This is a genomic window from Hyphomonas sp. UBA4494 (genome assembly GCF_002388935.1).
GTDB lineage: Bacteria > Pseudomonadota > Alphaproteobacteria > Caulobacterales > Hyphomonadaceae > Hyphomonas.
Map to the genome: position 1 here is coordinate 22,644 of NZ_DGNK01000003.1, position 52,860 is coordinate 75,503.

At 62.4% G+C, this 52,860-nt stretch carries 71 protein-coding genes and 1 tRNA gene (1 of these 72 cut by a window edge); 48 read left to right on the plus strand and 24 right to left on the minus strand.

Translation table 11 applies throughout. The features are described from left to right. The 4 genes from B2P82_RS00745 to glpK form a co-directional block, all read left to right on the plus strand. Positions 1-635 (plus strand): NAD(P)H-dependent flavin oxidoreductase (locus B2P82_RS00745; protein WP_290494402.1); only part of this gene is annotated, 635 nt, incomplete at its 5' end. A gap of 121 nt (positions 636-756) precedes the next feature. Then, entirely contained in the window at positions 757-1,173 is a 417-nt protein-coding gene (locus B2P82_RS00750; protein ID WP_290494404.1) for a D-Ala-D-Ala carboxypeptidase family metallohydrolase, read from the plus strand. After that, the gene (locus tag B2P82_RS00755) at positions 1,161-1,628 is read left to right on the plus strand and encodes a hypothetical protein (RefSeq protein ID WP_290494405.1); all 468 of its coding nucleotides are present in this window, start codon (positions 1,161-1,163) and stop codon (positions 1,626-1,628) included. Before B2P82_RS00750 ends, B2P82_RS00755 begins: the two co-directional genes overlap by 13 nt. Positions 1,629-1,680: 52 nt before the next feature. Continuing rightward, positions 1,681-3,162: a glycerol kinase GlpK gene (glpK, locus tag B2P82_RS00760; protein ID WP_290494407.1), complete on the plus strand. Its 1,482-nt coding sequence runs from the start codon at positions 1,681-1,683 to the stop codon at positions 3,160-3,162. A 73-nt stretch (positions 3,163-3,235) separates the two neighbouring features. Here glpK and B2P82_RS00765 read toward each other — a convergent pair whose 3' ends face one another. Together B2P82_RS00765 and B2P82_RS00770 are read right to left on the minus strand one after the other, a co-directional pair. Beyond that, on the minus strand, positions 3,236-3,577 hold the full coding sequence (locus B2P82_RS00765) for an alpha/beta hydrolase family protein (protein WP_290494745.1): 342 nt from the start codon (positions 3,575-3,577) through the stop codon (positions 3,236-3,238). After that, positions 3,469-5,250, minus strand: coding sequence for an alpha/beta hydrolase family protein (locus tag B2P82_RS00770; protein ID WP_290494409.1), 1,782 nt, complete (start codon positions 5,248-5,250; stop codon positions 3,469-3,471). The genes B2P82_RS00765 and B2P82_RS00770 overlap by 109 nt, the downstream gene beginning before the upstream one ends. A gap of 300 nt (positions 5,251-5,550) precedes the next feature. On the opposite strand from B2P82_RS00770, the gene B2P82_RS00775 reads away from it, so the two are divergent. Next, positions 5,551-8,541 carry a TonB-dependent receptor domain-containing protein gene (locus B2P82_RS00775; protein ID WP_290494411.1) on the plus strand — a complete coding sequence of 997 codons (2,991 nt, stop codon included), beginning with the start codon at positions 5,551-5,553 and terminating at the stop codon, positions 8,539-8,541. Positions 8,542-8,680: 139 nt separating this feature from the next. On the opposite strand, the gene B2P82_RS00780 is transcribed toward B2P82_RS00775, so the two are convergent. Next, a tRNA-Thr gene (locus B2P82_RS00780) sits at positions 8,681-8,755 on the minus strand. 208 nt (positions 8,756-8,963) lie between these two features. On the opposite strand from B2P82_RS00780, the gene B2P82_RS00785 reads away from it, so the two are divergent. The 7 genes from B2P82_RS00785 to B2P82_RS00815 all read left to right on the plus strand — a co-directional run bounded on the left by B2P82_RS00785 (position 8,964) and on the right by B2P82_RS00815 (position 17,166). Continuing rightward, positions 8,964-10,169 carry a cytochrome P450 gene (locus B2P82_RS00785; RefSeq protein ID WP_290494414.1) on the plus strand — a complete coding sequence of 402 codons (1,206 nt, stop codon included), beginning with the start codon at positions 8,964-8,966 and terminating at the stop codon, positions 10,167-10,169. Positions 10,170-10,234: 65 nt separating this feature from the next. After that, complete coding sequence (murA, locus tag B2P82_RS00790; protein ID WP_290484457.1) at positions 10,235-11,515, plus strand: UDP-N-acetylglucosamine 1-carboxyvinyltransferase; 1,281 nt, start codon at positions 10,235-10,237, stop codon at positions 11,513-11,515. 20 nt (positions 11,516-11,535) lie between these two features. Then, entirely contained in the window at positions 11,536-11,985 is a 450-nt protein-coding gene (locus B2P82_RS00795; protein ID WP_290494420.1) for a DUF2948 family protein, read from the plus strand. A gap of 2 nt (positions 11,986-11,987) precedes the next feature. Next, positions 11,988-13,292 carry a histidinol dehydrogenase gene (gene hisD / locus B2P82_RS00800; RefSeq protein ID WP_290494422.1) on the plus strand — a complete coding sequence of 435 codons (1,305 nt, stop codon included), beginning with the start codon at positions 11,988-11,990 and terminating at the stop codon, positions 13,290-13,292. Further along, positions 13,289-13,774 (plus strand): UPF0262 family protein, encoded by a 486-nt coding sequence (locus B2P82_RS00805; protein WP_034811256.1) that lies wholly within the window; start codon positions 13,289-13,291, stop codon positions 13,772-13,774. The genes hisD and B2P82_RS00805 overlap by 4 nt, the downstream gene beginning before the upstream one ends. Before the next feature lie 173 nt (positions 13,775-13,947). Continuing rightward, positions 13,948-15,360, plus strand: a complete 1,413-nt coding sequence (locus tag B2P82_RS00810; protein WP_414652001.1) for a DUF1593 domain-containing protein — start codon at positions 13,948-13,950, stop codon at positions 15,358-15,360. Between the two features lie 102 nt (positions 15,361-15,462). Continuing rightward, positions 15,463-17,166, plus strand: a complete 1,704-nt coding sequence (locus B2P82_RS00815) for a class I adenylate-forming enzyme family protein (RefSeq protein WP_290494427.1) — start codon at positions 15,463-15,465, stop codon at positions 17,164-17,166. Positions 17,167-17,306: 140 nt separating this feature from the next. On the opposite strand, the gene B2P82_RS00820 is transcribed toward B2P82_RS00815, so the two are convergent. From B2P82_RS00820 to B2P82_RS00920, 21 genes are all read right to left on the minus strand, one after another. Further along, positions 17,307-17,489, minus strand: a complete 183-nt coding sequence (locus B2P82_RS00820; protein WP_290494429.1) for a hypothetical protein — start codon at positions 17,487-17,489, stop codon at positions 17,307-17,309. After that, positions 17,489-17,725, minus strand: a complete 237-nt coding sequence (locus B2P82_RS00825) for a hypothetical protein (protein WP_290494431.1) — start codon at positions 17,723-17,725, stop codon at positions 17,489-17,491. The genes B2P82_RS00820 and B2P82_RS00825 overlap by 1 nt, the downstream gene beginning before the upstream one ends. After that, positions 17,725-18,012 carry a hypothetical protein gene (locus tag B2P82_RS00830; RefSeq protein WP_290494434.1) on the minus strand — a complete coding sequence of 96 codons (288 nt, stop codon included), beginning with the start codon at positions 18,010-18,012 and terminating at the stop codon, positions 17,725-17,727. Before B2P82_RS00830 ends, B2P82_RS00825 begins: the two co-directional genes overlap by 1 nt. Continuing rightward, positions 18,012-19,091, minus strand: a complete 1,080-nt coding sequence (locus B2P82_RS00835) for a site-specific integrase (RefSeq protein ID WP_290494436.1) — start codon at positions 19,089-19,091, stop codon at positions 18,012-18,014. The genes B2P82_RS00830 and B2P82_RS00835 overlap by 1 nt, the downstream gene beginning before the upstream one ends. Continuing rightward, positions 19,088-19,333 carry a hypothetical protein gene (locus B2P82_RS00840; RefSeq protein WP_290494438.1) on the minus strand — a complete coding sequence of 82 codons (246 nt, stop codon included), beginning with the start codon at positions 19,331-19,333 and terminating at the stop codon, positions 19,088-19,090. The genes B2P82_RS00835 and B2P82_RS00840 overlap by 4 nt, the downstream gene beginning before the upstream one ends. Continuing rightward, positions 19,330-19,833, minus strand: coding sequence for an ASCH domain-containing protein (locus B2P82_RS00845; protein WP_290494439.1), 504 nt, complete (start codon positions 19,831-19,833; stop codon positions 19,330-19,332). The genes B2P82_RS00840 and B2P82_RS00845 overlap by 4 nt, the downstream gene beginning before the upstream one ends. Beyond that, a complete protein-coding gene (locus B2P82_RS00850; protein ID WP_290494440.1) occupies positions 19,830-20,063 on the minus strand; it encodes a hypothetical protein in 234 nt (77 codons plus the stop codon). Before B2P82_RS00850 ends, B2P82_RS00845 begins: the two co-directional genes overlap by 4 nt. Further along, entirely contained in the window at positions 20,050-20,319 is a 270-nt protein-coding gene (locus B2P82_RS00855) for a hypothetical protein (RefSeq protein WP_290494442.1), read from the minus strand. Before B2P82_RS00855 ends, B2P82_RS00850 begins: the two co-directional genes overlap by 14 nt. Further along, positions 20,316-20,498 (minus strand): CpXC domain-containing protein, encoded by a 183-nt coding sequence (locus B2P82_RS00860; protein WP_290494444.1) that lies wholly within the window; start codon positions 20,496-20,498, stop codon positions 20,316-20,318. Before B2P82_RS00860 ends, B2P82_RS00855 begins: the two co-directional genes overlap by 4 nt. Then, positions 20,495-20,905: a hypothetical protein gene (locus B2P82_RS00865; protein ID WP_290494446.1), complete on the minus strand. Its 411-nt coding sequence runs from the start codon at positions 20,903-20,905 to the stop codon at positions 20,495-20,497. Before B2P82_RS00865 ends, B2P82_RS00860 begins: the two co-directional genes overlap by 4 nt. Continuing rightward, positions 20,902-21,213 carry a hypothetical protein gene (locus B2P82_RS00870; RefSeq protein ID WP_290494448.1) on the minus strand — a complete coding sequence of 104 codons (312 nt, stop codon included), beginning with the start codon at positions 21,211-21,213 and terminating at the stop codon, positions 20,902-20,904. Before B2P82_RS00870 ends, B2P82_RS00865 begins: the two co-directional genes overlap by 4 nt. Beyond that, positions 21,210-21,398 (minus strand): hypothetical protein, encoded by a 189-nt coding sequence (locus tag B2P82_RS00875; RefSeq protein WP_290494450.1) that lies wholly within the window; start codon positions 21,396-21,398, stop codon positions 21,210-21,212. The genes B2P82_RS00870 and B2P82_RS00875 overlap by 4 nt, the downstream gene beginning before the upstream one ends. Then, the gene (locus B2P82_RS00880) at positions 21,391-21,783 is read right to left on the minus strand and encodes a hypothetical protein (protein ID WP_290494452.1); all 393 of its coding nucleotides are present in this window, start codon (positions 21,781-21,783) and stop codon (positions 21,391-21,393) included. Before B2P82_RS00880 ends, B2P82_RS00875 begins: the two co-directional genes overlap by 8 nt. Further along, a complete protein-coding gene (locus B2P82_RS00885) occupies positions 21,780-22,136 on the minus strand; it encodes a hypothetical protein (protein ID WP_290494454.1) in 357 nt (118 codons plus the stop codon). The genes B2P82_RS00880 and B2P82_RS00885 overlap by 4 nt, the downstream gene beginning before the upstream one ends. After that, positions 22,133-22,345 (minus strand): hypothetical protein, encoded by a 213-nt coding sequence (locus B2P82_RS00890; RefSeq protein ID WP_290494456.1) that lies wholly within the window; start codon positions 22,343-22,345, stop codon positions 22,133-22,135. The genes B2P82_RS00885 and B2P82_RS00890 overlap by 4 nt, the downstream gene beginning before the upstream one ends. After that, a complete protein-coding gene (locus tag B2P82_RS00895) occupies positions 22,342-22,677 on the minus strand; it encodes a hypothetical protein (protein WP_290494458.1) in 336 nt (111 codons plus the stop codon). Before B2P82_RS00895 ends, B2P82_RS00890 begins: the two co-directional genes overlap by 4 nt. Further along, positions 22,677-22,871, minus strand: a complete 195-nt coding sequence (locus B2P82_RS00900) for a hypothetical protein (protein WP_290494460.1) — start codon at positions 22,869-22,871, stop codon at positions 22,677-22,679. Before B2P82_RS00900 ends, B2P82_RS00895 begins: the two co-directional genes overlap by 1 nt. Beyond that, positions 22,868-23,125, minus strand: a complete 258-nt coding sequence (locus tag B2P82_RS00905) for a hypothetical protein (protein ID WP_290494462.1) — start codon at positions 23,123-23,125, stop codon at positions 22,868-22,870. Before B2P82_RS00905 ends, B2P82_RS00900 begins: the two co-directional genes overlap by 4 nt. Beyond that, complete coding sequence (locus tag B2P82_RS00910) at positions 23,119-23,454, minus strand: helix-turn-helix domain-containing protein (RefSeq protein ID WP_290494464.1); 336 nt, start codon at positions 23,452-23,454, stop codon at positions 23,119-23,121. The genes B2P82_RS00905 and B2P82_RS00910 overlap by 7 nt, the downstream gene beginning before the upstream one ends. Further along, positions 23,451-23,711, minus strand: coding sequence for a hypothetical protein (locus B2P82_RS00915; protein ID WP_290494466.1), 261 nt, complete (start codon positions 23,709-23,711; stop codon positions 23,451-23,453). Before B2P82_RS00915 ends, B2P82_RS00910 begins: the two co-directional genes overlap by 4 nt. 75 nt (positions 23,712-23,786) lie before the next feature. Continuing rightward, positions 23,787-24,116: a hypothetical protein gene (locus tag B2P82_RS00920; RefSeq protein ID WP_290494468.1), complete on the minus strand. Its 330-nt coding sequence runs from the start codon at positions 24,114-24,116 to the stop codon at positions 23,787-23,789. A gap of 86 nt (positions 24,117-24,202) precedes the next feature. Here B2P82_RS00920 and B2P82_RS00925 point away from each other — a divergent pair, with 86 nt between their 5' ends. From B2P82_RS00925 to B2P82_RS01100, 36 genes are all read left to right on the plus strand, one after another. Next, positions 24,203-24,478, plus strand: coding sequence for a hypothetical protein (locus B2P82_RS00925; protein ID WP_290494470.1), 276 nt, complete (start codon positions 24,203-24,205; stop codon positions 24,476-24,478). Between the two features lie 34 nt (positions 24,479-24,512). Then, positions 24,513-24,830, plus strand: coding sequence for a YfdP family phage-associated protein (locus B2P82_RS00930; RefSeq protein WP_290494472.1), 318 nt, complete (start codon positions 24,513-24,515; stop codon positions 24,828-24,830). A 3-nt stretch (positions 24,831-24,833) separates the two neighbouring features. Next, on the plus strand, positions 24,834-25,613 hold the full coding sequence (locus tag B2P82_RS00935; protein ID WP_290494474.1) for a DUF2303 family protein: 780 nt from the start codon (positions 24,834-24,836) through the stop codon (positions 25,611-25,613). A 63-nt stretch (positions 25,614-25,676) separates the two neighbouring features. Beyond that, positions 25,677-26,162, plus strand: coding sequence for a GcrA family cell cycle regulator (locus B2P82_RS00940; protein WP_290494476.1), 486 nt, complete (start codon positions 25,677-25,679; stop codon positions 26,160-26,162). 29 nt (positions 26,163-26,191) lie between these two features. Then, complete coding sequence (locus tag B2P82_RS00945; protein WP_290494750.1) at positions 26,192-26,872, plus strand: DUF1376 domain-containing protein; 681 nt, start codon at positions 26,192-26,194, stop codon at positions 26,870-26,872. Continuing rightward, positions 26,869-27,171 (plus strand): hypothetical protein, encoded by a 303-nt coding sequence (locus B2P82_RS00950; RefSeq protein ID WP_290494478.1) that lies wholly within the window; start codon positions 26,869-26,871, stop codon positions 27,169-27,171. Before B2P82_RS00945 ends, B2P82_RS00950 begins: the two co-directional genes overlap by 4 nt. 5 nt (positions 27,172-27,176) lie before the next feature. Beyond that, on the plus strand, positions 27,177-28,553 hold the full coding sequence (locus B2P82_RS00955) for a DNA cytosine methyltransferase (RefSeq protein WP_290494479.1): 1,377 nt from the start codon (positions 27,177-27,179) through the stop codon (positions 28,551-28,553). Then, the gene (locus B2P82_RS00960; RefSeq protein WP_290494481.1) at positions 28,546-28,884 is read left to right on the plus strand and encodes a hypothetical protein; all 339 of its coding nucleotides are present in this window, start codon (positions 28,546-28,548) and stop codon (positions 28,882-28,884) included. Before B2P82_RS00955 ends, B2P82_RS00960 begins: the two co-directional genes overlap by 8 nt. Next, entirely contained in the window at positions 28,881-29,519 is a 639-nt protein-coding gene (locus tag B2P82_RS00965; RefSeq protein WP_290494483.1) for a hypothetical protein, read from the plus strand. Before B2P82_RS00960 ends, B2P82_RS00965 begins: the two co-directional genes overlap by 4 nt. Positions 29,520-29,544: 25 nt before the next feature. Further along, positions 29,545-29,937 (plus strand): hypothetical protein, encoded by a 393-nt coding sequence (locus B2P82_RS00970; protein WP_290494485.1) that lies wholly within the window; start codon positions 29,545-29,547, stop codon positions 29,935-29,937. Then, positions 29,934-30,677 carry a hypothetical protein gene (locus B2P82_RS00975; protein WP_290494487.1) on the plus strand — a complete coding sequence of 248 codons (744 nt, stop codon included), beginning with the start codon at positions 29,934-29,936 and terminating at the stop codon, positions 30,675-30,677. Before B2P82_RS00970 ends, B2P82_RS00975 begins: the two co-directional genes overlap by 4 nt. A 59-nt stretch (positions 30,678-30,736) precedes the next feature. Next, positions 30,737-31,012 (plus strand): hypothetical protein, encoded by a 276-nt coding sequence (locus B2P82_RS00980; protein WP_290494489.1) that lies wholly within the window; start codon positions 30,737-30,739, stop codon positions 31,010-31,012. Positions 31,013-31,015: 3 nt separating this feature from the next. Beyond that, complete coding sequence (locus B2P82_RS00985) at positions 31,016-31,357, plus strand: hypothetical protein (RefSeq protein ID WP_290494491.1); 342 nt, start codon at positions 31,016-31,018, stop codon at positions 31,355-31,357. After that, a complete protein-coding gene (locus tag B2P82_RS00990) occupies positions 31,357-31,941 on the plus strand; it encodes a terminase small subunit (RefSeq protein ID WP_290494493.1) in 585 nt (194 codons plus the stop codon). The genes B2P82_RS00985 and B2P82_RS00990 overlap by 1 nt, the downstream gene beginning before the upstream one ends. After that, positions 31,859-33,484, plus strand: a complete 1,626-nt coding sequence (locus B2P82_RS00995) for a hypothetical protein (RefSeq protein ID WP_290494495.1) — start codon at positions 31,859-31,861, stop codon at positions 33,482-33,484. Before B2P82_RS00990 ends, B2P82_RS00995 begins: the two co-directional genes overlap by 83 nt. Beyond that, positions 33,484-33,951, plus strand: a complete 468-nt coding sequence (locus B2P82_RS01000) for a hypothetical protein (protein WP_290494497.1) — start codon at positions 33,484-33,486, stop codon at positions 33,949-33,951. The genes B2P82_RS00995 and B2P82_RS01000 overlap by 1 nt, the downstream gene beginning before the upstream one ends. A 2-nt stretch (positions 33,952-33,953) precedes the next feature. After that, positions 33,954-34,151 (plus strand): hypothetical protein, encoded by a 198-nt coding sequence (locus B2P82_RS01005; protein ID WP_290494498.1) that lies wholly within the window; start codon positions 33,954-33,956, stop codon positions 34,149-34,151. A gap of 1 nt (position 34,152) precedes the next feature. Next, positions 34,153-34,332 carry a hypothetical protein gene (locus tag B2P82_RS01010; RefSeq protein ID WP_290494499.1) on the plus strand — a complete coding sequence of 60 codons (180 nt, stop codon included), beginning with the start codon at positions 34,153-34,155 and terminating at the stop codon, positions 34,330-34,332. Beyond that, entirely contained in the window at positions 34,329-35,960 is a 1,632-nt protein-coding gene (locus B2P82_RS01015) for a portal protein (protein WP_290494501.1), read from the plus strand. The genes B2P82_RS01010 and B2P82_RS01015 overlap by 4 nt, the downstream gene beginning before the upstream one ends. Beyond that, positions 35,938-36,216, plus strand: a complete 279-nt coding sequence (locus B2P82_RS01020; RefSeq protein ID WP_290494503.1) for a hypothetical protein — start codon at positions 35,938-35,940, stop codon at positions 36,214-36,216. The genes B2P82_RS01015 and B2P82_RS01020 overlap by 23 nt, the downstream gene beginning before the upstream one ends. Before the next feature lie 3 nt (positions 36,217-36,219). Beyond that, entirely contained in the window at positions 36,220-37,098 is an 879-nt protein-coding gene (locus B2P82_RS01025) for a hypothetical protein (protein WP_290494505.1), read from the plus strand. Beyond that, on the plus strand, positions 37,095-37,367 hold the full coding sequence (locus B2P82_RS01030; protein ID WP_290494506.1) for a hypothetical protein: 273 nt from the start codon (positions 37,095-37,097) through the stop codon (positions 37,365-37,367). The genes B2P82_RS01025 and B2P82_RS01030 overlap by 4 nt, the downstream gene beginning before the upstream one ends. A 37-nt stretch (positions 37,368-37,404) precedes the next feature. Continuing rightward, entirely contained in the window at positions 37,405-38,295 is an 891-nt protein-coding gene (locus B2P82_RS01035; protein WP_290494508.1) for a phage capsid protein, read from the plus strand. A 57-nt stretch (positions 38,296-38,352) separates the two neighbouring features. Continuing rightward, positions 38,353-38,856 carry a hypothetical protein gene (locus B2P82_RS01040; protein ID WP_290494509.1) on the plus strand — a complete coding sequence of 168 codons (504 nt, stop codon included), beginning with the start codon at positions 38,353-38,355 and terminating at the stop codon, positions 38,854-38,856. 108 nt (positions 38,857-38,964) lie between these two features. Continuing rightward, entirely contained in the window at positions 38,965-39,171 is a 207-nt protein-coding gene (locus tag B2P82_RS01045; protein ID WP_290494511.1) for a hypothetical protein, read from the plus strand. Continuing rightward, positions 39,172-39,825, plus strand: a complete 654-nt coding sequence (locus B2P82_RS01050; RefSeq protein ID WP_290494513.1) for a phage connector family protein — start codon at positions 39,172-39,174, stop codon at positions 39,823-39,825. Further along, positions 39,825-41,303, plus strand: a complete 1,479-nt coding sequence (locus tag B2P82_RS01055; RefSeq protein WP_290494515.1) for a phage tail protein — start codon at positions 39,825-39,827, stop codon at positions 41,301-41,303. Before B2P82_RS01050 ends, B2P82_RS01055 begins: the two co-directional genes overlap by 1 nt. Then, entirely contained in the window at positions 41,300-42,286 is a 987-nt protein-coding gene (locus B2P82_RS01060; protein ID WP_290494517.1) for a phage tail protein, read from the plus strand. The genes B2P82_RS01055 and B2P82_RS01060 overlap by 4 nt, the downstream gene beginning before the upstream one ends. Continuing rightward, positions 42,286-42,753, plus strand: coding sequence for a hypothetical protein (locus B2P82_RS01065; RefSeq protein WP_290494519.1), 468 nt, complete (start codon positions 42,286-42,288; stop codon positions 42,751-42,753). The genes B2P82_RS01060 and B2P82_RS01065 overlap by 1 nt, the downstream gene beginning before the upstream one ends. Then, positions 42,753-45,011 carry a hypothetical protein gene (locus B2P82_RS01070; RefSeq protein WP_290494521.1) on the plus strand — a complete coding sequence of 753 codons (2,259 nt, stop codon included), beginning with the start codon at positions 42,753-42,755 and terminating at the stop codon, positions 45,009-45,011. Before B2P82_RS01065 ends, B2P82_RS01070 begins: the two co-directional genes overlap by 1 nt. Continuing rightward, the gene (locus B2P82_RS01075) at positions 45,011-50,800 is read left to right on the plus strand and encodes an LPD23 domain-containing protein (protein WP_290494523.1); all 5,790 of its coding nucleotides are present in this window, start codon (positions 45,011-45,013) and stop codon (positions 50,798-50,800) included. Before B2P82_RS01070 ends, B2P82_RS01075 begins: the two co-directional genes overlap by 1 nt. A gap of 9 nt (positions 50,801-50,809) precedes the next feature. After that, positions 50,810-51,196 carry a beta/alpha barrel domain-containing protein gene (locus tag B2P82_RS01080; protein WP_290494525.1) on the plus strand — a complete coding sequence of 129 codons (387 nt, stop codon included), beginning with the start codon at positions 50,810-50,812 and terminating at the stop codon, positions 51,194-51,196. 137 nt (positions 51,197-51,333) lie between these two features. Next, positions 51,334-51,555: a hypothetical protein gene (locus tag B2P82_RS01085; protein WP_290494527.1), complete on the plus strand. Its 222-nt coding sequence runs from the start codon at positions 51,334-51,336 to the stop codon at positions 51,553-51,555. Between the two features lie 13 nt (positions 51,556-51,568). Next, on the plus strand, positions 51,569-51,781 hold the full coding sequence (locus tag B2P82_RS01090) for a hypothetical protein (RefSeq protein WP_290494529.1): 213 nt from the start codon (positions 51,569-51,571) through the stop codon (positions 51,779-51,781). A gap of 3 nt (positions 51,782-51,784) precedes the next feature. Continuing rightward, entirely contained in the window at positions 51,785-52,567 is a 783-nt protein-coding gene (locus B2P82_RS01095) for an N-acetylmuramidase domain-containing protein (RefSeq protein ID WP_290494531.1), read from the plus strand. Continuing rightward, positions 52,545-52,860, plus strand: partial view of a hypothetical protein gene (locus tag B2P82_RS01100; protein ID WP_290494533.1) — the 5' portion only. It continues 215 nt past the right edge of the window; only the first 316 of its 531 coding nucleotides appear in the window; its start codon is at positions 52,545-52,547; its stop codon lies off the right edge, out of view. The genes B2P82_RS01095 and B2P82_RS01100 overlap by 23 nt, the downstream gene beginning before the upstream one ends.

Genomic DNA, 52,860 nt, shown 5'->3' on the forward strand with positions numbered 1-52,860 from the left:
CCTATGGCGGCATTGTGCTGCACGACATCATCAATGTCGTCTTCGCGCACAAGGCGTTGGAAAAAGGCGCAGATGGCCTGATCGCGGTGTGCACCGGCGCGGGCGGCCATGCCGGCACGCTTTCGCCCTTCGCGCTGATTCAGGAAATCCGCCAGTTCTTTGATGGCCCGCTGGCCCTCTCAGGCTCCATCGCCAATGGCGGCGCGGTCGCGGCGGCGCAGGCGCTGGGCGCTGACCTGGGTTATATCGGCTCGGCCTTCATCTCCTGTGACGAGGCCAATGCGGTCGACGGTTACAAGGACATGATTGTCGACTCCAAGGCGGGAGATATTGTCTATTCCAACCTGTTCACCGGCGTTCACGGAAATTATCTCGCGCCATCCATCGCCAAGGCCGGACTTGATCCGAATGATCTGCCGGAAAGCGACCCGAGCGCGATGAATTTCGGCTCCGGCGGCAATCAGGAAGCCAAGGCGTGGAAAGACATATGGGGCTGTGGTCAGGGCATCGGCGCAATTGACAAGCGCATGTCCACTCAGGAGTTCGTGGACAAGCTGGTGCGCGAATATGACGAGGCCCGCGCGGCGCTCGCCAAGCGCCAGGCCTTTGGAGTGGCACCTGTCGCGGCGGAGTAAGCTCGGCGTCTCCCCGACTGAAAATGTCAGAATGCCCCTGAAGTCTCAGTGACTTCGGGGGCATTTTCTTTTGCGTGGCGATCTGAATCCGACAGGGTCGTGAGCATGTCAGCCTTGGGACATGTTGATACGTTCTNNCCTGTTCGATACGACTGGCTGGCGCTGGCCGCATTTTTCGCCGCGAGAACTTGCCTGCAAATGCAGAGGCCAGTTCTGTGATGGTGCGTACTGGCACGATCCGGAATTCCTCGATGCGCTGGAAAAACTGCGGGGGGCGGTGGGCGGTCCGCTCGTCATCAATTCGGGCCACCGCTGTCGCGGTTGGAATGCCAAAATGGGTGGCGCTGAGCATTCCATGCACAAACAGATCGCGGTTGATATCGCGCTGAATGGCCGTGACCGGTTCGCATTGCTGGCGGCAGCCGAGTCGCTTGGGTTCACCGGAATCGGACTTGGCCGAAGCTTCCTGCATCTGGATCGGCGGGCCCGTCCGGCACGTTGGAATTACAAGGGGAGCCGTGCACTATGGCAGACATAGTTGGACTGGCGGCGAGTGCGGCCGGGGGCGGCGTCTTCGGCCTGCTCGGCACGGTGATCGGTCGGGCGGCGGGCTATTTCGAGCAGCGCCAGTCACAAGCGCATGAGCGGGCGCGCTGGCAGCATGAGGCAGAGCTGATCAGGTTGCACAGGCAGGTCCGGCGCGAGGAGCACGCGGCGGCGGAGCAGCTGGCCGAGACCAGCGGCAGCTGGTCGGGGCTCGCCGCCTCCCTTCAGGCCGAGGCCGCGATTGGCGACAGCTATGCCTGGGTGAATGCGGTGCGCGCCCTGACCCGGCCCGTGCTGACCTTGTTGCTGTGGCTCATCACCTGGCTGGTGTTCGTGGCCTCGCCGGAAGCCGAACAGGTCAAGATCGTGGAAACGGCCACCTTCGCTGCGACGGCAGCAACGCTCTGGTGGTTCGGGGATCGCGGGGCGCAGCGCATGGCGCGTTGACGTTCCGCCTCGCGCCGGTCCATCCTGCCTGAAACATTGAAGGGCAGGCGACATGGGCGACTATATTCTCGTCATTGATGAGGGCACCACATCCACGCGGGCGATCGTGTTCGACCGCGAGCTGAACCAGGTGGCGCTGGCGCAGAAAGAAGTGCCGCTGGCCTATCCGAATGATGGCTGGGTCGAGCAGGATGGCGAGGAGATCTGGGACAAGACGGTCGAGGTCTGCCGCGCCGCCATTGAGCAGGCGGGCGGCGTGGAGCAGATCGCCGGAATCGGCATCACCAATCAGCGCGAGACGACACTGGTCTGGGACAGGGCGACCGGCAAGCCGATTGCCCCGGCCATCATCTGGCAGGACCGTCGCACGGCCGAGACGTGCGAGGCTTTGCGCAAGGCGGGTCATGAGGCGGCTGTTCAGGACGAGACCGGTCTGCTGATCGATCCCTATTTTTCCGGTACCAAGATTGGATGGGTGCTCGACAATGTGGAGGGTGCCCGAGCCCGCGCCGAAGCAGGCGAACTGGCTTTCGGAACCGTAGAGAGCTTCCTGATCTGGAAACTGACCGGAGGCAATTCGCACGTCACCGATGTCACCAACGCGTCGCGAACATTGCTTTATCGGCTTGGGCTCGGAGATGCTGGCGGATGGAGCGACAAGATGTGCGCCACGCTGGGTGTGCCGATGAGCATGTTGCCGCAGATTCGACAGAATGCTGATGATTTCGGCACCAGCGAGGAAAGCCTATTCGGCAAGGCGCTGCCGATCCTGTCCGCAGCGGGCGATCAGCAATCGGCGCTTGTGGGGCAAGCTTGCCTGGAGCCCGGTACTGCCAAGATCACTTATGGCACCGGGGCGTTTCTCGTGGCTAACTGCGGTACCATTCGTCCGCAGTCGGCAAATCGCTTGTTGGGCACGGTCGGCTATGAAGTGGCGGGCAGGGGTGCGATGGCCCTGGAGGGCTCAATCTTCAATGCCGGAACCATAGTACAATGGCTGCGTGACGATTTGCGCCTGATCGAAGATGCGGCCGAAAGTGCGGACGTGGCGGCGGCGCTCAGTGGCAATGGCGGGGTCTATATCGTCCCGGCCTTTACCGGGCTTGGCGCTCCGCATTGGGCGGCCGATGCGCGCGGCACGATCAGCGGCATTACCCGCGCCACCAAGGCCGAACATCTGGTGCGGGCGGGGCTGGAATCGGTCGCCTATCAGACGCGTGACTTGCTCGATGCTTTTGAAGCCGATGGCGTTGCGATCAAGGAACTGCGCGTCGATGGGGGCATGGTGGCGAATGACTGGTTGATGCAGTTCACGGCCGACATTTGCGAGCGTCCGATCCTGCGCCCTGACTATCGCGAGATGACGGCGCTTGGGGCCGCAGCTCTGGCGGCTATGCAGCTTGGATGGTTGGCTGCCGACGCGTGGGCCAACCGCACTGTGCCCGGCACCCGGTTCGAACCGAAAATGGAAAAGACTGCTTCGGCCCGTTTGCGACGCGGCTGGGCGACGGCGCTTCGCAAGACGCTGGCCTGAGCGTCTATCAAGCGAAAACAAAAAAAGGGCGGACACGAGGTCCGCCCTTTTCTCATTTGTCGTTTGCGATCACTTACATGCCGCAGGTATTGGTCAGGAAGGTCTCGATTTCTTCCAGAACCTGTTCCTTGTGCTCAGGCAACCATTTGGCGCTCTGGTGACCCATCTGCTTCATGACAAGAAACTTGCTGTCAGGCTGCTTGTCCTTGATGGCATTGTAGAAGTCGCGGCTGTGGAAGATCGGCACGCGGACATCGTAGTCACCATGATAGATCAGGATCGGGATGTTGATCTTGTCCGTGTTCTTCATCGGGTCCATGCCCTTGACGGTGTCACCCTGAACAATGCGCTGGATGCGATTGTCGCCCCATTCATTGCCGAGCTTGGCAAGGTTCGAAACGCCGGCCCCAGCAATGGCGCACTGGTAAGGGCTGTTCGGACGAACGGACGCGGCAAATGNNCCCCGCCATAGGAATAGCCATGAATGGCGATCTTGTCGGCATCGACATAACCATTCTCGACCAGCCAGGCTGCGCCATCATCCTTGTCGTCCTGCATCTTCTGGCCCCATTCGCCGTCGCCAGCGCGCCAGAGTGCACGGCCCCAGCCATCACTTCCGCGATATTGCGGCTGCATGATGATGTATCCGCGGCTCGCGAAGTATTGCGTCCAGCCTGACGAATCAAACCCGGCGCTATCACGGGCCCAGGGACCACCGTGCGGCACGATGATTGCGCCTTTGGCCTTCTGGCCTTCTTCAAAGCCGGCGGGCAGGGTGATGATCGCAGGGATCTGCAGGCCGTCGCGTGCAGAATAGTAGACGAACTTTGACTTGCCGAGATCCTCTACGTCGATCCACGGACGCTGGGATCCGATGACGGCGACCTTGGATTTGTCGACCAGCAGGAAGTAAGCGGGCGGCATGTCGGCGGCGCTGACCGCAAAGAGGACGCGATTGCGATCTGCCGTATAGTCGCTGATAGCCACATTCTTGCCCGGGAAGGCCGCATCCAGACCATCCTGAATGCTCTTCATCTCAGGATCGAGCCAATAGGTTTCCTGAACAGGGCCGCTGTAGGTAAATCCAAGAATGGCACCGAAGTCCTGCGCGCGATCAGAGAAGATCATGCCCGAGGCGTTGAACTCGGGATGTGCGAATACGGGATCGTCACTGAACGAGTCTGTGGACGCATCATACAGATAGATCGCGACCTTGTCGTCGAACTTGTCGGTCGCGACAAAGTAGTTTTCGGTATCGTTCTGCTTGCCGAGCACTTCCATATTGAAGCGATTGGCAATTTCGGTCGTCAGTGGCTCTTCTATCCGGAAATTGCCGTCATTATCCAGCAAGCTGATATATTGGCGCCAGGCACCATCTTCATATTCGAGTTCCGTTCGTGCAACAGGCTCACCGGTTCGGGTGCTGACTTCAATTTGCTGCGTATCGCTTGCCTTGAAGAGGAATTTCTCGCGGCCATTCGAAAGATCATGTTCGAAATAGCTTGTTCCGTTCTTCGTGGAGGTACGGCGAAGGACGATCTTGGTTGGATCGAGCGGAAGCAGTGAGGCAATGCCGGTATCGCCTTCCAGTTCGAAACAGCGGAGCAACATCTTGTTTGCGCCAATTTCAGCGCGGCCATCCGGGAGGTCATCAATCTTCTTGATGCGCTCGTTCCCCATATAGACCTTTTGAAGGTATTTCTTGGTCGAGCCGGTTGTCTTGCCTTCGCCACAGCCTTCAAGGGCGCCGATATAGGGCTGGACCGTGAACCAGAGGGACTTCTTGTTCTTCAGCGCGCTTGCGCCGTAGAATTTGGTCTTCCCGCTGGATGGCGTGATGTTCGAAGGGACGAGCGGCTTGGTGGTGTCAATCTCGCCAGACAGGTCCCAATAGGCTGCTGCGCGCGCATCGCCATCCTTCGAGGGATCAGCGATCACGCCAACCAGCATGTCACCCTCAAGTGACATGGAGACACTGGAAACCGACGGGAATTTCGCGAAGTCTTCTGCGGTCACCGGTTCAGCCTGTGCGGCCAATGATCCCGCAAGCGCACTGATCATTCCAGCCGCCAAAATGCGATAGCGCATCAATGTATTCCTCCGAATTGGTTATGTTTACTATTTAAGTCGGGGCGAGGAGCGTCAAGCACGGTCATGCACTTATGCGACAAGAACACGTCCGCAACTTCTGGGAGCGTGGCAAGATTGTGTCCCAAACAACACAGTTTGGTGGCAGAAAGTGCCTCGTGGGTGAAATTTGTGTCATGAAATCTTGTCACTTCCAAAACCGACGTTCAACGTAGCGGCAAGGCCTGCTGTAAATGCGGGTGCTGGGTGGAAAACACCGGGCTAATAGGTGAGCAAAAACATATTTCAGGGGAAATACTGATGAACAAACGACTGTTCCGTCGGTCGGTTTTCGGCAGTGTCGCTGTAGGCGCACTTGTCATTTCCGGCGCGGCTCAAGCCCAGGACGCAGATGCAGAATCTGAAGACGTTCTGGAAATCATTGACGAGGCTCCTCAGGATGAGTCCCGCCAAGAGAAGATCGTGGTTACCGGCTCCCTGCTGGCTCGCGATTCGTTCTCCTCGTCTTCGCCGATTCAGGTGATCACGGCCGAAGTCGCAACGCTCGAAGGCCTGGTCGATACGGCCGCGCTTCTGCAGGGCTCTTCGCTCGCATCGGGCTCGACCCAGCTGAACAACACATTCCAGAACTTCGTCACCAATGGTGGTGTCGGTACGCAAACGCTCGACCTTCGCGGTTGTGGTGACACGCGTACGCTGGTTCTGGTCGACGGTAAGCGCCCAGGTGCTTCAGGTACGCGCGGCGCAGTTTCCGCACTCGACCTGAACGTCGTTCCACAGTCCATCATCTCCCGCGTTGAGATCCTCAAAGACGGTGCTTCGACTATCTATGGTTCGGACGCTGTTTGCGGCGTGGTCAACATCATCACACGTGATTCCGTGGATGACCTGGAACTGAACTTCAATGTCACGCAGCCCTTCGAAGAAGGTGGCGAGCAGTATTCCGCCAGCGCGGCATGGGGTTTTGAGCTTGGCGACAATGCGGCATTCACCCTGTCGGCTGAGTATCGTCTCTCTGAAGAACTCGACGCCAGCCAGCGCGATTACCTGTCCTGCCCACGCGATCTCGTGCGTGACCCGCAGACCGGTGGCCTGCTTGACCGTCTGAACTATTCGGCTACGGCGACAGACCCGCGCAACAACTGTAACAACCTGTACCACAATACAGCCATCGACCTGTTCTCAGGTGAGCGTCTCGTGCCTTCCCCGGACGGTGTGACCGGCACGACGGCTTTCGGTGGTTCGATCCCGGGTTACCGCCCACGCGTCGGTACGGGCTATCTGGCCAGCGGCCAGCCATACTATGAAGACATTCTCGATGCGGCCTTCCTGGACAACTCGGACTTCATTCCGCGCAACGAGAACATTTCTCTGTTCGGCTCTGCCGATGTGACCTTTGCCGGTGTCGAATGGGATACGGAACTTCTCTTCAGCCGTCGTACGACGGACATCGAAGGTTGGCGCCAGTTCTTCCCGATCGTTGGCTCTTCGCAAACGCCGTTTGGTGTTCTGCCGCAGTATGGCTACATCGCTGATCCGACCTATTCGAATGACATGAATTCGCTGGTCCAGATCGTGGCACCATTCCCGACGACCGATAAGGTTGAAGTCGACTACTTCTACGGCAGCACGTCGTTCTCCGGTGGCTTTGCTCCGGGCGTTCTCGACGCATGGTCCTGGAAAATCGACGGCACCTATTCGCGCGGCGAAGGTACCTATGAAGGCAGCGAGATCCTGATCTCCCAGTCGGGTGACTGGAACTTTGACGGCGTCGACTACGACGATGACGGCGTGCCGAATCTTGTCGGTCCTCCAAGCATCAACCTGCTGGATCCCGATATCCTCAGCGGTGCTGCTGTAAACGACCTGGTTGCGGCCATCGGTGGCTACCAGTCTGGTGAAACGGTCTATGAGCAGACCACATTGACCGCGGTCGTCGCGGGTGAGCTGTTCGAACTGCCAGCTGGTCCAATCGGCCTTGGTATCGGCGCTGAGTATCGCGAATTCAGCATCGATGACACGCCAGGTGAACTGACCCAAAGCGGCGACATCTGGGGTTCTTCGACCGCAGGCCCGACCCGCGGCGAGAACACTGTCACCGAACTGTTCGCTGAAGTCGAAGTGCCGATCTTCAAAGGTCAGCCTTTTGCTGAAGACGTCACGTTCAACGGTTCTGTGCGTGGCTTCGAATACGACATCGGTGGTTCCGACTCGATCTACAAGGTCGGTCTGAACTGGCAGGTTAACCCGATCCTTCGGGCCCGTTCGAGCTTTGGTACGTCTTACCGCGCACCAGCGCTGTTCGAACTGTTCCTTCAGGACCAGACCGGTTTCCTGTCGCAGACCTCCATCGACCCATGTATCAACTGGGGCGATACCAATAACCAGAACATCCGTACCAACTGTGCCGCGGCAGGTATTCCTGACGACTTCACAGGCGGTCTTGGCGGTTCTGCTCTGATCACGACCTCAGGTGGTGGCGATCAGCTTGAATCCGAATCCGGTGAAACTTTCACCGCGGGTATCATCCTGACGCCAACTTTCGCCAACCTGAACATCGCGATCGACTACTACGAAGTTGAAATTCAGGACCAGATCACCAGCCTGAGCGGTGCTCAGATCGTCGGTGGTTGTTATGCAACAACGACCTTCCCGAACGATTTCTGTAACCTGTTCGAGCGTGACTCTGCGACGTCGCTGACGCCGTTCCAGCTCGACAACATTCAGGCCCTTACCCTGAACGTTGACTCCCAGCAGCAGCGCGGCATCGACCTTGAAGTTCGCTACGAAGAAGACTTCAACTTCGGTACGCTGACTGTCGAAACCTCGATGAACTGGGCTCTGGAGCGTTACATCAACGTCTTCGGTTCGGACTTCGTCACGGGTGTGGAAGACAACGACTTCAACGGCACAATCGGTTATCCGAGTGTCGTAGGTGATGCGAACGTCCGTCTGGACCGTGGAGACTGGACCTATTCCTGGTTCACGACCTTCATTGGCCGTCAGGACAACAACCGCAACTTCGACGACGACCTGAACGAGCCAGCGGCCTATTTTGGTCTCGATGGACAGTACAAGGTCTTCACCGAAGCTCAGTTCGAACATGGTGCTTCTGTCCGCTGGACAGGCGATACATGGACGATCACTGGCGGTATCCGCAACATCTTCGACGAAGCGCCACCGCAAGTGTCTGACATCATCACGACCAGCGCAGGCAACACGCCGCTCAGCGCAACGGCCTACGACCTCCGCGGTCGTCGTGCCTTCGTGAGCGTGTCCAAGACCTTCTAGGGTCGAAGACAAGTCCAATATTGCGAAAGGGCGGACCATATGGTCCGCCCTTTTTGCATTTGAGGCTGAATGCGATGGACAAACAGCCCGCCCGCGCCGGAAGACGCGCGCTCAGTGTCGCTGATTGTCGGGAAATTCCTGGTGCCGCGAGGGAGAATTGAACTCCCGGCCTCATCATTACCAATGATGCGCTCTACCACTGAGCTACCGCGGCATTGCAGGAATAGAAAGCGGGCTTTAGCTTATGCAGACTGACATGAAAAGGCCGTTTTGCTGCGAAAAGCACCTCGTATGAAAGACAAGGTAACAGGACAGGATAATGCCGGACGCCGGGCCGAGGCTCTGCGGGCGAATTTGCGACGCCGCAAGGCGGCTACGCGCAAGGCGAAGGCGCCCCCGGCTGAGTCGGATCCAGAGAAGAAATGAGCCTGCCGCTCAACTCTCAGGCTTATCTGCGTGGGCCGCACGGCTTTCTCGCTGCGGCCAGGGAAGAGAGCCTGTTTGTTCGGCAGAAACTGCCCTTCCTCGGCAAGTGCACGCTGGTGCTGGGACATGCTGAATGTCTGGAATTCCTCAAGGATTCGGATCGTTTTGCGGTGGACGCGCGAAACGCCGGGTTTGATTCACCGTTCGGCCTCAGATTCCTGCCCAAATCCCTGAAGACCCTGTCCAACAATCTGCTGTCGCTGGATGACCCTGACCATCTGCGCTTGCGGCGTCTGGTCGACCAGCCCTTCCGGCGTGTCTCGATCGACGCATTGAGGCCGCGTATTCGCGAAACCTGTGATCGGCTGGTAGCGGAGATGGTTGAAGCAGGCGAAGCGGATCTGGTTGAGGGGCTGTGCCGACAGCTGCCATTATTGGTGATCTATGACCTGCTGGGGTTCTCGGGCGAGATTCGAAACAAGCTTGATTCTGTCCTGCATGGCCTGACCGCGACAGCGAACATATTCAATGTGCTGCGCGGCCTGATGAAGCTTGGCGCGGTTCAGAGAATGCTGGCGGAGGAATTCGAGCGCGTCCGGCATGAACCCGGGCCAGGCCTCGTCACCGAGCTCGTCCATGCTGAAGCCGATGGCGACCGCATGAGCAATGACGAGTTGGTTGCCATGGTGTTTGTCCTCTTCATCGCCGGACATGAGACGACGAAGCACTTGATCTCGTCAGCTGTCTACACGCTGCTGACCGAGCCGGACGCAGCGGATCAGTATCGGGGCATGGATGACGATGCGCGCGGCATCGCCGTGGATGAGCTCATGCGCTACTGCGCGCCGGTGCAGATGACCAAGCCGCGGCATGCACGCGAGGATCTGGAATTCCACGGCTTGTCAATGAAACGCGGCGAACGCCTTGTTGCCTTGCTTGCGGCGGCCAATATTGATCAGCGTGTGTTTGAGGGCCCTCGAAACCTGGACCTGACCCGCAGGCCCAATCGCCATCTTGGATGGGGTGGCGGGCCGCATATCTGCCTCGGCCTGCACTTGGCACGCGCCGAAGCGCAGGCGGCGCTCGATTGTCTTCTGGACGGCTGGCCGGGCCTCGCCCTGGGCGTTGAGCCGGAACAGCTGAAGTGGATTCCGCGCTCCGGCTTGCGGGGGCTTAAGCAACTGCCGGTAATATTTGGATAAAGTCTGTGCAGCCTTGCCACATTCAGGCCCTTCCAAAGCCGCGAAGCGCTGTATAAGGGCAATCCATGGATAAATTGCACATCAAGGGCGGCGCTCATCTGAATGGCCGCATTCCGGTTTCCGGCGCGAAAAACTCCGCTCTGAAGCTGATGGTCGCATGTTTGCTGACTGACGAGCCCATCACGCTTACCAATATGCCGAATCTGGCTGATACGCGCTTCCTTGCGCAATTGCTGGAAACGCTGGGCGTTGAAGTCTATTGGCCGAAGGGCGATTCGACCTGTCATCTGAACGGTGCTGAGCTGAAAAGCACGATCGCGCCATATGATCAGGTCCGCAAGATGCGGGCGAGTTTCAACGTATTGGGGCCTCTGATTGCGCGTTCTGGCCATGCTACAGTCTCGCTGCCGGGTGGCTGTGCGATTGGTGCCCGGCCGGTCGATCTGCACCTGCAAGCTCTGGAAGCAATGGGCGCGGATCTGCGTGTGGAGCAGGGTTATGTGAAGGCCGCCGCCATTCATGGCCTGAAAGGTGCGCACATCAATTTTGCCATGCCGAGCGTGGGTGCGACCGAGCATGCCATGCTGACTGCGACGCTTGCGCAAGGCGAGACCGTTCTGGAGAACGCCGCACGTGAGCCCGAGATTGAAGACTTGGCGGTTTGCCTGAACTCCATGGGCGCGAAGATCACGGGCGCTGGCACGTCCAAAATTCGCATCGAAGGCGTCGAGAAACTGAGCGGCACGACGCATTCCGTCATGCCGGACAGGATTGAGGCGGGCACATATGCCATGGCGGCTGCAGCGGCCGGCGGTGATGTCACGCTTGAGGGCGCACCGGTGGCGGCCCTTGGTGCAATGATTGGCAAGCTGAGAGAGGCTGGCGTCACGGTCGAGGCCGACGAGGCCGCGGCTACTCTGCGCATCGTGCGGAATGGCTCTCGGCTCAAATCCGTCAGCGTATCGACCCAGCCGCATCCAGGCTTCCCGACTGACCTTCAGGCTCAGTTCATGGCCCTGATGAGCCTCGCGGACGGTACAAGCATCATTCGCGAAACGATTTTCGAAAACCGTTTCATGCACGCACCGGAACTCTCGCGTCTTGGCGCAGACATTACAGTGCGTGGGCAGGAGGCGGTCGTGAAAGGTGTGCCTCAGCTGACCGCAGCGCCAGTCATGGCGACAGATTTGCGCGCATCGGTCTCTCTTGTGATTGCAGGGCTTGCCGCAGAGGGGGAGACTGTGGTGAACCGTATCTACCACCTCGATCGTGGATTTGAGCGGCTGGAAGCGAAACTTAACGCCTGTGGCGCTAGCATTGAACGCCGATCCGAGGACGAAGACTAGGAATTGCTCAAGGGGCACTGATGGCTGATCACAAACCACTTCGTCTCCTCGCCGAAACGGCCGAGGATCTGGAAGTCATTTCCGCCGCCATTCAGGACAGTGTCGTGAAAGCGGGGAACCTGAAATATGAGTCCCGCCACAACCGGTTTGCGCTGGAAATAAACCGCTTTCGCTGGGAAGCGGGCGCGAAACGCGGCGACGGCCAGCGTGTGCGGTCGCTGCTGGCCTTCGATGGCGTGCTGGGCGCGAAGACCCGCGCTGTCACCAAGACAGACCCGGAAATGGTCCTGTCGCTGTTGCAGGTGACCTTCACCCCGGCAGATGAGCCGCCGGGTGGAAAGATCACGCTGATCTTCGCAGGCGACGGAGAAATCGTCCTTGAGGTTGAAGTTCTGGATGCAACCTTGCTGGACAGTGACTATGTGTGGCCGACGCGCCGCCTTCCGAGCCACGAGCGGCGCCGGAGATAGACATGGTCCGCAGGTTTTTTGCCTCAAACGACGCCTTCAATGGTGAATTTGCCCAGTTCCTGGAGCAGGAACGCGGCACGGGTGAAGACGTCGCGAATACCGTGACGGGCATCCTTAAGGATGTGCAGGCACGCGGCGGCGAGGCCGTGGCCGAGTACACGGCCGGGTTTGACGGTCTTCAACTGGACCCCTCGACGCTGACATCCGACAATGTGAACCTGCACAGTCTGGCCGCGCAATGCCCGGCCGATTTGCGCGAAGCCATCGATTTTGCGCATGATCGGATCGCCACATATCATGCGGCGCAGCGGCCCGCAGACCACAGTTTTACCGACTCAGCGGGAGTAGAGCTCGGCTGGCGCTGGACGGCGCTGGAAAGCGTCGGCGTCTATGTGCCGGGCGGCCGCGCGAGTTACCCCTCTTCGGTCCTGATGAATGTCGTGCCGGCCAAGATCGCCGGCGTTGAGCGCATCGTCATGGTTGCGCCTGCCCCCCAGGGCGAGCTGTCACCCGCAGTTGCATACGCTGCGCTGAAAGCCGGCGTTGAGGAATTTTACCCAATTGGTGGGGCGCAGGCCGTTGGCGCGCTGGCTTTTGGCACGTCGAACATGGCGCCGGTCGACAAGATTGTCGGCCCTGGCAATGCTTTCGTCGCAGAGGCCAAGCGCCAGGTATTCGGCCGCGTCGGCATCGACACGATTGCCGGCCCGTCAGAGATTCTGGTCATCGCAGACCATACGGCAAATCCGGACTGGATTGCCGCTGACCTGCTGTCTCAGGCCGAGCATGATCCCAGCAGCCAGTCGATCCTCGTTGTTGTGGACCAGGCTGTGGGGGATTCTGTGGAAGAGGCTGTGGAAAACCAGTTGAAAACCCTGCCAACTGGCGAACGGGCACGCGAAAGCTGGATGAATAATGGCGCAATCGTCGTCGCACCTGATTTGCCTGCTGCAGCCTCCATCGCGAACCGCATCGCGGCTGAGCATCTGGAGCTGGCCGTGGAGGACCCGGATGCCCTGTTGCCACTGATCCGCCATGCCGGTGCGGTCTTTTTGGGCCACTATACGCCGGAGGCGCTGGGCGATTACGTCACCGGGTCGAACCACGTCTTGCCGACCAGCCGCGCCGCGCGTTTCTCGTCCGGCCTTGGCCTGTATGATTTTCTGAAACGGATGAGTGTTCAGCGTGTGGGGCCTGAGGGGTTTGCCGCGATTGCGCCCGCCGCCTTGCGTCTCGCCGAGGCAGAGCGCTTGCCAGCCCATGCGCGCTCCATCTCTATCCGCTCCAATCAGGGCACGGACGGGTGAGCAATGACCGGCTCATCGGCGTCGATATCGACGATGAGACCCTGGGCGCATCGGGCCCGGACGCCGAGCATGAGCGTCGCGTTGCCATTTTTGATCTGTTGGAAAGCAATTCCTTCAAGGTGATCGGTCAGGACAGGGGGCCGTATCAACTGAACCTGTCCAAAGCCGAGCGCCGGCTCGTCTTTGCCATTCGTACCGAGGCAGGCGAGGAGGTGCACACGTTCATCCTTTCGCTCGGGCCGTTCCGGGGCGTGATCCGCGACTATTTCATGATCTGCGACAGCTATTATGATGCGATCCGCACGCAATCTCCGCACCAGATCGAAGCCATCGATATGGCTCGGCGTGGCATACATAATGAGGGTTCAGAACTTCTCGCCGAACGCCTTGAAGGCAAGGTCGAAGTCGACTTCTCCACGTCGCGGCGGCTATTCACGCTGATCTGCGCCCTCCATGCCGGCCAAACGCGCGCAGCGGGCTAAGGAAATAATTCAAAGTCACCGAAGCGTATCCACTTGCCACACAAGATCGCTCACGCAATGATACCGCTATCATAAAGAAGCGGAGGAAAGTCATGGCGAAATGGATTCTGATTGGGTTCGCGGGGCTCGTGTCAGCAATTGCGCCAAGTGCGTGCAGTGCGATGGGGCAAGTTATGCCGGCCGACGAAATGGTGGTTGAACAGGTGCCAGTGGCGCTGGAAAAGCACCGCGTCGTTATCCTGACCGACATGGAAGCAGACCCGGACGACACCCAATCGCTGATCCGTCTCCTGCTCTATTCCAATGAGATCGACATCGAGGCGCTGGTGGCGACCACGTCGATCTGGAAGAAAAACGATATTCGGCCCGATTCCATCCGCACGACACTTGGAAAGTATGGCGAGGTCTACGATACGCTCAGCCAGCACGCGCCGGATTATCCGACGGAATCCGAGCTGCAGGACCTCGTGATGAGCGGTCAGCCGGGCTATGGCATGCCCAGCGTGGGGACCGGGCAATCGACAGAAGGCTCGGACGCGATCATTCGCCTGCTTGAGGCCGAGGATGACCGGCCACTGTGGATCTCCGTCTGGGGCGGGGCGAACACGCTGGCCCAGGCGCTGCATGATATCCGTGAAACGAAGAGCGACGCGGAGGCTGCGCGCCTGATCTCGAAACTCCGTGTCTATACAATTTCAGATCAGGACGATAGCGGCATCTGGATGCGCCGCGAGTTTCCGAGCCTGTTTTACATTGTCAGCCCGGGCGAGTATGGCCGCTCCACCTGGACCGCTATAACGCGTGGCTTTCCCGGCTTCGAGGACCATATTTCCAATCAGTGGATCGCCGAAAACATCCAGCAAGATCATGGCCCGCTTGGCGCGCGCTATCCGGACGTGGTCTGGGGTATGGAAGGCGATACACCTGCCTATCTCTCCCTGATCCCGAACGGGCTCAACGTGCCGGACCGTCCGGACTGGGGCGGCTGGGGTGGTCGGTACGAACTCTATACGCCGAGTGCGGATGAGATCGGTGTCGGTCCCGGAAAGCTTGGTTCGGGCGGTGTGCCGCTGGACCCGGAACCGCGCCCGATCTGGACGAATGCGACGGACACCTACACGCCCTGGGTGGCGCAGAAGGATGGTCGGGCGATTGGCCCTGCAGAGGAAACCTATCACGACAATCATGTCACGCTGCTGCGGTGGAGAAGCGACCTCCAGCGTGACTTTGCTGCGCGCATGGACTGGACCATTTCATCCTATGAAGACGCGAACCATCCGCCGGTCGTGAAACTGGCTCATGCGCGCCAGCTCACCGCGAAGTCCGGAGAGCATATCGGACTGGATGCGTCTGGTACGTATGATCCGGATGGCGACAGCCTCAGCTATCACTGGTTCAATTATGCGGAAGCCGGGACGTTGGAGGCGCCCATAGACATGGGACACGCCGTCAATGATTTCGATATCTGGCTCCAGTTGCCGGAGGTGGAACAGACGGAAACTGCGCACTTCATCGTGAAAGTCACCGATAAGGGAACGCCATCGCTGACACGCTATGAACGGGTGATTGTCACAATCGAGCCCTAAGCTGAGGAAAGTTCAGGTAAAACGGGCAAGGCTTGCCCCAGCGTCCGGTCTTTGTGACGTAGCGACACCGTGTATGATCGGACAAAACGATCCGGAGGAAACATGCACTACACCGAACTCCTGAAAGCACGGGAAGAACTGACAGGCCCCGGCGGCGAATTCGAGATCGTCGAGGCCGAAGTTCTGGGCAACCGGCTCCGCGTCTACAAGAACGCCCCGCCCAGTGTGCGGGAAGTCTGGCTGTCGACGCTCCAATTCCCCGAACGCGACTATCTGGTCTACCAGGATGAGCGTTGGACTTATGCGGATGCACATCGCGATGTGGCGTCGGCCGCCGCCTGGATGTTTGACCAGGGCGTAAAGCCCGGCGACCGTGTGGCGATCGCCATGCGCAACTATCCTGAATGGATGCTGCTATATTGGGCCTGTGTCTCGGTTGGAATTGCCGTGGTTGGCATGAATGCCTGGTGGACACCTGAGGAAATGGAATACGCGCTAAAGGACTCCGAGCCCAAGATCCTGTTTGCGGACTCAGAGCGGTTGGAACGGGTGCTCGCCATTTCCGGCGCGGCCGCCAAGATGAAGATCGTCGGTGTACGCGCGCCGGATGCGCCATCGCCTGTCATCCAATGGTCAGACGTGTTGGCCCATGGCGGCGCATTGCCGGACGTCAGTGTCGACCCCGACGCGGATGCGTGCATCTTCTATACATCCGGCACGACCGGTTTCCCGAAAGGCGCTCAGCTGACCCATCGGGGGTGCGTGTCCAATTTGCTGAACATGGCATTTGCGGGGGCTTCCACCCAACTCGCGACCGCGCGCGCCACGGGGGAAATGCCACCTGAAGAAGCGCCAGTTCCGGTTGGCCTGATTACGACGCCGCTCTTCCATGTCACGGCGAACAATTGCGCCGCCTATCTCATCACAGCTGCGGGCGGCAAGATCGTGCTGATGTATCGCTGGGACGCGGGCGAGGCGCTGAAACTGGTTGAGACCGAGAAGGTCACGGCGATGAGCGGTGTCCCCATCATGGCCCGCGAACTGATCAACCATCCGGACTTCGAAAAGACAGACACGTCCAGCCTGGCAACGCTGGGCGGGGGCGGCGCGCAATTGCCGCCGGACCTTGTTCAAAAGATCGACTCCACGGTGGCAACCGCCCGGCCGAATACCGGTTACGGCATGACCGAAACCTGCGGCATCATCACATCTGTTGCGGCCGACTTCTTCATCGACAAGCCCGACAGCGCTGGCCCGGCCATGCCCAATTTCGAGGCCAAGTGCGTCAATGATCTTGGTGAGACCGTCGCGCAGGGCGAAGTTGGCGAGCTGTGGGTGCGCGGCTCTTCGGTCATCAAAGGCTATATCAATCGGCCTGAGGCGACGGCAGAATCGATTACCGATGGGTGGTTGCACACCGGCGACATTGCCCGGATCGACGAGCATGGTTTCATCTTTATCGTGGACCGCAAGAAAGACATGGTGCTGCGCGGCGGCGAGAACGTCTATTGCGCCGAGGTCGAGGCGGCGATCTATCGTCATCCGTCCGTGGCCGAGTGCAGCGTCTTCGGCGTACCGGATGACCGGTTGGGCGAGGAGGTCGGCGTGGCCGTCGTGTTGAAACCGGGCGAAGACCTGGCTGCCGTGACCCTTCGTGAGCATTGCGCGGGCATCATGGCGAAGCACAAGGTGCCGCGTTATGTCTGGTTCCTCACCGCACTGCCGCGCAATGCCAGCGGCAAGTTCATCAAGCGCGACCTGAAAGAACAGCTGACCAAGGAACTGGATAGCGCAGCGGCGAACTAGCGCCTGACAGTAGCGATTATTTTGAGCAAGCCCTCCAGTCTCTGGGGGGGGGCTTGCCTCGTTTTGGGGAAAGCCATTCTGCCGCGCGCCAGGCATGGCGACCCCGGCAGGATTCACACCCTCAAAAAATGGCGCTGTAATCATTCGGGTTTTCCCGAAGGTGGGACGGTTTGGTCGCCACCCGTGGGCGCGGGTGGGACGTTTTGTTCCTGAGTCGTTTTAAGCAATTCGAACACACGGCGCTGCAGGGGCGCAACGATCTCGGCCTCGATGCGGGCGCGGTGTCGCGCGATCATGCGCAGGTGCTCGATTTCGCCAAACATCAATTCTCTCCCTTCCGGCAGACCACGGCGACGCCGCAGATCGTGCGAACGCGGCCCTGTTTTGACCTGGGGCCGGATAAGGGCAGTTCCGGCCGGGCATTCGCGGACGCCTCGCGCCGGCAAACATAGTCAAGCCGCTGGGTGTCATCGACACCGATCGAGGTGAGTTTGATACCCTCGGCCTCGAAGGCAAAAATCAATTGTGACATGGCCTGCATTATGGATGTCGTCGGCATCAATTCTCTCCCTCGGTCAGAACATGCTCACGTGCCTGGTCGAGGTAGGCCTCCGACCAACTATATCCGCGCGGGTCGATCGATGTATCGACGGGGCAGGCCGAGCGCATGAACAGCCGCAGCCCGGTTTCCCTGCTCTTGTCTCGCGCGAGCCAGCCGCCCACAACAGCAATATGGGTGCCGACGAACGCGCCAGCAAAAACGGTCATGCCTTGTCCGCCTACATAAGCGGCGGCACACCCTGCCAACGTGGCGACAATTCCCACATTATAGACGAGCCAGTTCATCAATTCCCTCCAAATGTCTTTCGCATCGCGCCGAGCGCGAGCAGCGCCTGGTCGACTTCCTCGGTATAGTGCTGGACCTCCGACAGGGTCTTGTGACCCGTGACGGCAGCGATTTCCCTGGTCGACATGCCATAGGCGGCGAGCCGGGTCGCGGTGGCCTTGCGCAGGCCATGCATGGAACAGCCGGGCAGGCCGGCCTCGTCGCACCATTGGCGCATCTTGTTCGACAGGCCCTTCACCGAGAACGGCTTGCCGTGCGCCGTCAGCGCGAACGCCAGCGCGGCCGGCGGCGTGTTGTCGATCGCGACCGCTAGCGGCGGCACGACGGGCAGCCAGACCCGCGCATTCGTCTTTTCCTGAACGATATGGATGCCGCGCACCTGGTATTGCGCGCCGGTGTCCGGCTCGGTGAATGTTTTCAGCGAGACATGCTGCGGCCCGAGCCGGTGAACGTCTGACACGCGCGACGCGGTATAGAGGGCGAGCGCATAGACCAGGCGGGCCATTGTGCCGACGGCATGGCGTTCCTCGTATTGCAGGCATTCCTCGACGGTCCAGGTGTGATGACCCGGCCCGGTTTCCTTGAGGCGCTTGACGCCGCGCACCGGGTTATGATCGACTAGGCCTTCCTCTTTTCCCCATTCATAGACGGCGCTGATCGCCTTCATCCGGTTGTTCGCGGCGGCGGGTGTGTCCCGTCTCGCGTTCCGGCCTGCGCGAATGTCTGCGCTGGTCACCTCGCGCGCCATCAAGTCGCCGCCGTCGGTGATGACCTTGGCGAGGATCCGCCGACGCACGGCCTGGGTCGAGGGTTTGAGGTCGGTCAGGAATTCCGGACTGGCGAGGAATTGCTGAATCATCCATTCGAGCGAGCCTTCAATGGCGCGGCTGCGATCGCGCGCGGCCCTGACGGCATTGTATTGCGCTTCGAACGCATCCGACCCCGGCTCGGCCTTCAAGCGGATCTTGCGGCCCGTGACGGGGTGCAGGACGTACCAGCGGCGATTGCCATGCCGATCGACATCGCTGCGCGTGAAGCGATAGCGTTTCCTGAATTCTGCCACGTCCCGACCTGTCATAGCGCCCTGACCTCTCGGGCGCGCGGGGAAGTTGTGACAGTTTCACCGCGACGGTGCAAGCTGTCGGCATAGTCGTCGAGGTCTTCACGTTTCCAGCGCGGCGGATCCTCGTCACTCGGCTGCGCGATCGTGCCGGCATCGACGAGCTCGAGGAATTTTGTGCGGCCAAGCCCGACATAATACGCAGCCGCCTCGGCGCGCAGCAGGCGCGGCGGGAAAGGGGTGTCGGGCTGGCGGGTCATTGCGGCGCCTGTTCAAACAAAGGGCCGGGGGATGCGTCGCAGAACTCACGATGCACGATTGTGTTTGGCCATTTTCGCATCCAGGGAAGGGGCGCGACTGGGTCTCGATCCTCGGGTTTCCACTTAAACCAGCCTAGCTGACCCGATGCGGGCACCGGCTCGCAGGCTTTCGCGTCATACAGGACTAGTCCGCGCGGCCCGAAGAACCAGCGACTCGGTCGTTCGCTGACGACATTATCCAGCCGGACACTGCCAATAATAGCGCCGCGGACCAGCCTGTCGGGCCGAGGGCATTCGACTCCAAGGTCCAGCATGAACGCCCGCGCGCGTTCATATTCGAGTTGCGCCATGCCTTGCGCGGCATGTATCGCCACGCGGCGACCGAGCAGGCCCTTTGTACCGAATGGCGCTTTCGATCGGTTCTCGACGTCCTTGCCGCCGTGAATGATGGCCCAGGCCCAAGGCTGGCGAACGGAAATGGCTGAAACGGGCAGAGTCATTCCGGCACCTGCTCGATCCGCTTCGCGGCGGCCTCGATCGTCTTCACGGCCTGCAGGTAGATCCTGCAGCCATTGAACAGCTGTTTCGCGAGCGCGGCCCTGGCGTGCGCGTCTTGAATACTGACCTTGCCATCGCGCAGGCCTTGTATGTCTGCGGCGAGTCCCTTGATAACATCCTGCAGGCCGAGCTCGTCGGACACGGGCGTCGAGTCATAGTCACGCTGGGGCATTGTAACCCTTTCTCCATTCCGGCGGCCATTCCATGATCGCGGCCTCGCAGCGCAACGCCTCGGCCAGGGCAAGGCCCTGCTGGATGATGCGACGGTCACCGAACGCGCCCTCGCGGATCCTCGGGGCATACTCGGACTCGCATCCCGTGCAGACCGGCGGCCGCGCTTTATCAGGCCCGCTGCGTTCGTGGTAAAACCGGCCCCGCACGAACTGGCAGATGATGCAGGTGAAGGTCGGCGGCGAGTGTGCGGTCATTCTTCCTCGTCCTTCACAGTGAACATATGCCCGCAAAGACAGTGAACAGCGGCCATTCGGACCGGGCCGGCGTCCATGTTCACTGTCTTGTAGGTTCCCAGATGGGTGTGCCCGCATTTCTCGCAGGTCGCCTCGAAGAACTCCGGGAATTTCGCTTTCATTTCGGGTGTGAGCGTCATCCGTCGAACCCCAATCTCGGAACCCCGCCCTCGCGGTAATTGTGCGCCACGATGGCGCGGTGATGATCGATCAGGACCGAGCCGTCAGGCATGACCGTGTCGGCCATGAATTCCCGCTCGACGGTGGTGATTTTCTGATCGATCGCGACTTTCTTGGCCTTCACCAGCAGGACCAGCGCACGCCAGGCGGCGCGTTCGGCCTGCGCCCGCGCCGCCTGTGTGTCGCGCACCGGGTGCGGCGGCGGCGCGCTGATCCGGTAATAGGTTTCGCCAAGCTCGAACACGACCGTGACGCCTTCCGGCTGGTGATAGATCGCCATGCGCTGCGCACCGAGCGCGGTCAGCAGTTTCTGGACCTCGGTTTGCGACCTTTCGACAGGCACTTTTGTGGTCTCGGCGTAGGTCATTCCGGCGCACCCTTCTGGTCATGGCTTTGATCCTTCAGCCTGGCACGGTCGAGTCGCTCGATTTCGGCAACAATGAGCGCGGCAGCGCGGACTAGATCACGACGCGGGTTTTTCGGCTTCCACCAGTCATCGCCCCAAGGCCAATTAACTGGCGCCGCCTTATTCCATTTGCGGCGGTCTCCGGCGTAGCAGGCCGCAGCCATAGCCAGCGAACCATCGGAATGCTCGTCGTCATGCTCGGGCGTCCAGCCCTCCGCCGACTTCTGGCGTTCACGCTCCACGATAATGTCATTGATTGCCGTATTCATTTCAATTCATCCCTCTGATTTAAATCAATCAAATCCCGCATTGCCTGGGACATCGAAATCCCAGCAAGTGCGGCGCGCTCGTACAGTTTGCTGTATTGCGCCAGGCTTAACTGAACCGTCACGGCCGGCGGCGATTTCAGGCGCGCCGGGTGCGTCGCTCTGAGGTGGTTTCGCCCGTCAGCCATCGGCTTCACCCTCCAATACATAGGTCCGCCGGAAAGCGAGGTCGGTCTTGTGCGAGAACGCGGCAGACCGGGGCGGGGGTGGGCGCAGGACCCAATCCCCCACCTCGGCGACGGCGCGACAGCCGCCCGGTTTCGGGATCAACAGGCCGCGCGGCACCCATTTCCAGGGCTCGCGGCGCAGGTTGGCGCCCATGACGGCCAGGGCTTCCTCGATCGACATCAGGGTGCGCTGCCACTCGCGGCCGACCGCGGGGCTTTGCGTGAGCGCGTCCGCGTCCGGCCGTCGCGCACTTTCCGGAATACGGAATGCCAGGACGGGGCCGTTATACAGCGGGTTGGCCGTCACCATTTCGTCGACCAGGCGATAGGTCTTGACCTCGATCATGACACGGCCGCCGCGCGCTGCGCCTCGGCGCGATCCGCGCTGGCCCTGGCGATGATGTGCTCGCGCAGGCGTATCGCGGTCTTGCGGCGCGGCAGGACCTGCATACCGTTCGGGACGTGATAGAGCGACCCGAATGCATGCGGCCAGTTGCCGACCCAGAGTTTCATGCCGGCAACGGTTGCGGAATAGTCGGTCACATCCTCGATCGTCTTGGCATTGTGCTCGACCAGGTAAAGCGCGGCGGCGAGCGTGCGGTCCCAATCATCGTCGACGTTATGGGTCCGCATCCAGAAGCGCGGGTCGAACAGGACGCCGAGCCGGTCGGTCAGGGGTTTGAAACGGTCGCGGGTCATGTCGTCAGGCCTTCCAACAGGTTCAGGGTTTGTTGTTCGAGTTTGCGCCCGGTCGGGACGAGCTCGTCGGCGGTGCGGCCGCAATACAGGCAGCGGCCCTCGCCCCATTTCCCGGCGCCCTGGCGGCCTTTCGGCCATTTGTGGCGGGTGCCGACACGGCGACCGGTTTTCGGGCTGATGCCCTTGCAGGGTTTGAGGCGGGAAATCATGACGCGCGCGGCAGGCTGCCGTCGACCGGTGGGAGTTCTTGCGTCTGGATGTCGATGAATTGGTCCACGACGTGCTTGAAATCGTCGGCGGGCATCATCAGGCCGGATTGCTCGAGTACGCCGCGCGTCACCTGCACCCAGCCATTCAGCAACATCGACATGCGGGTGCGCCGCACAAAGTTTTCGTCGGTCTCATTTGGCCCCTGGCTGATGCCCGCGGCTTCAAAGGATTCGAGCACCTGGTTACGCACGGCCGCGATGAACGCCGCACTGATGCGCTCAAATTCCCGCAGGGACGGGTCATTCAGGGGAATCGTGTGTCTGACGGGCATTACTTCAATCCTCTCAGGGTTTCGACAATGGCTTCCATCGTCGCGATTTCATTGTCGGCCTTGGCCTGCGGCATCCGGTTATCGGCGACGCGGCGGGCGTAGACTTTCTTGCGCATGGCGACCTCGCGCGTGGCGCATTCGATTTGACGATCGAGCGAGATTTGTCGCGGCGCATTGGGGAACATGTCGGTCATTGTGCGCGGCCCCATTCCTGCGCCCGTGCGGCGAGCGCCTCGAGCAGGCGGTCCGCCGGCAGGCCAGAACTGCCGGGCTGGTTGTGCCAATCGTCCCAGGCCTCGCGCAGGGCATCGACGAGCGTGACGTCTGCGGCGGTTTCCGACCGGGCGGCGCGGCCCTTGGCGAGCCAGTCGCGGAACTCACTGATCTTGAACGTGACGTCCTGGCCGCCCTCGCTGATCGTGATTCGAGTCTTGTCACCGGTCAGCATGCCCGGTCACTTTCGAGCAGCTGGCGCGCACGGTCGACCTTGCGACGCAACCGGGCGAGCTCGAGCGTGGCATCCTCGACCTCGTCACCATCGGGAAAGAATGCCGAAATCGGCAGGCCGAACAGTTCGGCGACGTTCCACAACATGCCGGCCGACAGGCGGTTCGTGCCGGTTTCGTATTTCTGCAATTGCTGATGCGATATGCCGAGCATCTGGCCGGTCTCGGCCAGCGTCATGTTGCGATCCTGGCGGATTTTGCGAATTTCTTCGCCGACGAGGCGGTCGATGTCGCTCGGCGCGCGGCTGGTCTTGGCGATCGTGCGGGTCATGCGGCGGCCAGCGCATCGATGTCGAGGCGCTCTATCTGCGCGACGAGGGCATTGACTTCCTGCTGCATGGCCGAGGCCTCGTCGAGGGCGGCCCGTTTTGCGGCGGCGAGATCACGGGATCCGGCGGCCTTCCCCTCGATCAGCTTGCGCACGGATGCGGCGACGGTGCGCTGCCGACCGATCAGGCCGAACAGCAGCAAGGTCGCGGCATCCTCGGCGTCTCCGATGCGGGAAAGGGGTGCGGTATAGTTGGACATGAAAGCCTCCTGCTAAGTTGCAGGCTGCTTGTAATGGTAAAAAGAATTCCCGTCAATACGGGTTGCAAACTTTAGTTACTCTTGGTTGTCGAGTGTCCAGCGCGCGAAATTCATCAGGGTCTCGCGATTGGCGGGGCTCAGCCTGGTATAGAGGTCGAACAATTCGACGGCCCCGAGCGGTGGCTCGGTCGCGCTGCGGCCCGTCAGCAGCCATTCCGGCGCGACCTGTAGTGTCCGCGACAGTTTCAGCAGATTGTCCACAGTCATTGACGTGTTCGCCTGCGTCATGAACCTTTGCAGGAAGTGCGAGCTCAGCCCCGACGACAGCGAAACCGATCGCCGGGTTAGGCCGAGGGCCTCCATACGTTGCTCTATGCGCGCGCGGATTTCGTCTTGCGTGGTCATGGGGGTAATTACCACCTCAGAACAAATAAGAAACGGTAAAATTAATTTCTTGACGGGTGGGAATTAAAATATCCATATGCCGTTCTATGACAAAACCGGCATCCGAGATCACCTTCAACCTGACTGACTTCAAGCAGCGCGCCGCGCGTGTTCGCGAGTCGCTCGGCGTCAGCGAGGCGACCCTGTCAAAGCAGCTGTTCAATGGGGACAGCAAGCCGTTGCCGAACATCATGGCGGGCGAGGTGCCAGACCTCGAGAAGACCTATCCGCGACTCGACACGCTGTTGCGCGCCGACCAGCGGCTCGCAGAACTCGAGGCGGATTGCTGGCGACGTGCCGGCGACGCGGCGGTCTCTGCGTAACTGACAAGCGACGGAACGAAAGGAAGCCAGGGACATGTCGTTTATATCTGTTTTGAAGGAATACCGGAAAGGCGCGCTACTCGCCGCGCTCGACGAGGAGTTGCTGATCGTCGCATCCGAGGTCGAGGAAAAGGGCAAATCGGGCAGCTTGACGCTGACCCTCTCGCTCAAGCCGAACGGCCAGGAAGCGGTGACGATGGCGGCGAAAGTCTCGTCGAAAATCCCGAAAGAGACGATCGGCGACGCCATCTATTTCGTGCAGGCCGGCAATCTCAGCCGGTCCCAGCCTGACCAGCTGGACATGCTCGAAGACGAGGTCGCAACCCAACGCAGCAAGAAAGAGGGGGCGTAAGCCATGCTGGACATAGAACAAATCATCGAGGCCCTGCGGGGTAACATTCATTTGCACGCGCGTGATGGCCGAGACCTGGTCGTCGCGCCGGAAGGCTACAAGGTCCATGAAATCCCGGTCGGTCGGGATGAATACCCGATGCCGACTATCATCGAGGCGTCCAGGCACTTCGATGATGGCGACAGCCTGACGGCGTATGCGAACCGGTTCACGGATCCGGACAAACTCCTATTGGCCGACCTGAATGACCTCCGCGTCACGATCTACATCGACTATCACGGCGATGACACGCCGCGGCGCGCAGACCATCGGGCGCGCTGGGAAATGCGCTGGTCCGAGGAATTTGCGGTCTGGAAGAAGCACGACGGGACACTGCAAGGGCAGGACGAGTTCGTCCGATTCCTCGAAGAATATGCCGGCGACATCATCAAGCCCGATGCGGCCGACATCCTGGAACTGTGCAAGGATTTCGAGGCGCAGAAGTCGGTCGAATTCACCTCGTCGGTTCGGCTCGACAATGGTGACCGCAAGCTGAACTATGTTTCGGAAACCGGGCACAAGTCGGGCATTGACGTCCCGACCGCGTTCGTCATCCGCGTGCCGATCTTCTATGGCGAGGAACCGCAGGACCTGACCTGCAAGTTCCGTTGGCGGATTCACGAGGGCACGTTGCGCCTCGGCTATGAACTGCACCGGGTTCAGCCCGTCATAGATGCGGCGTTCCGTCTGGCGGTTGTGCGCGTCGCCGAGGCGGCCGGCGTTCAGGCCCTTTACGGTCGCTAAGAACCACTTCGCAGGGCGGGCCAATGGCTCGCCCTGTTTTGCTTACAGACATCAGGGGACCCCATGCCAGCCAAGCTATCGAAACAATGGACCGCCGCCGAGCTCGCGATCGTCAGGCGCGACTGGCCGAAAGGAATCAGTGCCAGCAACATCGCCCGGCAATTGCCAGGCCGGTCCAAGAGCGCGGTTGTCGGCCTTGTGCATCGCGAGGGCATTGTCCGGACTGTCCCGCCGGCCCCGCGCACGAAAAGGGACAGGCCTGCGCCGCGCACCGGCCTGTCGCGGTCCCAGATCGCGACCGAGGGCAACCTGGCCAAGAAGATCATGCACCACAGGCAGCCGGCACCCGCCCCGCGCCCGGCCAAGCGTGAGAAACCGAAACCCTATACCGGCCCGACCGTGGCGTTCGATGACCTGACCCGCGACGGCTGTCGCTGGCCGGTGACGGATGACAAGCCCTATCGGTTCTGTTCCGGCAAGGCACAGCCAGGGAGCCCGTATTGCGCCGAGCATGCGCGTCGTTCGGTCCGGACAGGTGGCGGCGAATGAGCCGGTCGAAGCCAATGGAACGCGCATTCATGCCGCTCTATGTGGGCCGGTACCTGCGCAAGACGCGGCGCCTCGGTGTCGCAGAACATGGCGCCTACATGCTCATTCTGATGACCCTGTGGGAGGAAGGCGGCACGATTCCCGATGACGAAACCGAGCTCCGGCGCATCTGCAACAGCCCGCGAAACTGGTCGAAGATATGGGCGGCGATCAAGCCTTATTTCACGATCGAGGGCGGCTGTATCAGCCAGTCGACGCTGTCCGAATATCTCGCGGAATTTGAACGCCTGCGCGCATCTAAGGTTCGCGGCGGGAAACGCGCCGGGCAGATACACGCCAAAAAACAACAGAAAATCAAGGGCCGCAGCCGAGCTCAGCCCGAAGACAGCTCGAGCAGCAAAGCCATAGGCTTTGCCTCTCCCTCTATCGAGGGAGAGAGGCAAAGCCTTGATGCAGAGTCCGAAGACCTGTTCTACCGGGTGACCGGCGTCGTGCTTTCGAGGGGGTTCTGCACCGATGCGAACAGTATCGCGCAGGTCCGCGCGGCCCTGGTCTCATTCGACGGCACGGTGTTCGAGGTCAGCGAGGCCTGCGTCTCGGCGCGCGACTGGAACACGCTGAAAACCCATGTCGCGGGTCAGGGCTATGAATTGCGGCTCGCGGCGCAGCGCTCGTTTGATTTGAAACTGATCGAGGGGGGCAGGTCATGACCCTGACCGTGAAGGGTTTGCCGTCTCGCATGATCGGCCCGGATACCGAGGCCGAGCGGCTGGCGGACCGCCTGGAACTCAGCGCGCTGTATCGCCAAGCCTACCGGCACGGCCGGCCGTCGCTTTTCACCACGACGATCAGCAGCCTCCCGCGCCATGCCGCCAACATCACGCGGCAGATCGGGAATTCGACGGTCAAAACCGAGACCCATTACGAGTCGACGCCCGAGCGCGCGCTGCTGAAAGCGATCGGCGATGCCGAGGCCTGGGGCCTGCCTTTGCTGGACCAGGGGTGTTGAATGTGGTGCCACGTCCCCGAAACGGACTCTCCCTCTGCGCCGGCGGCGGAGGCCTGGATATGGGCCTCATGCTTGCCGAACCGGGATTCCACACCCGTTGTCATGTCGAATGGGAAGGATACCCCCGCGACACGCTCACAGCCGCGATGCGAGCCGGATACTTCCCTGACGCGCCTATATGGGACAACCTCAAGACTTTCGACGCCAGGCCCCTTGCCGGCGCGATCGACACTGTTCTCGCCGGATACCCTTGCCAGCCTTTCAGCCAGGCCGGACAGCGAAAAGGCAAGGATGACCCGCGCCACCTTTTCCCGCACGTCGCCCGTGTCATCACCGAACTCGGCCCAGCCGTCCGCTGGGTATTCCTCGAAAACGTCGAAGGACACTTCAGCCTGGGTGGTGAGACCGTGTTGCGAACCTTACGAAGCATGGGTTTCACGCCTGCGACTGGCCTATTCTCAGCGGCTGAAACTGGCGCGCCGCACGGCCGGAAACGCTGGTTCTGTGTGGCCTACCGCGCGGGCGTCGGAACAGGAGAATCGGACGTTGCGCAGCGCACCGAGTCACGGGAACGGGCACGGGAAATTGTTGGCGGGCGTGGCGGGCGACTTCGCGGCGAATTGGCCGACGCCAATGGCCGGGACACCGGCGCAGAACGGCAACAGCGCGGCGGGGAACTCGGATTTCAGCCGGAAGGCCAAGGAACTGGCGCGGGAAATGTGGACAGCCCCGCAAGCCCACGATGTGACAATGAGGGGATCGGGCCAGGTGCCGAACTCGAAGGCGGGGAATGCCTGCCTGGCGAGGGATGCGACCAACTGGCCGACGCCGTCAGCGGCGCAGGACACGAAGGGCGCGCAGGCGACAGCGGAAGCCGCGATCGAGCGCGAGGGACGCGGCAAGCAATTGAGCCTGTCCGATCGGTCCCTTATCTTTTCCCTCCCGGCCCCGCAGACCGCACCGCATGGGAATTTGTCACGGCATCAGCGGCGCATCGCATTCCGGCTTATTCAAGACGTGATCTTGTCGGCGCCGCGCTCCGTCTCGCGGCCCTGGTGCCCCCCGATGCGGCCCAAGCCATCGAACAGCGCGCGAGAGACATGGCGCCGGCAGGCATCCTGGACGCGATGGAGTCAGAAGCGCGCAAGGTTCTGGACGACTCCGAGACTGTCGCCGCTTTTCGTCGAATGGCTGATGGGCTGGCCAGCAGGCCACGCGCTTTGCGATTGCTCGGCAATGGAGTTTGCCCACTGGCGGCAGGATATGCGTGGCGCACTCTCAGCGCTGCCCACGGCCTCCGGCCCCTGGATATGGGAACCGCCAGCCGAGACGCTGCCACCAACACAACTCAGCCTGCTGTAAAGGAGCCTTCCGATGCCTGACGACGTGAACGTGTACGATACGAGTATTCCGGTCGAGAAGATCGCCGAACGGCTCGCCCTGACCGAGGCGGACATTCTCAGCCTGGCCTGCTGCGCGCCGAACGCACATATCGGCGGGACCCCGCCCGAGGGCCAGCGCTCGGCCTATATCAAAACCCGCCTGCATGCTGACAAGCTCGTCCTGCCGCAATGGTGTCGCGACAAGGACCGTGAAGAAACATTCTTCACATGGGTTCGCACCCAGCCCGGCGAGCGGTTGCTGGACTATTACCGCGCGAACGGGTTCGACGCGGCCGAGGCCCAGGCGCGGCTGCGCGAGGCCGGCGAATGAGTGCGTCATCGGCCAAGCGGGCGGCGACCGCTATCAACCGGGCGATCAGCGCGAACACGGCGGCGATGGATGTCGCGGTCATGCTTGGCGATGCCGATGCCGAGCGGCGCTGCGTCATCACGCTGCGCACCTTGCGCGACCGGTTGAAACAGATCGACCGGGTGCGCGATGGCGGCCAGCAGCTGGCGGTCCGAGTCGCACGGGAAGGGCGGTCGCGTGCCCTGACCCGCCCGCGTGACGATGCGCTCGCGGATCTTGCCGAATGCAGCCCGCCGGTCATCGATGCGGTTCAGCTGCGCGCGGCCCTGGTCCTGCGCGACCATATCGAGGCGCTCGGCGGCGGCGCGGTCCAGACGCAGGAACGGGTCGATGGGGGCAATATCACGAATGGCCAGATGGAAGGGCTCGTCGATCGGCGCAGGCCGGTCCGCTATGCGCTGAATGCGGCGATGGACGCGATCGAGGATGACCAGGTGCGCAGCGGCGCGATGATTGTGATCCTGTACGGCTACAGTCTCAGCGCGGCCTGCAATATCAGCGAGCTCGCCAAGGGCGGCGCAGCGGTCCGGCGGATCAAGACGGCGATATGTGACGCGCTCGACGCGGCGTCTGCGCATTTGGGGATCGCGGTTTAGGGGGCCGGTTGACATGGGGAACGGATTGGGTGCAAAAAAACTACCGTCGCGAGAGGTTCGCCGCTACGGGCTTTTGTCTCGCATCCTACCCCCTCACAATTTGCCCTGTCCGCGTGACCTGCTCGCGCAGGCCGCGAGTTCTGTCGAATCCTCGGCACGCCATGACGACCAGCTGAAACGCCTAGCGGCAGACCTGCTCGAACGGCGGGCAACGCAGGCGGCGGGCCAGACCCCGCTGATGCATGACATCGATGCGCTTGTCTCGCGCATACTGATTGACGCGCTGCGGCGCGAAAAGGTCCGGCACATTCGTGTCGAGACCCGTACCCACGTCGAGCCCGGACGCATCAGGGCCATCGCAATCCTGCATCATCGCGGTCGTGAAGAACGCCGCCACATCGAGGTAACCCTGACATGAACCCCGACCACCTGCCGCATGACGGCGAAGATCCAAACCCTGACATGGACGCAACGGAAGGCAGGCCTAACCTGCTTGCTCTTGGAGTTCCGACCGAGGAAGGCAAACCCCTGAAACGCCTGCATGACGCGCTGACGCAGTGTTCCAGTGACGAAATGCGGTTGCTCCAAGAGCATGAGTCAATCCTTTCCGAACGCGAAGAAAAGATCGAAATCGAGCTCAGCGAAAACCGCGAACGCCAGAGAGAAAACCGCGAACGCCAGGATGCCATCATCCGCGAGCGGGACGCCGCCCTCGCCGAGGTCCGCAAATACTATGCCCACCTGTACGATCCGAGCGGGTCTGACCCCGACGTCGCGAGCGCGGTTGCGGCGCTCGCGGACGATGTGCCGGAAGCCCGTGATGCATCGCGCGACGATGAGGGCCATGACGTGCCGACGCTCGACAAGATTTGCGGCGAGGTGAAGGCGGACTGTTACGGCAAGGGCCCCGCCACATTCATCGACACGCCGATTCCGGAAGATCCTGATGCGATCAAGGAAGACGGCGGTGGCGGCCAGACCGACGGTTCGCAATTCCAGGCGCTTTACGACCAGGCCGAACAGCCGGTCGATGCGGTCCGCACCATTGTCGGCTCTGCGTCTGACGTCAGTGACGAGGATCTCGCCGAGGCGCGTGTCCTGGACCAGCGCGAGGCCGAGCAAAAAAAAACGGAAGTCGAGCCCCTCGCGACCGAGTAACTCCGCGGCGCGCGCTGGCCTGCCTGTTCATCCTGTTCGGCATGGTGATTGCGGCGGCGGTGGCCAGCGCGGACCTGGACACGTCGATCGACCGGCCGCTCGGGCCGGGGGCGATCATGTCGGTGATTGTGCCGTTTGACGAATATGCCGGATGCGCGAGTCTCGCGCCCGGCCTGGCTGATGCGCTCGCCGAGACGACGCGTCGGCCTGTCCGCATTGACTGTTTCCGGCGGCCTCCTGATGACCATCTGCCGGAAAGCCTGAGCGGCGGGGTCGTTCCACGTCCCCACGATGTCCAGCCCCGCCGTTCGGGCAATTTTGCGAAGGAAGTGTGATTCATGGCTGACCGGAAAGTTTCAGAATTGACGGCGATCGCGGGCGCGGATGTCGCGGCCGATGACTCGTTCGCTATCGTCGACAAGTCCGCGAATGCCACAAAGAAGATCAACGCGAACGAGGCGTCCAAGCTGATGATGCTGCAGCGGCAGCAGGCTTTCATTGCTGGCATCACGGTGTCGGCCAGTTCTGGCACGCTGCCGACCGCTGACGGCACGATGACGATCGCGGACGCCGCCAGCCCGACCAATGCCGAATTGCTGGAATACTGCCGCGAGCTCGAAGCCAAGCTCGAGGCGCTGCTGACGGCGCTGATTACCACGCAGCTGCTCGCGGCAAGCTGATGGCTGCGGCGAAGGGTAACCAGTATTGGAAGGCCCGCTCGTCGCATGGCCGCAATCATGCCTACACGCCCGATCAGCTGTGGGACGAGGCCGAGAAATACTTCGAACGCCTGACCGACCAGAAGGCCGCCCGGCTTTACGACCCTGTCAACAAGACCCATTTCCTGCGCCCGCCCTCGGTGTTGTCGCTTTGCGTTCACCTCGGAATCGGCGAGGCGACCTGGTACCATTGGAAGACCAACGGCGACAAAGATTTGTTGGAGGTCATCAATTACATCGAGACGATCATGCGCGCGCAGCAGTTCGACGGCGCCGCGGTCGGTGTGTTCAAGGCGAATATCATTTCCCGAATGATCGGCCTGGCGGACAAGCACGAGGTGACAGGAAAGGACGGCCAGCCCCTCAACCCAGACCCGAAGGATGCAGACCCGGATGACGTCGCCCGCAGAGTTGCTTACGTCCTTGAGCGAGCTAGACGCACAGGAATTAGCAGCGCTGGCAATGTCGGATCCGGAAGCGATGGAGATGATCCTGTCGCTGACCGAGGGCCGGAAGTGGTTTCCGAACAAGGGTCCCCAGACTGAGGCCTATTTCACCGAGGCCGACGAACTGTTCTATGGTGGCGCGGCCGGCGGCGGCAAGACAGACCTGATGTGCGGCCTCGGGCTCGAGGAACATGTGAAAACCCTGATCCTGCGCCGCGAGGGCACAGACCTGCGCGGCATCGAGGGCCGGTTGACCTCGATCATGGGCGGCCAGGATGGCTACAACCAGCAGCGCAAGGAATGGCGGCTCGGCAATGGTCGCACGATCGAGCTCGGATCCTGCCAGCACGAAAAAGACAAGTACGGCTATCAGGGCCGCGACCATGACCTGAAACAGTTCGACGAGATTACGCAGTTCACCAAGTCGATGTATAATTACATCATTGGCTGGAACCGCTCGACGATACCGGGCCAGCGCTGCCGCATTGTCTGCGCCGGCAACCCGCCCAGCACGGTCGAGGGGGGCTGGGTCAAGCGCGAATGGGGTCCCTGGCTCGATAAGACGTTTCCGGCGGGGTATCGCTGCATAGATGCGGCGGGCAATGAGCTCACGCCGGCGCAGGCCGAGCCGGGCGAGTTGCGGTTCTACACGACCGACGAGGCCACGGGCGAGACGGTCTGGGTCGATCCGGACTGGCGCGGTGTGGATGCGGACGGCAACATCATCGAGCCGAAATCGCGCACGTTCATCCCGGCGCTGTTGTCGGACAATCCGTATCTGGGGTCGGACTATCGCGCGCGGGTCGCGGCGATGCCGGAACCCCTTCGCTCACAATTGCTATATGGCGACTTCAACGTCGCGGAAAAGGACCAGGTGAACCAGGTAATCCCGACCGCATGGCTACGCGCGGCACAGGACAGATGGGACGAGAACGGGCACCTGCGGCCGATGATTTCGGTCGGGGCGGACATTGCCCAGGGCGGCAACGACAAGACCTCGCTCGCCCCGCGTCATATCGGCGATCATGTCGGCAAGCTGACGACCGAGCCGGGCATCAGCACGCCCGACGGCCCGACGGCCTCGGCGCTGATTGTTGCCATGCTGCGCAACGGCGCGCAGGTGAACATCGACATGGGCGGCGGCTATGGCCAGTCGACGCATGACCATTTGAAACAGTCCGGCATTCCGGTGCTCGGCTATAACGGCGCCAATACCGCGACCCGCATGCCGCCGGTACCGACCGAGATCATCGACGACCCGAACCGTCAGGACCTGCCGCCGCCGGCCGGCGAGTCGGCGATCCTGAAATATGCGAACATGCGGGCGCAGGCTTATTGGGAATTCCGTTTGCGGCTCGACCCGGCGAACAATCCGACCCTGGCCCTGCCGCCTGACGAAGAACTGATTGCGGATCTTGCGGCGCCGGTCTGGAAACTGACCCCGCGCGGCATCCTGATCGAGCCGAAAGAGCATGTGAAGGAACGGCTCGGCCGGTCACCGGACAAGGGCGACGCGGTCATCATGGCGTTCGTCGAGCCGAAAGACGACATCGCGGCCGAGGCGCGTCACTTCCCGAGGGCGGTGCGCAACGCAGCCCGCCAGGCCGATAACAAACTGTTTGATCCGCTGAGTGATTGGTGATGGACCTGCACCCGCCGACCCTGGCAGCGGCGCGCTACATCATGGACAATGCCCGCGACCGTGACCGTCTCGAAGTGCGGGCCGTGGTCGGCATATGGGACGCGGCCGAGACGGCGCGCGGCATTGTCGGCGATTGGGTCGATCGCGGCGCCTGGGGCGGCGTGTTCTGCCTCGATGACACGCCTATCGCCATCCTGACGGCGGTGCGCGAGACCCCGAAAAGCCTGCAGGTCGGCCTGATTGCGACGGATCGGTTCAATGAAATCGCCCTGCCGGTGACCCGCTATGTCCGCCACTATGTCGGGCCTGAACTGCGCAAGGCCGACTACAAGCGCGCCGAGTGCCGCTGCTGGGAAGGACATGACGACGCGCGCCGCTGGCTGGCCATTTGCGGCGCGAAACAAGAGGCCGTGATTCCTGCATACGGGGCGCACGGCGAAACATTCATTCAGATGGCCTGGAGTTAGTCATGAACCCGTGCGCGATGCTTCCCCCCGGCTTTGTGGCGCTTGTTCTTACGCTCGGGTTCGCCGGCATCGTCGCCCTGATGGTCGCGATCGTGGCCATTCGTGACCGCTCCGACTTTGACCGCGAGAATCAGAAACTGCGCGCCGAGAATGACACGCTGCGCGCGCGTTGTTCCGGCATCGAAACGAAAGGCGCCTGACATGTGCAAGACTCCCAAGGCGCCGAAAGCGACGCCGAGCGTGATCGACACGAAACAGGCCGTCCAGGACGAGCAGAATCTGCGCCGGCGCCGTCGCGGGTTCCTGTCGACGTATCGTAACGGCGCGGGTGGCGACACATCCTCGGCCCCGGCAGCGGTTAAGGCGCTGACTGGCGAATGAGTGATGCCAAGACGGTCCTGACCAAGTTCGAGAACATGCGCGAAGACCGAGCCGGTCACGAACAGACCTGGCACCGCGTGGCCAGCCTGTTGCTGCCTCTGCGCAAGAATTTCAGCGGCCAGTCCGGCAGCAAGGGCGAGCGGCGTCATACCAAGATTTACGACTCGTCGGGCCTCGTCGCGGTGTCGAACTTCAAGGCTGGCCTGTATGGCACGGTCACGAACCCGGCGACGCAATGGTTCGAGATCGGGATCCTCGGCGCCGACGAAAACGAATATACGTTCGGCGCGGGCCGGAACTGGCTGGACGAGGTCACGCGCCGGCTGCGCATTTCGTTCTCGCCGGCCATGTCGGCCTTCTATGGCCAGGCGCCGGCGATCTATGCCGACATCGGTGTGCTCGGTAATGGCATCATGTTCAGCCGCGAACTGGTCGGGCAGCAGAAGTTCCAGGACAAGACCATCTCGCTCGAGGATGCGTATTTCAGCGAGAACGATGCGGGCGAGGTCGACGAGCTCTGCCGCCTGATGTGCCCGACGGCGAAACAGGCGATCGGCGAATTCGGGCGTGACGCGGTCTCGAGCAAGGTGACCGCGGCGGTCGACAAGAACAGTATGGAAAAGTTCGATTTCGTGCACTGGGTCGGGCCTAATCCCGACTATGTGCCGGGCGCGACGATCGGGGCGAAGTCGTTTGCCTTCCTGTCGCTCTATGTCGAGAAGGGCGAGAAGCGCGTCGTCAAACAGGAATTCTTCCATTCCTTCCCGTTCCAGGTCCCGCGCTGGGACGTGGCGAGCGGCGAGACCTATGGGCGCGGGATTGGCGAAATGGCCATTGCCGACGTGGCATCGGGCCAGGCCATGCGCCGCACGAACCTGACGGCCGGCGAGCGCGCCGCGAACCCGACCCTGCTGGCGACCGACGAGCAAAGCATGCGCCAGGCCGTGCGGGCGGTACCGGGCTCGACGATTTACGGCGGCATGGGACTCGATGGGAAACGCCGGGTCGAGGTCCTGTATGAAGGCAAGAACCTGTCGATCAGCCTCGAAATGGAAAACCAGATCAGGGACTCGGTGAAAGACGCGTTCCTGTTCTCGCTGATGCAGATTCAGGGCTCGGCGGACATGACGGCAACCGAGTTTCTCGGGCGGCAACAGGAACGCTGGCGCCTGCTTGGCCCGCACCTCGGCCGGATCGAAAGCGAATTCCTGACCCCGCTCATTCGCCGGCGGTTCATGCTGCTGATGAATGCCGACCAGATACCGCAGCCGCCGGAAGAAATCGCCGGCAGGCCGTTGCAGGTCCGCTATATCGGCCAGGCCGCCAAGCTGCAGCGCGTCGCCGAGGCCGAGTCGGCCATGATGACGGCGAACGGGCTGATGAGCGTGGCGCAGGCAAAGCCCGAAGTCATGGACCGGCTCGACCCGGACCGGTTCGCCGAGGCGCTCGACCGTGGCTATGGCTCGAACATCATATTCAGCCGCGAGGAAGCGGCCGTGATTGCCGAGGCGCGATCGCAACAACAGCAGCAACAAGCCATGCTCGAGGCCGCCCCGGACCTTGCGCGTGCCGGAAAGGATGCTGCCCAGGCGCAGCAGATCGCAAATGAAGCTCCCGCCCCGGCTTGAAGAATTCATCGGCTGGCTGCGCGCGGTCTGGCCCGGCAGCGAGTCGCGGCTGGTCCGGGCCTATCGCCAGGCATTCCTCGACCAGCCGGACGTCATCCGCGACCTGGCCGAGTTCACCAAAGTCAACGCGAACGTGTCGAGCGCCGAGCTCGAGCGTGTTGAAGGCCGCCGGGAAGTGTACCGGCACATCGTTTCGATGATGCGCATGGATCCGCGCGACGTCGAAGACATCATCGAAAGACTTGAAGGAGACTAGACCTTGTCGACAGAAACAGACACGAACCCTCCGGCTGGCGAAGCCGGGCAAGGGGGCGGTGCGGGCACTGGCTCAGCCGCTGCGGATGCCCTCGGCGGTGCCGGCGGCGGTTCTGGTACCCCCTGGTATGGCGAACTTGAAGACGAGGATCTCAAGGGCTGGGTCACCAACAAGAACTATGACAGCCCCGCGACGGCCCTGAAATCGGCCCGCGAGCTCGAGCGCCTGGTCGGCACCGAGCGGATCGCGCCGCCAAAGGAAGGCACCGAGCTCAAGGATTGGGACGGCTGGGACAAGGTCGGTGCGCCAAAGGAAGGCGAGGGCGCGAAATACGCCGAGTCGATCAAGCCTGACGATTACCAGCTGCCCGAGGGCATGGAATGGGACCAGGCCTTCATGGACAAGGCGTTCGAGATCGGCGCCGCGAACCGTATCCCGCCGGCGCAATTGAAGCCGCTGGCCGACATGTTCGTCGAACAGCAGGCCGCACAGTTCAAGGCAGCGGCCGAGGCTGACCGGGCCGATCGGGAAGAACTCGACGCGCTGAAAAACAATTGGGGCGCACGGGCCGAGCAGGAACTTACATTCGCCAAGCGGTTCGCGCAGGCCGTGTTCGGGACTGATGCGGACAAGATCATCGGCCTGCTCGCGCTCGAGGGCGGGTCGGCGACGATCGTCAAGAACTTCGCCGCGAGCGGCCGCAAGATGGGCGAGGGCGGGTTCTCGAACCTGTCCGGTACCGGCCTGATGACGGCCGAGTCGGCCCAGCGTGAAATCGCGGCGCTGAACGAGCGCGTCGGCAAGGGCGAGAAGCTGACCGATGCCGATACGAAACGGCGCAGCGAGCTCTATTCGATCGCCTATCCGGGTAAATCGGAATGAGCCCGGAAGAGATTCGCCTCGAATGCCTGAAAGTGGCGATCGGGCAGAACATTGCGCCGAGCGCGGTCGTCGAAAAGGCGATCGAGCTCGAGCATTACATCAACACCGGACAAGCTGGCGGACCGCCGGCCCCGGATGACAGTTCGGAAAGACGAACCGCCAAGCCGGCGAAAAAGGCAAGCACGGCTCCGGCGCGGTCCGGGGAAGCCAGCGGACAATCAGCCAAAGGAAAGAAACCAGGTCCGAAACCGCCCGCCAGTGAAAGCTGACCGGCGGTAGAAGCCGCAAATGTGAAAGGGCCGTCGGATGACTGCTCAAATTGAAGAAAGCTGGCGCCACGAATACACGGACAATGTCCGGCTGGCGCTGCAGCAGAAAACGTCGAAACTGCGTTCCAAGGTCCGCACCTATTCGCCGACCGGCAGCGAGGGCTATCGCCCCGAGCTCGTCGTCGGCAAGGCGCACGCGCAGAAGCGCAACACGCGCTATGAGAGCAAGACCGCGCAAGAGCTCGACATCGACGGGCGCTGGAACGAGCCGCAGGACTATGACATCGGCCCGTTCTATGAAGACAGCCTCGACAAGGTCCGCAACGGCATCGGCCTGTCGGGCAAGTATACCGAGGCGGCCCGTGCCGGTGTTCACCGCGAGGAAGACGACATCATCCTCGAAGCCATGTTCGCGACGGCCAAGGTCGGCAAGAACGGATCCGGCACGCCGGTCGCGTTCGACTCGTCGAACATGCGTGTCGCGGCTGACAGTTCCGGCCTGACCGTGGCCAAGCTGACCGCGGCCCGCGCGAAGCTGATGAAATACGAGGTCGACCTGGACGAGGAAAAGCCGATCGTGGCCTGTACCGAGATCCAGTGGCAGAACCTGCTCGCGGACATCACGGTCGTGTCGGGGGATTTCAACAAGTCCCAGCCGCTGCCGAAAGGCGTCGTCGAGGAATATGTCGGCTTCGAGTTCGTGTTCTTCAGCTCGAACCGCCTGACCTCGCTGGTCGGGTCTGACCGCCGCTGCCCGTTCTGGGTGCCATCGGGCATCGAGCTCGGGACCTGGATGGAACCGAGCATGGACATGCGCATCGCCAAGGAACTCCGGGGCAACCCGGTCGAGGTCTATGGCATGTTCACGCAAGGTGCGACGCGCCTCGACGAGAAGAAAGTCGGCGACATCATCTGCGTCGAATCGTAATCGCGCGGGCCGGGTAACCGGCCCGTTCTCCTATTTCTCAATCAAAGGAGCCATGACATGGCGACGAAATCGAGCACGGCCGCGATCACGAATCACGATGCCGGAATCCCTAATCAGGATGCCATCCTGACAAAGGCGAAAGTGGTGGCCATCCCGTTCACCATTGAAAAAGAGGCAGGCAATACTGACGGCGATCAGATCCAGTTTGCACGCGTGCACTCTGACTGGTGCCTGACCAGCCTGAAATTCAACAATGACGCGCTGTCTGGCGCGACTGACGTCAATGTCGGCCTGTGGACCGATGAGGCGCCCGACGATGCCTCCGAGGTTGACGAGAACTGCTATTGCGATGCCATCTCGTTCGGCTCTGCGCTGGCCTTTGCCGAGCAGGCCTTCGAGGGCCGTGACCTGGCGGCGATGGGTCAGAAGGTCTGGGAAGATGCCGGCCTGTCGGCCCGTCCCGAGGGCGGGGCCTGGTACCGCATGGCGCTGAACCTGGTCACCGGTGGCACCGCTGCCGGCACGATCAGCGGCATCGCCGAGTTCGCGCTGCCTAGCTAACTAGACCTAGCTAGGCGCCGGCCGGGTCGGCGGGTGGGATTTTCTGGGTTTTGTCCTGCCTGCCGGCCCGTTTTCACATGAAGCAGATCGGATCAATGAGGGTTCACAATGGGAACGACAATCACAGTCACCAATCGCGGCGACAAGGACTATGCAGCGACCTGTACGTCAGCCGCTGCGGCCGACCCGACGGGCGACATCGAAATCGCGGTGACCGAGGGCATTACCGGCCTCGAAATCATCACCGCGCTCGAGAAGGCAAAACAATACGTCGCGCAGACGATCAGGAACGGCGCAGCCGCGGCGGCGCCGTAAATGGTCGACCAGGTGCGGACGGGCCTGGCGAACCGGGCCCTGATGAACATAGGCCATAGCCGGCTGCTGACAGACGTCGACACTGATGACTCGATGGAGGCCCGCACGTTCCGCGCGGTCTATGACGTGTCGCGCCAGACCGTCGCCTCGGCCGTCGACTGGAACTTCAACAGCCGGCGCGTCAGCCTTGCCGCTGCCGGCACCGCGCCGACCTTCGATTTCCTGTATCAGTACCCGGTCCCGGCCGACTGCCTGCGCGTGACCGAACTGTTCGACCTGGCCTCGAGCGCGGTGATTGCCTCGACCAGTTCGAACCCGTTCGATGACGGTATGCGCTGGCGCGTCGAAACCATTGGCGAGACCGACGAGACCTATACGAAAGTCCTGGTCTGCGACCTGCCGGCCCCGATCGGCGCGGTTTACCTGCGCGACGTGGAAAGCCTTGCGCGCTGGTCGCCGGCCGCCCTCGAAGCGCTCGAGCTCAAGATCTCGGCCCGGCTTGCCATGCCGATCGCGAAAAAGCGCGAACTCGCCCGCGACCTGTCGAGCGACTATGACGCCAAGATCGCCCTGGCGGCCTCGATCGATGCGCGCGAGGCCAGTGACACCCGCATGCCCGAGGGCAGCTGGGTCAATGCACGCGAGGGCTACTGATGAAATCCTGGCGCCTGCAGGGCAGTCTGAACGGCGGCGAGGTGAGCCCGCTGCTCTATGGCCGCCCGGACCTTGCCAAGTTTGCGAGCTCGCTGGCGCGCTGCGTCGGGTTCGTGCCATTGCCGCAGGGCGGTGTCACGCGCCGGCCGGGCACGCGGTTCGTCGCGGCCGCCAAGAATGCCGACATGAACGCGATCCTGGTGCCGTTCGTGTTCAGCCGGAAGCAGGCCTACATCCTCGAAATGGGCGACGAATATATTCGGTTTTTCATGAATGGCGGCCAGCTGTTCAACATCACGCCGAACTACACATTGCTGACAGAGTCAGGCGACACGCTGGTGACCGAGTCGGGCGACACGCTGGTGACGGAACAGACGGACCCGACCGCGGCGCCCTATGAAGTGGCGAGCCCGTATTCGGCGGCCGACCTCGACGAGCTCCAATATGCCCAGACCGCCGATGTGATGTATATCGCGCATCCCGATCACCCGCCGCGCACCCTGGTCCGGTCCGGCCATACGAGCTGGACCTTTGCCGAATTGCCGTTCAGCAACGGGCCGTTCCTTGGCTACAACATTACCGACAGCTGGACGATCCGCGCCTCGGCGACGACCGGCACGGTGACGCTGACCTCGACGCAGGACCTGTTCACCGACGACCATGTCGACGGCCTGTTCCTGCTCGAGGAAGACACATCCGACGATTACTCGATGTGGGAACCCGCAAAGACCTATACCGCGAGCGCAAAGGTCCGTTGGGAAAACAATGTCTACCAATGCGTCACGGGCGGGACATCCGGCGCCGTCGCCCCGGTCCATATCGAGGGCAATCGCTGGGACGGCCAGGCCTCGGCATCGTGTCGCTGGGAATACCTGCATTCCGGATATGGCATCTGTGTCATCACGGCGGTTGCGTCGGCAACCTCGGCGACGGCGCTGGTCCTGAAACGCATGCCCGACGCGGTTGTGTCGCAGGCAACCCCGAACTGGCGCGAGGGCGCCTGGTCACCGCACCAGGGCTGGCCGCGCGCCGTTGCCCTGTTCGAACAGCGCATCTGGTGGGGCGGTACCGACCTTTACCCGCAGACACTCTGGTCATCGGTCGGCGGTGATTTCACCGATTACCAGCCCGGCGACCTCGATGATGACGCGATCGACTGGACGATCAACAGCCGGCAGGCGAACCCGATTTCGGCGCTGGTCGATGGCACGAACCTGCACGTCCTTTGCGAAGACACCGAACTGATCGGGCGCGCCTCGAACAATTCCGCAGCGGTCTCGCCGGGTGACTTCACGGTGCGCCGGTCGACCTCCTACGGCACCGCGCCGGTCCGGCCGCTGACGATCGACATCTATACGATCATCGTCGACGCCTCGGGCCGCCGCCTGGTCGAGCTCGGCTTCGATGCGGCCGAGGATAATTTCGTGCCGTTCGACATGACGCTCTATGCGGAACACATAACGAGGCCCGGCCAGTGACGTTCCAGTATGAGCCGAATGACCCGCTGCTGCGCGCCTATGAATGGGGCCTGTTCGGCATCGACCCGGTCGTCATTCCGACCCCGACGCCGACTGTTACCGAAACCGATGCGAGCGGCAGCGTGGTTTCGGCCGGCGCAACCGATGACGCCTCGACCCTGAAATACAAGCGTTCGGGCATTGTCGACATCGCCTGGCAGGGCGAGCCGTGGCGCGTGGCATGGGCGCCGAGATCCGACGGCCAGCTGCTCGGCATGACCTATCGGCGCGATCAGGGCGTCCTTGCCTGGCACCGGCACCCGATGACGAATGGCGCGGTCGAACGCGTCGCGACCATACCGAACCCGTCGACGGGGCGCGGACAGGTCTGGATGATGGTTCAGCGGGTCATCGATGGCGAGACGGTGCGCTATATCGAATACATGACCGAGCCGCATGAACCGACGACCCCGAACGACACGGCGGACTATAATTTCCTGGACTGTTCGCTGACCTATAGCGGCAGCGCGGTCACCGAGATTTCGAACCTCGATCACCTCGAAGGCCAAAGCGTGCAGATATGGGCAGACGGCTCGCGCCATGACGACAAGACGGTGTCGGGCGGGTCCATCACGCTCGACCGCGAGGCCTCGAAAGTGCATGTCGGGATCCATACGGCGGCTTACATCCTGACCCTGCCGGTCGATGCGGCCTCGGCGGTCGGCACCTCGCAGGGCAAGACCAAGATGATCGGCCGCGCGGCGGTTCGGTTCGTGCAGACCGTGGGCGGCAAGATCGGCCAGACGCTGGACACGCTCGAAACGATCCTGAAGCGCCAGGCGAGCGATGTGCAGGGCGCGCCGGTGGCGCTGCGGTCCGGGATCTTCAAGATGAACTTCCAGTCGGCGCATGACACCGACCCGCAATTCTATGTCGTGCAGGACATTCCTGCGCCGATGACCATCACGGCCCTTGTGCCAGAAACTGACGGGGCGGATTTCTAATGTGTGTTGACCCGGTAACCGCCGCCGCGATCGCGGCCACGGCCACGGCTGTCACGACGGCCGGGCAGGGCGTCGCGACCTATATGCAGGGCAAGGCCGACGAGAAGGGCTATAAACAGGCCGCGCGCCAGGAACTGATGAACACGGCGGTCGAGGAAAGCCAATATCGCAAGGAGTCGCGGAAGTTCGCCGCGCGCCAGCGTAACCAGGCCCTGAAATCCGGCGGCGATGTCGCCTCGGGTTCGCTCGCTGAAATCGCCAAGGCCGACAGCCAGACAATGGAGCTCAATGCGCTGATGCGTCGTTACGCAGGCGAAACGGAAGCCGAGTCGCTCAGGTTCAAGGGCCGCTCGGCCGCGGCCGGCGCGACCATATCGGCGGCGGGCCAGTTCATGCAGGCCGGGGTCGAGGCGATCGGGGCCTCGGCGAATGGCGATTTTGACGCGTTCAAGAAGAAAGCAGCCTGATGATCGATCGCGCGCGCAGTGACTTCACGGTTCCGGCCGTCCAGCCGCAAAGCGGAAACCAGGGCGCGGCGGCGGCTGATGCGCTGGGACGTGTCGGACAGGCCGCACGCCAGACCGGCGCCGTGTTCAAGCGGGAAGTGGACCGAAAGCAGCTGGCCGATGATTCGGCCGCGCTGCTCGATGTCGAGAATTCCTATCGCCTGGCCCTGCAGGACGTCGAGACGGCCGCCCAGGACGAGGCCCCGCCCTCGGGTGATGGCTATCTGAACGCCGTGCGCAAGGCCCGTGAGGCGGCCGCCAAGGACGCGCTAGCCAAGGTGCCGACCTATGCGTCGCAGGAAGCCCGCCAACAGGCAGGCCTGCTTATCAAGCGCCTCGATGGCGACAGCGACATGCGGGCGACGCAATGGCAGGACGGCGCGGCCAAGTCCTACGCGATCAACGGGTTCGAGGCGTCCTTGTCGACCAGCATCGAGTCGGTGCTTGCCGATCCGACCCAGGCCGAGGCCGAGCGTGAACGCGCCGCCCTGCGCCTGACCTCGATCGCGGGCCGGCTGGATCCTGCCGAGGAAGAACAATTACGCCGGCGCGTCGATGGCGAGCTCGCCGCGTCGGCCGTGCAGGGCCTGACCAATGCGAACAGCTTCACCGAGGCCAAGGAAGCCCTGAAAACCTACACGACCAGCCTGTCGGGCGACCAGCAGCGCGCCCTGACCAATTATATCAGCCAGGGCGAAGACCGCGCCGAACAGGAATCCTATGAAGCGTTCTCGCTCGGCATTGCCGAGGGCGAGGTCACAAAGGAAGACCTGACCGCGGCGCGCAAGTCGGGCGACATCAAGGACGACGGATATTACCGCGCGCTGCTCGGCCAGGCCGAACAGAAGACCCGCAATGACGAGATCCGCGCCAAGCAGGCCGAGGCCGAGGCGCAGGCGGCAAGGTTTGCGACCCTGCGCGTCGGCATCGATGACGGCAACATGACCCGCGCCGACGTCGAGAATGCCTACAAGCGCGGCAAGATCAGCCCGAGCCAATGGTCGCAGCTGGCCCTCCAGGCGAACACTGCGGCCGCGGCCGGCAAGACGGCGGCGACGTTTGCGGAACATATCAATCTCGGCATTCCGATCGACCCGCGCGATACCGACATGAAAAAGGGCGCCGAGGCCCTGTTCCAGAAAAACGGCGGCAAGGGTGTGTTTTTCGAAGATTGGGGCAAGGGCGTCGCGCTGACCCAGCAGTTCGCCGAGGCCGGCCTGATACCGGAAACCCCGGTCACGGTCCTGCGCGGCATGAAATCCTCCGGCACGCCCGAGCAGCAAATGGCGTCGATCGACACGATTTCGAAACTCTATACCGACTATCCGAACGCGGTCGACGCGGCCTTCACGGCGAGCGAGGTGGCCGAGGCGATCAGTTTTGCCGACAAGCTGGACGCCGGCATCGAGCCGCAAGTTGCGTTCGAGGCGATCAAGCTGGAACGCGAGGCGCGCAATGAACCGGCCGGCGCGACGAGCCAGACCCGCGCACGTGTCGCCGAGGCCCGGAAACTGTCGGCAGATTTCAAGCGGTCGGACGCCATCAAGGACGCCGATACCGGCAGCTGGACATTCGACAAATTCTCGGGCGGGGTCCTGGCCGAGGAACAGATCATCACGGATTTTCAGCAGGCCTTCCAGACCTATTACGTGCAGCATGGTGACGAGAAGCTGGCAAAGAAACAGGCCCGCGCCACGCTGGCCCGGACCGTTGGCAAGTCCCGCGCGAATGGCGGCCGGATCATGACGCACCCGCCCGAGCGCTATTATCCGGACACCGGCAACAAGGACTGGATGCGCGATGCGCTGACCGCCGGCGTCACCGAGGCAATGGGCGCCGAGGTCGATTTCGACCAGATCGAACTGATAAGCGACACGGTCACGGCCCGCGAGGCGCGTGACGGCCAGGTGCCGACCTATGCCGTGAAGGTGAAGACCGGCGGCGCCGAGCAGGTCCTGCCGCAGCGCTGGTCGTTCGATGCGGAAGCCGCGAGCCAGATGGCCGAGGAACGTCGCGTCGCCGAGGAAATGGCGGGCAAGGACAAGGCGGCGCAGAAGCGCGCGCGGCGTGCCGAACAGGTCGCAGAGTGGGCCAGGCCCCGCACCGACTCGGTCGCCTGGTCGGCCATGTCTGAACCCGAACGCGCGGCGGCGCAGGAAGCCTATGAACACGCGCTCGCCGATGCGGCGGCGGCGAAAAAAGCGGCGGGGCTCGACTGATGGGCTGGGTCGGAAGTCTCGCAAAGCAGGCCGCTAAATCGGTCGACCTCGCGCCGGACGCGATCAAGGCCGACCTCGGCGCGGGTGGCATCGGTGCCGGCGTCGGCTATGCCATGCCGGCAGACAGCGCCGAGGAACGCGCCAGGCGCGCTGCGCTGCTGTCGGGCGGTGCGGTCGCGGCACGCCGGGCCAAGACGCCCACGCATGCCCGTGACACGTCTGCGGCCGGGTTTGCCGGGACCGGGTCGAAAACGGCGGACCTTCCCGCCCTGGAACGGGCGCAGGCGCTCGAAGGCGCGGGCAAGTCGCAGGAAGACATCTGGCGCGAAACGGGCTGGTACCGGGACCGCGACGGCCAGTTCAAATACGAGATCGACGACTCGCAATCCGGTTGGAAGGTCGACCCGGTCGAGGGCTGGGAAGGCCGGGCCGGCGATGCGCTGCAGCATCCGACCCTGTTCGCGGCCTATCCTGAAATTGCCGACCAGGTCATTCAGGTGCGCGACCTTGGCCCGGTCACGCGTGACGCCGAGGGCAATCTGGTATCGGGACAGTTCGGGCGCAATCACGGCCCGGGCCAGCCGATCGAGCTCAACAGCCAGCTGACGCCGGACGAAATGCGCTCGACCCTGCTGCATGAAACCGATCACACGATCCAGGACGTTGAAGGGTTTGCGGTGGGCGGCAATCCGATGACCGCCCCGAAATTCTACGACGCGCCGATCATTGACGAGATACAGGCCTATATTCAGGAAGCGACCGAGACCCTTAGAAACCCGAACCTGTCGGCGAAGGACAAGGAAGGCCTGCGCCAGCAGATCCAGCGCGCCCGGCGCGACATGGAACAGGCGGCGGCCTTTGTCGGCTACATGCATATGGGCGGCGAGGTGGCGGCGCGGAACACGCAAAAGCGGCTGAACATGACGGCCGAGGAACGCCGGGCCTCATTCCCTGACGAGACGATCGATGTCGAACCGGAACATATTTCTGTTCGCCGCAGCCTGTCGCGCAAGCCCGAGAAGAAACGCCGCCGGTTCAATCCCTGGTCTGATGAGGGCATGCCCGCCAACCTGGCGCGCTATGAATCGCCCCTCGAACTGACCGAGGCGCAGCAGGTCGTCGAACTGAACCGGTTCATTGCCTTTCATGGCACGAACAAGGAATTCGACCGGTTCTCGACCGAGGGCATGGGATCCGGTGAGGGCGCGCAGGCATTCGGGCCGGGCCTGTATTTCACCGAGAACCCCGGCATTGCAGACTTTTACCGCAAGCGCATCGAGGCCGTTTCGCCCAATGCGCGACTCGGAGACGAGCCCTATAACAAGTCGAACCCGGCGCATTACGCCCTGGCGATTTATTGGAGCTATCGCAACCCGCAGCGATACAAGTCGGCATTCGGCAATGACGCCTATCTCGTCGACCAGTACCAGCCGCATAAAATGGCGATCGACAGTTCGATCAAGTCGATGAAATACACGCTGCGCGACCTGCGCGACCCGATCGATACCCATAGGCGCAGCCGGACGGCCCGAATCTTCGAGCAGCCATCGCGCGACAAGATCGCGACGCGCGAGACCAGTGAAATGATAGAGTTCCTCGAGTCCTCGATCGCGGCGCTGGAAGACCTGAAAGCTCAGAAAGGCGGCAAGGTTCCGAAGCTGAAACGCGCGCGCGGGCAGAAAGGCTCGGTCTACACGACCGCGCTCGACATGCCGGCGAAACAGACGATCCTGTTCGACGACGCGTTCAGCAAGCAGCCCGAGGCCGTGCAGGCCGCGTTCCGCGAGCTCGCCGACGAGGGCCTGGTCGAACTCGAGGATGACGCGGCAATGAAAGACCTCGTCGCGGCGCTTGGCGATCCGAACAGCCCGTCGATGGAAATCATGCGCCGGCATGGGATTCGCGGGGTGAAGTATCTCGACGGCAATTCCCGGCACAGTCCGCGCGGGACGAGCTCGTCCTATAATTTCGTCGTGTTCAATGATGCCGACATCGACATCATCGCCCGCGATGTCAGGAGTCACGTTCCCGTGCCAGGCGGCGCGGTACCGGTTGCGTTCGGCGCCTTCGCGGCGGCCGGCATGGTATTCGGTACCGGCGGCGCCGAGGCGCAGGAAATGCCGGACGAGGCCGGGCTCGATGCGCTCGAGGAACAGGCCGAGGCGGCTGCAGCCGCAGAACTGGCCGCGCCCGAACCCGAACCGGAAGCGCCGGCCCTGCCGAAAGGGTTCGTCCCGGCGGCGAGCAATCCGACCTATGACCAGTTCAGGGCGACGACCGTGCCAGGCATGGAAGCGGCGCCCGAGCTGGTCAGCGGCATGGAAACGAATGGCACGATCGCCCGGCCCGATGGCGGCGCGGTCTGGGGCGCGGCGTTCCGGCTCGAAAACGTTGTCGGGTCATGGCTGTCGAAAGAGAAAGTCGATTATGGAGAATGGGAGGAAGGGTTCAATCCGCTCGATCAGGCGAACCTCGAGGGATACGAGCAGCACGCGGACCGGTTTATTGACGCGCGCACGTCGACGCGCATGGAACAGATCAAGCGCCAGATAGATCGCGAAACCGCTGACCGCGAAACCCTCGCCCGGTCCGGCCTTGGCGGCGTGGGCGCGCAGATCATTGCCGGCACGATCGACCCGACCATTTTCATTCCGGTCGGCGGCACGGTGAAGAAAGGCGAGTCGCTGCTAAAGATCGGTGGCCGGTTCGCGGCCGGCGGCGCGGCCGGCGCGGCGGTGTCAGAACTGGCGCTGACCCAGTCCCAGGAACTGCGCACGAAAGAAGAGGTCGCCCTGAACATAGCCGGCGGCACGGTGCTCGGCGGCCTGCTTGGCGTATCCGGTACCGCGGTCCTGCGCGGCGTGACGGGCAAGCCGATCCTCGGGTTCGACCCGGACGTGAACGAGCTCGCCACCCGTTTCGAAACCGAAATGACTTACGACCCGAGCGGCGACCCGGTGTTCGCGCCGGCACGGGCTGACCAGGACGCGATGAATGCGCCGGCCAGCCCGCAAAGTGTCGGCGCGGCGCGGACCGATGAACCGACGCTCGAGGATTTCACGCTCGCCCCGAGCCTTGGCACGGCCGAGGCAACGTCGGCGATGCGCCTGAACCCGCTTTTGCGGCTGTCGAATGCCTCGAGCGCACGCGCCCGCCAGGCCGGCGCGCTGCTGATGGAAAACGGCATGTTCCTGAACCGGAACAAGGAAGGCAAAGCCTCGCCCGTCGCGGTCGAAACCGCCATGATCGAATATCGCGGCTGGCACGCCGAGGCGCAGCGCACGGTCCAGGGCGCCATGAAAGCGCACCGCAAGGCCGGCGGGAAACTGTCGACGACCGAGTTCTATAACGAGGTCGGCAAGGCGCTGCGGCGCGGCGATGATGGCGTCGACGAGCATGTCACCAAGGCCGCCAGGGCCTATCGCGGCGCGATCGAGAAGACCAAGGACCGCGCCATCGAGGCGGGCCTGCTGCCCGATGACGTCGAAGTCACGACGGCGGCCAGCTATTTTCACCGCATGTGGAACCGGCGGGTCATGATCCGGAAGCCGGAAGACTTCAAGCGAATGACCTCGTCTTATCTCGACACGGTGTTCGAGAATATCCGCGTCAGGGCGGCGCAGATCGAGGCCGAGCAGGCGCAGCGCAATTCGTTCGGGAAGAAACTGGCCGACGATATCAAGGAAAGCGATGCCGACATTCGCATCGCGCAGCGCGAGTCGGAAAAGGTCGCCAAGGAAACCAAGGCGCAGATAGAGAAGGACCGCGCGCAGATCGACAAGCTGGTCGCGCGCCGCGAGGATCTATCGGACGAGGCGCTCGACCTGTCTGACCAGATGCAGAGTCTCGACCCTGCCAGCGAAGCGGCCCGCACGGCCAAGGCGCGCATTGACGCGCTCGCGGCGCAGATCCGCAAGCTGGACGAAAAAGCCGCCACGCTCGAGCGCAAGGTCAGCACGGCCGAGGCCAGGGCAGACGGCTCGGTCAAGGCGGTCGAGGCCAAAGTGTCCGCCGGCCAGCGCATCAAGGGCCAGGCCGACGAACTCAAGGCGACGGGCAAGCTGTCCGACGAGGATCGCCGGTTCATCCAGCAGGCCCGCGAACTGATGGAAATCGAACGCGTCGAGGGGTCGCTGCACGCCTATCGCGACGAGGCGGCGACGCACATCTATGACACGCTGATGGGCTATGACAGCCGCACCCTGCCGACCAAGATCACGGTTGCGGGGCGCGGACCGCTGAAAGAACGCACGTTCAATATTCCGGACCTGTACGAGGTCGACGGGATCCGCGCCGAGGATTTCCTCGTCAGCGATGCGCAGGAAGTCATGGACCGCTATATGCGCGTCATGTCGGCCGACATCGAACTGTCGCGGGCGTTCGGGCGGCCGGACATGGAAGACGTGTTCGACGCGATCAAGCGCGACTATGACAAGCTGGTCGAGGCGGCGAAGGGCGAGAAGGCCAAGAAACGCCTGCGCGATGAAATGGACAATCGCATCGCGGACCTGCGCGGCGTGCGCGACGTCATCCGCGGGAATTTCGGCCAGCCGACCTATGACAATCTGTGGGCGCGCGGCACGGGCGCGGTGCGGTCCTGGAATTACACGACCATGCTCGGCGGCATGACCGTGTCGGCGCTGCCAGATGTGGCGAACAAGGTCCTGTCGCATGGCTTCCTCGGCATTGCCCGCGACCTGATCGTCCCGCTGACGGCCGGGCTGAAGAATGCCAACATCACGGCGAAGGAAGCCCGCTCGCTGGGGATTGCGGTCGAGCGGACCCTCGCGACCCGGATTGCGGCAATGGCTGACATTGGCGATGTGTACGGCCGGGCGACCAAGTTCGAGCGCATCATCGGCGCCATGACCAATCACTTCACGACCTGGACTGGCATGCGCGCCTGGAACGATGTGATGAAATCGGCCGATTACATCATGGCGGCGAACCGGACGATCCGCGCGGTCGAGCGGCCTGACCGGATGGGCAAGGACACGCGCACCTGGCTCGCGCAGCTCGGCATCGGCGAGGGCGACTATGCGGCGATACGCGCGCAGGTCCGCAAGTACGGCCAGACCTCGGGCGCGATGCGGCTCGCCAATGTCGACCAGTGGGACGATGCCGGTGCGAAACGGGTCTGGATCGCGGCAATGGGCAAGAATTCGAACATCCAGACCGTGACACCCGGCGCCGGCGACCGGCCGCTGATGATGAACAGCGAACTCGGCAAGACGATCGGCCAGTTCAAGACGTTCGCCTTCGCGGCGAACCAGCGCGTCACGGTCCGCGCGGCGCAGCAGGCCCGTATGGGGCACGGCCGCGTCGTCTCGGCGCTGATGAGCTATGTCGGCATGGGCATGGTCGTCTATTACCTGAAAATGATCGGGTCGAACCGGACGCCCTCGGATGACCCGGTCGTCTGGGTGCGGGAAGGAATCGACCGCTCGGGCGTGGTTTCGATCTTCATGGAAGGGTTCAACACGGCCGAGAAAGTCACGGGGCAGACATTTGTCGGCGACAGCCCGGCCAGCCGGTACGCCTCGCGCAACGCGTTCGGCTCGATGCTCGGGCCGACATTCGGGCGAGGCCAGGCGGCGACCGAGGTCATCGCCGGCGCGCTCGATGGCGACCTGAAGGACCGCGACATCCATGCCGTGCGCAAGCTGATGCCGTACAACAATTTGTTCTGGTTGCGGACCGTATTCGACGAACTCGAGATCGGATTGGTTGACACGGTCGGGGCCGAGGAGACATCATTGTCGGACAGGCGCGAAAGCCTGCTGGAATAGGGGACGGATATGGGACTCAGGAAACGGAAACCCGAACCGCGCATCGCGGTCGAAGGCAGCTATGTGGACACATGGGAACAGGCGCTCGCCTTCGCGCATGCCGGCCATCGCGTCATGTGGGTCGAAGACAATCCCAACTTGGCCCGCGAGACCTTCCAGAAGGCGCTCGACCGCGCGCAACGCGCCGAAAAGCCTGCGACTTCCTCCAAGCGTGGAATGACAATCAGGTTCGAGGGCGGCGGGTTCCTGCAGTTCGAAAGCGCGACGTCTGGCCGGGAAGTCATGTATGGCCGCATGATCCGCTATGTGAACAAGCTGCCGCAATCATGGGCGCCGTGGCTTCATCTGTTCGAGTCGCCTGGCGCAGCACTAGACGAGCCGCAGCCGACCGGGTAACCTGCACACTCCAAACGGGTCTGACATAGCCCTGCTGGCCTTTCGTCTGCATGCCCCGTCACTCTCAGCGAGTGGCGGGGTTTTCATTGGCAAATTCAAACAGGGCGCCCTCGGGCGCCCTTTTCTATGGGGCAAACATGACCGACGAAACGACACCGGCCCGCGGCGACTATTCCAGCCGCGAGGCCTTTCTCGAGGATCTTGCCGTCGCCCGCGAGCTCGGCCAGCTGCGCAACGCGTCGCTGTTCTGGGACACGCTCGACGGCATCCTCGCAGAGAATACCGAACTCAGGGCGACGGTTGAGTCGTTCGAGACCCGCGTCGCCGCACTCGAGGCGACTCTTTCATCCGGAACCTAAAAGGGGCTGACCCATGCAATTCCAATTCAACGGCGTAACCTATCCGTTTAACCAGTTGTTCGATGGCTGGCGCCTGGCGATGGCCACGACGAAATCGGCCTTCGACCAGCAGCCGGTCGCCCTGCGCCTCAATTCCGGCGCCGAGCTCACGGTCCGCTATCAGGACTGTCTCGCCATCGAGCGCCAGCTGTTCGCGGCTGACACGACCGGACAGGCCGAAGTCTAGGCCATGTTCGGATTCAGGCGCCGCCGGCGCGATCCGGCACCGATCCCGGTTTCAGGGCGTGCAAGCGTATTGCTGCAGGCCCTGGACGCCCTCGAGCCGCCGGTCGACACGCCGCGCCGGTACCATGAAACCGACTCCGGCCGCATTCCCGACGAGGTGTTCAAGGACATCGCGGCGATCGTCGGCAAGACCGACTGGCGGATTCACAAATGCATTTCGATCATCGAGACGGCAAACGATGCCATTTCGGCCGAGACGCAGGCCCCGCTTGCCCGACAAGAGGCGCACTATGCCCGCCGGGGCCGCCCGCAATGGGGCCGCAACCATCCGGTTTACAAGCGCATGGCGACCTGGAAGAACCCGTCGACCCAGGCGGCCCGCCGCAAGGCCTATGACGAGTTCTATGGGTACGAGCCGCTGCTGACGGTGCAGTGTCATTCGGAAACCTTCGCCCAGATCATGGGCAAGTGGATCGTGAGCGAGTCGAGCGATGACATTCCGACCTTCATGTTCTCGCAGCCTGACGCCTACCGAAAGGAAATCGAGACCCTCGACGGCCAGGTGCGCGTCTATCGCCATTTCGTGATGAACACGCCGGCGCTCTGGGGCGCCATGCGGTTCCTGTCATCCTCGATCAGTGGCGACACGGTGCGCGACCCGGCCGGGTTCAAGAAAGCCGTTCACCAGATCGCCTCGAACTATAACGGGCCGAACTACAAGGTGAACGATTGGGACAACAAGCTGATCAGGGGGCTGCTGCGTCATGGCATTCGCACTTCCGGGTAACGCTGTCGGGATCCTCGCAGGCCTTGTCGGCGCGGCGATGCTGACCAGCGGCGCCTATTTCAAGGGCCGGGCCGATGCCCGCGGCGCGCAGGCCGTGCGCACGATCAGCCTGCTCGCCGAGGAGCGGTCGACGTTTCGCGGCGTGTTCGCGACCCAGGTCAACGCCACCTATGCGGCGGTCCGTTCTGACCTTGGCAATGCCGAGGCCTGCATCGCGGCGCTCGATGCGTCGGACCAGGCGCGGGCCTCGTTTCGAAAACAGCTGGCATCGAGCCAGGAAACCGGACGCGCCG

Excerpts from the sequence above, each read along its gene's own strand:
- B2P82_RS01035 (WP_290494508.1), top strand. The coding sequence starts at position 37,405 with ATGACTGCTCAAATTGAAGAAAGCTGGCGCCACGAATACACGGACAAT.
- B2P82_RS01095 (WP_290494531.1), top strand. The coding sequence starts at position 51,785 with ATGTTCGGATTCAGGCGCCGCCGGCGCGATCCGGCACCGATCCCGGTT.
- B2P82_RS00885 (WP_290494454.1), bottom strand. The coding sequence starts at position 22,136 with ATGACCCGCGACCGTTTCAAACCCCTGACCGACCGGCTCGGCGTCCTG.
- B2P82_RS00875 (WP_290494450.1), bottom strand. The coding sequence starts at position 21,398 with ATGGCTGACGGGCGAAACCACCTCAGAGCGACGCACCCGGCGCGCCTG.
- B2P82_RS00895 (WP_290494458.1), bottom strand. The coding sequence starts at position 22,677 with ATGCCCGTCAGACACACGATTCCCCTGAATGACCCGTCCCTGCGGGAA.
- B2P82_RS00975 (WP_290494487.1), top strand. The coding sequence starts at position 29,934 with ATGAACCCCGACCACCTGCCGCATGACGGCGAAGATCCAAACCCTGAC.
- B2P82_RS01045 (WP_290494511.1), top strand. The coding sequence starts at position 38,965 with ATGGGAACGACAATCACAGTCACCAATCGCGGCGACAAGGACTATGCA.
- B2P82_RS00850 (WP_290494440.1), bottom strand. The coding sequence starts at position 20,063 with ATGCCCCAGCGTGACTATGACTCGACGCCCGTGTCCGACGAGCTCGGC.
- B2P82_RS00990 (WP_290494493.1), top strand. The coding sequence starts at position 31,357 with ATGGCTGCGGCGAAGGGTAACCAGTATTGGAAGGCCCGCTCGTCGCAT.
- B2P82_RS00900 (WP_290494460.1), bottom strand. The coding sequence starts at position 22,871 with ATGACCGACATGTTCCCCAATGCGCCGCGACAAATCTCGCTCGATCGT.
- B2P82_RS01000 (WP_290494497.1), top strand. The coding sequence starts at position 33,484 with ATGGACCTGCACCCGCCGACCCTGGCAGCGGCGCGCTACATCATGGAC.
- B2P82_RS00925 (WP_290494470.1), top strand. The coding sequence starts at position 24,203 with ATGACAAAACCGGCATCCGAGATCACCTTCAACCTGACTGACTTCAAG.
- B2P82_RS00905 (WP_290494462.1), bottom strand. The coding sequence starts at position 23,125 with ATGCTGACCGGTGACAAGACTCGAATCACGATCAGCGAGGGCGGCCAG.
- B2P82_RS00820 (WP_290494429.1), bottom strand. The coding sequence starts at position 17,489 with ATGTTTGGCGAAATCGAGCACCTGCGCATGATCGCGCGACACCGCGCC.
- B2P82_RS00860 (WP_290494444.1), bottom strand. The coding sequence starts at position 20,498 with ATGACGCTCACACCCGAAATGAAAGCGAAATTCCCGGAGTTCTTCGAG.
- B2P82_RS01070 (WP_290494521.1), top strand. The coding sequence starts at position 42,753 with ATGATCGATCGCGCGCGCAGTGACTTCACGGTTCCGGCCGTCCAGCCG.
- B2P82_RS00890 (WP_290494456.1), bottom strand. The coding sequence starts at position 22,345 with ATGATTTCCCGCCTCAAACCCTGCAAGGGCATCAGCCCGAAAACCGGT.
- B2P82_RS00840 (WP_290494438.1), bottom strand. The coding sequence starts at position 19,333 with ATGACCCGCCAGCCCGACACCCCTTTCCCGCCGCGCCTGCTGCGCGCC.
- B2P82_RS00855 (WP_290494442.1), bottom strand. The coding sequence starts at position 20,319 with ATGACCGCACACTCGCCGCCGACCTTCACCTGCATCATCTGCCAGTTC.
- B2P82_RS00930 (WP_290494472.1), top strand. The coding sequence starts at position 24,513 with ATGTCGTTTATATCTGTTTTGAAGGAATACCGGAAAGGCGCGCTACTC.
- B2P82_RS00775 (WP_290494411.1), top strand. The coding sequence starts at position 5,551 with ATGAACAAACGACTGTTCCGTCGGTCGGTTTTCGGCAGTGTCGCTGTA.
- B2P82_RS00845 (WP_290494439.1), bottom strand. The coding sequence starts at position 19,833 with ATGACTCTGCCCGTTTCAGCCATTTCCGTTCGCCAGCCTTGGGCCTGG.
- B2P82_RS00835 (WP_290494436.1), bottom strand. The coding sequence starts at position 19,091 with ATGACAGGTCGGGACGTGGCAGAATTCAGGAAACGCTATCGCTTCACG.
- B2P82_RS00755 (WP_290494405.1), top strand. The coding sequence starts at position 1,161 with ATGGCAGACATAGTTGGACTGGCGGCGAGTGCGGCCGGGGGCGGCGTC.
- B2P82_RS00950 (WP_290494478.1), top strand. The coding sequence starts at position 26,869 with ATGACCCTGACCGTGAAGGGTTTGCCGTCTCGCATGATCGGCCCGGAT.
- B2P82_RS00880 (WP_290494452.1), bottom strand. The coding sequence starts at position 21,783 with ATGATCGAGGTCAAGACCTATCGCCTGGTCGACGAAATGGTGACGGCC.
- glpK (WP_290494407.1), top strand. The coding sequence starts at position 1,681 with ATGGGCGACTATATTCTCGTCATTGATGAGGGCACCACATCCACGCGG.
- B2P82_RS00995 (WP_290494495.1), top strand. The coding sequence starts at position 31,859 with ATGTCGGATCCGGAAGCGATGGAGATGATCCTGTCGCTGACCGAGGGC.
- B2P82_RS01010 (WP_290494499.1), top strand. The coding sequence starts at position 34,153 with ATGTGCAAGACTCCCAAGGCGCCGAAAGCGACGCCGAGCGTGATCGAC.
- B2P82_RS01040 (WP_290494509.1), top strand. The coding sequence starts at position 38,353 with ATGGCGACGAAATCGAGCACGGCCGCGATCACGAATCACGATGCCGGA.
- B2P82_RS00945 (WP_290494750.1), top strand. The coding sequence starts at position 26,192 with ATGCCGCTCTATGTGGGCCGGTACCTGCGCAAGACGCGGCGCCTCGGT.
- B2P82_RS00940 (WP_290494476.1), top strand. The coding sequence starts at position 25,677 with ATGCCAGCCAAGCTATCGAAACAATGGACCGCCGCCGAGCTCGCGATC.
- B2P82_RS00830 (WP_290494434.1), bottom strand. The coding sequence starts at position 18,012 with ATGAACTGGCTCGTCTATAATGTGGGAATTGTCGCCACGTTGGCAGGG.
- B2P82_RS01075 (WP_290494523.1), top strand. The coding sequence starts at position 45,011 with ATGGGCTGGGTCGGAAGTCTCGCAAAGCAGGCCGCTAAATCGGTCGAC.
- B2P82_RS00935 (WP_290494474.1), top strand. The coding sequence starts at position 24,834 with ATGCTGGACATAGAACAAATCATCGAGGCCCTGCGGGGTAACATTCAT.
- B2P82_RS00915 (WP_290494466.1), bottom strand. The coding sequence starts at position 23,711 with ATGTCCAACTATACCGCACCCCTTTCCCGCATCGGAGACGCCGAGGAT.
- B2P82_RS00870 (WP_290494448.1), bottom strand. The coding sequence starts at position 21,213 with ATGAATACGGCAATCAATGACATTATCGTGGAGCGTGAACGCCAGAAG.
- B2P82_RS01030 (WP_290494506.1), top strand. The coding sequence starts at position 37,095 with ATGAGCCCGGAAGAGATTCGCCTCGAATGCCTGAAAGTGGCGATCGGG.
- B2P82_RS00785 (WP_290494414.1), top strand. The coding sequence starts at position 8,964 with ATGAGCCTGCCGCTCAACTCTCAGGCTTATCTGCGTGGGCCGCACGGC.
- B2P82_RS00960 (WP_290494481.1), top strand. The coding sequence starts at position 28,546 with ATGCCTGACGACGTGAACGTGTACGATACGAGTATTCCGGTCGAGAAG.
- B2P82_RS01015 (WP_290494501.1), top strand. The coding sequence starts at position 34,329 with ATGAGTGATGCCAAGACGGTCCTGACCAAGTTCGAGAACATGCGCGAA.
- B2P82_RS00825 (WP_290494431.1), bottom strand. The coding sequence starts at position 17,725 with ATGCCGACGACATCCATAATGCAGGCCATGTCACAATTGATTTTTGCC.
- B2P82_RS01085 (WP_290494527.1), top strand. The coding sequence starts at position 51,334 with ATGACCGACGAAACGACACCGGCCCGCGGCGACTATTCCAGCCGCGAG.
- B2P82_RS00795 (WP_290494420.1), top strand. The coding sequence starts at position 11,536 with ATGGCTGATCACAAACCACTTCGTCTCCTCGCCGAAACGGCCGAGGAT.
- B2P82_RS00965 (WP_290494483.1), top strand. The coding sequence starts at position 28,881 with ATGAGTGCGTCATCGGCCAAGCGGGCGGCGACCGCTATCAACCGGGCG.
- B2P82_RS00910 (WP_290494464.1), bottom strand. The coding sequence starts at position 23,454 with ATGACCCGCACGATCGCCAAGACCAGCCGCGCGCCGAGCGACATCGAC.
- B2P82_RS01055 (WP_290494515.1), top strand. The coding sequence starts at position 39,825 with ATGAAATCCTGGCGCCTGCAGGGCAGTCTGAACGGCGGCGAGGTGAGC.
- murA (WP_290484457.1), top strand. The coding sequence starts at position 10,235 with ATGGATAAATTGCACATCAAGGGCGGCGCTCATCTGAATGGCCGCATT.
- B2P82_RS01050 (WP_290494513.1), top strand. The coding sequence starts at position 39,172 with ATGGTCGACCAGGTGCGGACGGGCCTGGCGAACCGGGCCCTGATGAAC.
- B2P82_RS00985 (WP_290494491.1), top strand. The coding sequence starts at position 31,016 with ATGGCTGACCGGAAAGTTTCAGAATTGACGGCGATCGCGGGCGCGGAT.
- B2P82_RS01020 (WP_290494503.1), top strand. The coding sequence starts at position 35,938 with ATGAAGCTCCCGCCCCGGCTTGAAGAATTCATCGGCTGGCTGCGCGCG.
- B2P82_RS01005 (WP_290494498.1), top strand. The coding sequence starts at position 33,954 with ATGAACCCGTGCGCGATGCTTCCCCCCGGCTTTGTGGCGCTTGTTCTT.
- B2P82_RS00815 (WP_290494427.1), top strand. The coding sequence starts at position 15,463 with ATGCACTACACCGAACTCCTGAAAGCACGGGAAGAACTGACAGGCCCC.
- B2P82_RS00865 (WP_290494446.1), bottom strand. The coding sequence starts at position 20,905 with ATGACCTACGCCGAGACCACAAAAGTGCCTGTCGAAAGGTCGCAAACC.
- B2P82_RS00920 (WP_290494468.1), bottom strand. The coding sequence starts at position 24,116 with ATGACCACGCAAGACGAAATCCGCGCGCGCATAGAGCAACGTATGGAG.
- hisD (WP_290494422.1), top strand. The coding sequence starts at position 11,988 with ATGGTCCGCAGGTTTTTTGCCTCAAACGACGCCTTCAATGGTGAATTT.
- B2P82_RS00810 (WP_414652001.1), top strand. The coding sequence starts at position 13,948 with ATGCCGGCCGACGAAATGGTGGTTGAACAGGTGCCAGTGGCGCTGGAA.
- B2P82_RS01090 (WP_290494529.1), top strand. The coding sequence starts at position 51,569 with ATGCAATTCCAATTCAACGGCGTAACCTATCCGTTTAACCAGTTGTTC.
- B2P82_RS01065 (WP_290494519.1), top strand. The coding sequence starts at position 42,286 with ATGTGTGTTGACCCGGTAACCGCCGCCGCGATCGCGGCCACGGCCACG.
- B2P82_RS01080 (WP_290494525.1), top strand. The coding sequence starts at position 50,810 with ATGGGACTCAGGAAACGGAAACCCGAACCGCGCATCGCGGTCGAAGGC.